Annotated in this window: 50 protein-coding genes (2 of these 50 cut by a window edge); 30 read left to right on the top strand and 20 right to left on the bottom strand. The window is 67.4% G+C overall.

Annotated features, from left to right (window positions below):
• From ACYVN4_RS42015 to ACYVN4_RS41985, 7 genes are all read left to right on the top strand, one after another.
• Positions 1-718, top strand: partial view of an MlaD family protein gene (locus ACYVN4_RS42015; protein ID WP_460729335.1) — the 3' portion only. Its footprint begins 287 nt before the window's first position; 718 of the gene's 1,005 nt are visible here — the last part of the coding sequence; the start codon falls outside the window, past its left edge; it ends in the stop codon at positions 716-718.
• Positions 718-1,800: an MlaD family protein gene (locus ACYVN4_RS42010; RefSeq protein WP_460729333.1), complete on the top strand. Its 1,083-nt coding sequence runs from the start codon at positions 718-720 to the stop codon at positions 1,798-1,800. The genes ACYVN4_RS42015 and ACYVN4_RS42010 overlap by 1 nt, the downstream gene beginning before the upstream one ends.
• Positions 1,801-1,910: 110 nt before the next feature.
• Positions 1,911-2,957 carry an MlaD family protein gene (locus ACYVN4_RS42005; RefSeq protein WP_460729331.1) on the top strand — a complete coding sequence of 349 codons (1,047 nt, stop codon included), beginning with the start codon at positions 1,911-1,913 and terminating at the stop codon, positions 2,955-2,957.
• The gene (locus tag ACYVN4_RS42000; protein ID WP_460729329.1) at positions 2,954-3,910 is read left to right on the top strand and encodes an MlaD family protein; all 957 of its coding nucleotides are present in this window, start codon (positions 2,954-2,956) and stop codon (positions 3,908-3,910) included. The genes ACYVN4_RS42005 and ACYVN4_RS42000 overlap by 4 nt, the downstream gene beginning before the upstream one ends.
• Positions 3,911-3,933: 23 nt before the next feature.
• Positions 3,934-4,569, top strand: coding sequence for a hypothetical protein (locus ACYVN4_RS41995; protein WP_460729327.1), 636 nt, complete (start codon positions 3,934-3,936; stop codon positions 4,567-4,569).
• 40 nt (positions 4,570-4,609) lie between these two features.
• Positions 4,610-5,476 (top strand): LLM class F420-dependent oxidoreductase, encoded by an 867-nt coding sequence (locus ACYVN4_RS41990; protein WP_460729325.1) that lies wholly within the window; start codon positions 4,610-4,612, stop codon positions 5,474-5,476.
• A gap of 116 nt (positions 5,477-5,592) precedes the next feature.
• Complete coding sequence (locus ACYVN4_RS41985; RefSeq protein ID WP_460729323.1) at positions 5,593-6,396, top strand: nuclear transport factor 2 family protein; 804 nt, start codon at positions 5,593-5,595, stop codon at positions 6,394-6,396.
• A gap of 16 nt (positions 6,397-6,412) precedes the next feature.
• Here the strand turns inward: ACYVN4_RS41985 and ACYVN4_RS41980 are convergent, their stop codons facing one another.
• The gene (locus ACYVN4_RS41980; RefSeq protein WP_460729321.1) at positions 6,413-6,604 is read right to left on the bottom strand and encodes a hypothetical protein; all 192 of its coding nucleotides are present in this window, start codon (positions 6,602-6,604) and stop codon (positions 6,413-6,415) included.
• Between the two features lie 148 nt (positions 6,605-6,752).
• On the bottom strand, positions 6,753-7,763 hold the full coding sequence (locus ACYVN4_RS41975) for an AraC family transcriptional regulator (RefSeq protein ID WP_460729320.1): 1,011 nt from the start codon (positions 7,761-7,763) through the stop codon (positions 6,753-6,755).
• Positions 7,764-7,833: 70 nt separating this feature from the next.
• Between ACYVN4_RS41975 and ACYVN4_RS41970 the strand changes: the two genes are divergently transcribed.
• The 4 genes from ACYVN4_RS41970 to ACYVN4_RS41955 all read left to right on the top strand — a co-directional run bounded on the left by ACYVN4_RS41970 (position 7,834) and on the right by ACYVN4_RS41955 (position 11,198).
• Positions 7,834-9,327, top strand: coding sequence for a flavin-containing monooxygenase (locus tag ACYVN4_RS41970; RefSeq protein ID WP_460729318.1), 1,494 nt, complete (start codon positions 7,834-7,836; stop codon positions 9,325-9,327).
• 23 nt (positions 9,328-9,350) lie between these two features.
• Positions 9,351-10,061, top strand: a complete 711-nt coding sequence (locus tag ACYVN4_RS41965; protein WP_460729316.1) for a hypothetical protein — start codon at positions 9,351-9,353, stop codon at positions 10,059-10,061.
• 96 nt (positions 10,062-10,157) lie between these two features.
• Positions 10,158-10,715, top strand: coding sequence for an Rv3235 family protein (locus ACYVN4_RS41960; RefSeq protein ID WP_460729314.1), 558 nt, complete (start codon positions 10,158-10,160; stop codon positions 10,713-10,715).
• A gap of 135 nt (positions 10,716-10,850) precedes the next feature.
• Positions 10,851-11,198 (top strand): histone-like nucleoid-structuring protein Lsr2, encoded by a 348-nt coding sequence (locus ACYVN4_RS41955; protein WP_452401188.1) that lies wholly within the window; start codon positions 10,851-10,853, stop codon positions 11,196-11,198.
• A gap of 113 nt (positions 11,199-11,311) precedes the next feature.
• On the opposite strand, the gene ACYVN4_RS41950 is transcribed toward ACYVN4_RS41955, so the two are convergent.
• Positions 11,312-14,965: a BTAD domain-containing putative transcriptional regulator gene (locus ACYVN4_RS41950; RefSeq protein WP_460729312.1), complete on the bottom strand. Its 3,654-nt coding sequence runs from the start codon at positions 14,963-14,965 to the stop codon at positions 11,312-11,314.
• A gap of 268 nt (positions 14,966-15,233) precedes the next feature.
• On the opposite strand from ACYVN4_RS41950, the gene ACYVN4_RS41945 reads away from it, so the two are divergent.
• Positions 15,234-15,461 carry a hypothetical protein gene (locus ACYVN4_RS41945; protein ID WP_460729310.1) on the top strand — a complete coding sequence of 76 codons (228 nt, stop codon included), beginning with the start codon at positions 15,234-15,236 and terminating at the stop codon, positions 15,459-15,461.
• Here the strand turns inward: ACYVN4_RS41945 and ACYVN4_RS41940 are convergent.
• Positions 15,436-16,716: a M20 metallopeptidase family protein gene (locus ACYVN4_RS41940; protein ID WP_460729308.1), complete on the bottom strand. Its 1,281-nt coding sequence runs from the start codon at positions 16,714-16,716 to the stop codon at positions 15,436-15,438. The two genes, ACYVN4_RS41945 and ACYVN4_RS41940, sit on opposite strands and share 26 nt — an antisense overlap.
• Before the next feature lie 119 nt (positions 16,717-16,835).
• On the opposite strand from ACYVN4_RS41940, the gene ACYVN4_RS41935 reads away from it, so the two are divergent.
• A complete protein-coding gene (locus tag ACYVN4_RS41935) occupies positions 16,836-19,409 on the top strand; it encodes an ATP-dependent Clp protease ATP-binding subunit (protein WP_460729306.1) in 2,574 nt (857 codons plus the stop codon).
• 6 nt (positions 19,410-19,415) lie between these two features.
• On the opposite strand, the gene ACYVN4_RS41930 is transcribed toward ACYVN4_RS41935, so the two are convergent.
• Positions 19,416-20,012: a YbhB/YbcL family Raf kinase inhibitor-like protein gene (locus ACYVN4_RS41930; protein ID WP_460729304.1), complete on the bottom strand. Its 597-nt coding sequence runs from the start codon at positions 20,010-20,012 to the stop codon at positions 19,416-19,418.
• Positions 20,013-20,165: 153 nt separating this feature from the next.
• Here ACYVN4_RS41930 and ACYVN4_RS41925 point away from each other — a divergent pair, with 153 nt between their 5' ends.
• Positions 20,166-20,669, top strand: a complete 504-nt coding sequence (locus ACYVN4_RS41925; protein WP_379358131.1) for a PaaI family thioesterase — start codon at positions 20,166-20,168, stop codon at positions 20,667-20,669.
• 1 nt (position 20,670) lies between these two features.
• Here ACYVN4_RS41925 and ACYVN4_RS41920 read toward each other — a convergent pair whose 3' ends face one another.
• From ACYVN4_RS41920 to glpK (ACYVN4_RS41905), 4 genes are all read right to left on the bottom strand, one after another.
• Positions 20,671-22,095, bottom strand: coding sequence for a WGR domain-containing protein (locus ACYVN4_RS41920; RefSeq protein ID WP_460729302.1), 1,425 nt, complete (start codon positions 22,093-22,095; stop codon positions 20,671-20,673).
• A 101-nt stretch (positions 22,096-22,196) separates the two neighbouring features.
• Complete coding sequence (locus tag ACYVN4_RS41915) at positions 22,197-23,027, bottom strand: MIP/aquaporin family protein (RefSeq protein WP_460729300.1); 831 nt, start codon at positions 23,025-23,027, stop codon at positions 22,197-22,199.
• A gap of 253 nt (positions 23,028-23,280) precedes the next feature.
• A complete protein-coding gene (gene glpD / locus ACYVN4_RS41910; RefSeq protein ID WP_379358125.1) occupies positions 23,281-24,957 on the bottom strand; it encodes a glycerol-3-phosphate dehydrogenase in 1,677 nt (558 codons plus the stop codon).
• A gap of 43 nt (positions 24,958-25,000) precedes the next feature.
• Positions 25,001-26,539 carry a glycerol kinase GlpK gene (gene glpK / locus ACYVN4_RS41905; RefSeq protein WP_460729298.1) on the bottom strand — a complete coding sequence of 513 codons (1,539 nt, stop codon included), beginning with the start codon at positions 26,537-26,539 and terminating at the stop codon, positions 25,001-25,003.
• A 151-nt stretch (positions 26,540-26,690) separates the two neighbouring features.
• On the opposite strand from glpK (ACYVN4_RS41905), the gene ACYVN4_RS41900 reads away from it, so the two are divergent.
• The 5 genes from ACYVN4_RS41900 (at position 26,691) to ACYVN4_RS41880 (ending at position 31,987) form a co-directional block, all read left to right on the top strand.
• Positions 26,691-27,455, top strand: a complete 765-nt coding sequence (locus tag ACYVN4_RS41900) for an IclR family transcriptional regulator (RefSeq protein ID WP_460729296.1) — start codon at positions 26,691-26,693, stop codon at positions 27,453-27,455.
• On the top strand, positions 27,452-28,966 hold the full coding sequence (gene glpK / locus ACYVN4_RS41895; RefSeq protein ID WP_460729294.1) for a glycerol kinase GlpK: 1,515 nt from the start codon (positions 27,452-27,454) through the stop codon (positions 28,964-28,966). Before ACYVN4_RS41900 ends, glpK (ACYVN4_RS41895) begins: the two co-directional genes overlap by 4 nt.
• A gap of 10 nt (positions 28,967-28,976) precedes the next feature.
• Positions 28,977-29,810: a DUF72 domain-containing protein gene (locus ACYVN4_RS41890; RefSeq protein ID WP_460729292.1), complete on the top strand. Its 834-nt coding sequence runs from the start codon at positions 28,977-28,979 to the stop codon at positions 29,808-29,810.
• A 51-nt stretch (positions 29,811-29,861) separates the two neighbouring features.
• The gene (locus ACYVN4_RS41885; protein WP_460729290.1) at positions 29,862-30,578 is read left to right on the top strand and encodes an ArsR/SmtB family transcription factor; all 717 of its coding nucleotides are present in this window, start codon (positions 29,862-29,864) and stop codon (positions 30,576-30,578) included.
• Positions 30,579-30,643: 65 nt separating this feature from the next.
• Positions 30,644-31,987, top strand: a complete 1,344-nt coding sequence (locus ACYVN4_RS41880; protein ID WP_460729288.1) for an MFS transporter — start codon at positions 30,644-30,646, stop codon at positions 31,985-31,987.
• Positions 31,988-32,055: 68 nt separating this feature from the next.
• Here the strand turns inward: ACYVN4_RS41880 and ACYVN4_RS41875 are convergent, their stop codons facing one another.
• Positions 32,056-33,051, bottom strand: coding sequence for an acyl-ACP desaturase (locus ACYVN4_RS41875; RefSeq protein ID WP_460729286.1), 996 nt, complete (start codon positions 33,049-33,051; stop codon positions 32,056-32,058).
• A gap of 300 nt (positions 33,052-33,351) precedes the next feature.
• Between ACYVN4_RS41875 and ACYVN4_RS41870 the strand changes: the two genes are divergently transcribed.
• Positions 33,352-34,596, top strand: coding sequence for a KasA/KasB family beta-ketoacyl-ACP synthase (locus ACYVN4_RS41870; RefSeq protein WP_460729284.1), 1,245 nt, complete (start codon positions 33,352-33,354; stop codon positions 34,594-34,596).
• 158 nt (positions 34,597-34,754) lie between these two features.
• Positions 34,755-36,617 (top strand): long-chain-fatty-acid--AMP ligase FadD32, encoded by a 1,863-nt coding sequence (fadD32, locus tag ACYVN4_RS41865; RefSeq protein WP_460729282.1) that lies wholly within the window; start codon positions 34,755-34,757, stop codon positions 36,615-36,617.
• A 60-nt stretch (positions 36,618-36,677) separates the two neighbouring features.
• Here the strand turns inward: fadD32 and ACYVN4_RS41860 are convergent, their stop codons facing one another.
• A complete protein-coding gene (locus ACYVN4_RS41860; RefSeq protein ID WP_460729280.1) occupies positions 36,678-37,286 on the bottom strand; it encodes an NADPH-dependent F420 reductase in 609 nt (202 codons plus the stop codon).
• Between the two features lie 46 nt (positions 37,287-37,332).
• The gene (locus ACYVN4_RS41855; protein WP_460729278.1) at positions 37,333-37,902 is read right to left on the bottom strand and encodes an NADPH-dependent FMN reductase; all 570 of its coding nucleotides are present in this window, start codon (positions 37,900-37,902) and stop codon (positions 37,333-37,335) included.
• Between the two features lie 223 nt (positions 37,903-38,125).
• Between ACYVN4_RS41855 and ACYVN4_RS41850 the strand changes: the two genes are divergently transcribed.
• The gene (locus ACYVN4_RS41850; protein ID WP_460729276.1) at positions 38,126-39,280 is read left to right on the top strand and encodes a lipase family protein; all 1,155 of its coding nucleotides are present in this window, start codon (positions 38,126-38,128) and stop codon (positions 39,278-39,280) included.
• A 51-nt stretch (positions 39,281-39,331) separates the two neighbouring features.
• Here ACYVN4_RS41850 and ACYVN4_RS41845 read toward each other — a convergent pair whose 3' ends face one another.
• The 3 genes from ACYVN4_RS41845 to ACYVN4_RS41835 all read right to left on the bottom strand — a co-directional run bounded on the left by ACYVN4_RS41845 (position 39,332) and on the right by ACYVN4_RS41835 (position 41,817).
• The gene (locus ACYVN4_RS41845) at positions 39,332-40,489 is read right to left on the bottom strand and encodes a YeiH family protein (RefSeq protein WP_460729275.1); all 1,158 of its coding nucleotides are present in this window, start codon (positions 40,487-40,489) and stop codon (positions 39,332-39,334) included.
• Between the two features lie 4 nt (positions 40,490-40,493).
• Positions 40,494-40,649 (bottom strand): hypothetical protein, encoded by a 156-nt coding sequence (locus tag ACYVN4_RS41840; protein ID WP_460729273.1) that lies wholly within the window; start codon positions 40,647-40,649, stop codon positions 40,494-40,496.
• A gap of 109 nt (positions 40,650-40,758) precedes the next feature.
• Complete coding sequence (locus tag ACYVN4_RS41835) at positions 40,759-41,817, bottom strand: AraC family transcriptional regulator (RefSeq protein WP_460729271.1); 1,059 nt, start codon at positions 41,815-41,817, stop codon at positions 40,759-40,761.
• 110 nt (positions 41,818-41,927) lie between these two features.
• Here ACYVN4_RS41835 and ACYVN4_RS41830 point away from each other — a divergent pair, with 110 nt between their 5' ends.
• A complete protein-coding gene (locus tag ACYVN4_RS41830) occupies positions 41,928-43,400 on the top strand; it encodes a flavin-containing monooxygenase (protein ID WP_460729269.1) in 1,473 nt (490 codons plus the stop codon).
• 2 nt (positions 43,401-43,402) lie between these two features.
• Positions 43,403-45,130, top strand: a complete 1,728-nt coding sequence (locus tag ACYVN4_RS41825; RefSeq protein WP_460729267.1) for a GMC family oxidoreductase N-terminal domain-containing protein — start codon at positions 43,403-43,405, stop codon at positions 45,128-45,130.
• Between the two features lie 57 nt (positions 45,131-45,187).
• On the opposite strand, the gene ACYVN4_RS41820 is transcribed toward ACYVN4_RS41825, so the two are convergent.
• Both ACYVN4_RS41820 and ACYVN4_RS41815 read right to left on the bottom strand, forming a co-directional pair.
• Positions 45,188-46,165, bottom strand: coding sequence for an NAD(P)H-dependent flavin oxidoreductase (locus ACYVN4_RS41820; protein ID WP_460729264.1), 978 nt, complete (start codon positions 46,163-46,165; stop codon positions 45,188-45,190).
• 75 nt (positions 46,166-46,240) lie between these two features.
• Positions 46,241-47,494 carry an oxygenase MpaB family protein gene (locus tag ACYVN4_RS41815; protein ID WP_460729261.1) on the bottom strand — a complete coding sequence of 418 codons (1,254 nt, stop codon included), beginning with the start codon at positions 47,492-47,494 and terminating at the stop codon, positions 46,241-46,243.
• A gap of 104 nt (positions 47,495-47,598) precedes the next feature.
• Here ACYVN4_RS41815 and ACYVN4_RS41810 point away from each other — a divergent pair, with 104 nt between their 5' ends.
• Complete coding sequence (locus tag ACYVN4_RS41810) at positions 47,599-48,246, top strand: TetR/AcrR family transcriptional regulator (RefSeq protein ID WP_460729259.1); 648 nt, start codon at positions 47,599-47,601, stop codon at positions 48,244-48,246.
• A 12-nt stretch (positions 48,247-48,258) separates the two neighbouring features.
• Here the strand turns inward: ACYVN4_RS41810 and ACYVN4_RS41805 are convergent, their stop codons facing one another.
• On the bottom strand, positions 48,259-50,058 hold the full coding sequence (locus ACYVN4_RS41805) for an alkyl/aryl-sulfatase (protein ID WP_460729257.1): 1,800 nt from the start codon (positions 50,056-50,058) through the stop codon (positions 48,259-48,261).
• 7 nt (positions 50,059-50,065) lie between these two features.
• Positions 50,066-51,754: a SulP family inorganic anion transporter gene (locus ACYVN4_RS41800; RefSeq protein ID WP_460729255.1), complete on the bottom strand. Its 1,689-nt coding sequence runs from the start codon at positions 51,752-51,754 to the stop codon at positions 50,066-50,068.
• Between the two features lie 280 nt (positions 51,755-52,034).
• On the opposite strand from ACYVN4_RS41800, the gene ACYVN4_RS41795 reads away from it, so the two are divergent.
• Positions 52,035-52,595 carry a TetR/AcrR family transcriptional regulator gene (locus ACYVN4_RS41795; RefSeq protein WP_460729253.1) on the top strand — a complete coding sequence of 187 codons (561 nt, stop codon included), beginning with the start codon at positions 52,035-52,037 and terminating at the stop codon, positions 52,593-52,595.
• Here ACYVN4_RS41795 and ACYVN4_RS41790 read toward each other — a convergent pair.
• Entirely contained in the window at positions 52,585-53,301 is a 717-nt protein-coding gene (locus ACYVN4_RS41790) for a TetR/AcrR family transcriptional regulator (protein ID WP_460729251.1), read from the bottom strand. The genes ACYVN4_RS41795 and ACYVN4_RS41790 overlap by 11 nt on opposite strands.
• Before the next feature lie 122 nt (positions 53,302-53,423).
• Between ACYVN4_RS41790 and ACYVN4_RS41785 the strand changes: the two genes are divergently transcribed.
• The 4 genes in view from ACYVN4_RS41785 to ACYVN4_RS41770 are tightly spaced (at most 41 nt apart) and all read left to right on the top strand, a layout consistent with a single transcriptional unit that may run on beyond the window.
• The gene (locus ACYVN4_RS41785; protein WP_460729249.1) at positions 53,424-54,284 is read left to right on the top strand and encodes a metal-dependent hydrolase; all 861 of its coding nucleotides are present in this window, start codon (positions 53,424-53,426) and stop codon (positions 54,282-54,284) included.
• Positions 54,285-54,315: 31 nt separating this feature from the next.
• Complete coding sequence (locus tag ACYVN4_RS41780; RefSeq protein WP_460729247.1) at positions 54,316-55,197, top strand: metal-dependent hydrolase; 882 nt, start codon at positions 54,316-54,318, stop codon at positions 55,195-55,197.
• A gap of 41 nt (positions 55,198-55,238) precedes the next feature.
• Complete coding sequence (locus tag ACYVN4_RS41775) at positions 55,239-56,780, top strand: flavin-containing monooxygenase (RefSeq protein ID WP_460729245.1); 1,542 nt, start codon at positions 55,239-55,241, stop codon at positions 56,778-56,780.
• A protein-coding gene (locus ACYVN4_RS41770; RefSeq protein WP_460729243.1) for an SDR family NAD(P)-dependent oxidoreductase crosses the window boundary here: on the top strand, positions 56,777-57,133 show its 5' end (the start). Its footprint extends 540 nt past the window's final position; 357 of the gene's 897 nt are visible here — the first part of the coding sequence; it begins with the start codon at positions 56,777-56,779; its stop codon lies beyond the right edge, outside the window. The genes ACYVN4_RS41775 and ACYVN4_RS41770 overlap by 4 nt, the downstream gene beginning before the upstream one ends.

Here is a 57,133-nt window from a genome sequence, read left to right as displayed (position 1 = left end):
CGATGTGTTCCTGGGCGATCAGACCTCCCTCGACATTCGCATGCTGACCATCGTCGGCGGGCACTACGTGGCGCTGTTCCCGGCGGGGACCAAACCCCTTGGCTCCGCGGCGATTCCGGCGGACCGGGTGCGCCTGCCCTACAGCCTGGTCGAGACCTTCCAGGACGCGGCCGCCCCACTGGCCAAGATCGACGGGTCGACGCTGAACAGAAACCTTGCGGCGCTGGGCACTTCGATCGACGGTGCGCCCGACAGCCTGCGCACCACGCTGTCGACCGTCGCCACCTACGTGGACGCGCTGGACAAGCAGCGCAGCCAGGTGTCGAACGCGGTCGCCGTGGCCGATGAGTACGTGCGCATGTACGACGGTGCGAAGACGGATCTCGGCCGCCTGATGGACAATGCCAACCTGCTGGTCACGGTGCTCGACGACAAGCACTCGGAGATGGCCGAGGCGCTGCGGCTGCTCAGCGACATCCTGGACCGGCTCGGCGGTGCGGAACCGGCCTTCGCGGATCTGAAGCCGAAGCTGACCGATGCCGTCACCGAGCTCGAGCAGCTCGGCGAGAAGTTCGCCCCCACCCTGACCGCCGCGCAGGAGTTGCAGAAGAAGCTGTCGGATCTGGTGATTCCCGATGGCGGCGTCAAGGTCGACCAGTCGGGGCAGACCGTCACCCTGCCCCAGGTGTGCATTCCGCTGCCGGGGAAGGACTGCTGATGTTCAAGCGGATGCTCGGATCGCAGGCATTCATGTCGGTCGCCGGTGCGGTACTCGTGGTGGTGCTGGCCGTGGTCGGCTACTTCATCATCTTCGATCCGATGAAGAAGACCGTCGCCTACTGCGCGATCATGCCCGACGCGGTCGGCCTGTACGCGGGCAACAAGGTGACCATGCGCGGAATCCCGGTCGGCACCGTGGATTCCGTCGATGCCGACGGCACCAAGGTCAAGGTGAAGTTCAGCGTCGACGCGCAGTACCCGGTGTACGCGGACGCCGCCGCCACCACGGTTTCGGATTCCATTGTGGCCGACCGCAATCTGGCGGTGCTCAACAGCGGCAAGAACCTGACGCACTGGGATGCCTCGCAGTGCATCACCAAATCCCTGACGCCGAAGAGCATTACCGAGACGCTGACCGCGCTGGCCGATCTGTCCTCGCAGTTGCAGCAGGCGCAGGCCCCGGATGCGTTGGCGCACGGCCTGTCCGGGCTGGACTCGGCCACCCAGGGCGCGGGCCCGCAGATCAACGAGATCGTCAAGAAGCTGGGTTCGGCGCTGTCGCAACCGGATGCCGACATCGGCCATCTGGCGGGCATCTTCGATGCCTTCGCCTCGGTCGGTGCGAAGGTCGAGGACCACTGGGGTGACCTGCGGTCCATGCTGCTGCGGCTGGGCCCGGCCCTGAACAATGCCACCACCGAATTGATCGGTCCCGGTGCGCAACTCATCGATCGCCTCGGTGCGGTGCTGCCCATGCTCAACGATCTGGTCACCATTGCCGGTGACCCGATCATGAAGGCGCTGGACGACACCCTGCCGCTGGTCCGGTTGCTGCGTGCCAATGTCGGCTCGCTCTCGGAGATCATGCTCAAGCTCCCGGTGCTGACCAATGCCGCCCAGAACGTCATGTCCAACGGCATCTCCTACGCTTCGCCGCGCGCGGCGCTCCCGGCCCCGCAGGCCGAACAGGTCTGCGCCGCGGTCAACGCCGCCTCCCCGGGCGCCTGCACCGACGCCGCCAACGGCCTGGTGAACGTGCCCCTCGTCCCGCTGGTGCTCGGAATGGCAGGTGCGCGATGAGAATCGGACGCTGGAACCTCACGATAGACACGCGATTCCCCCGTCATCCCGGCAGGCTTTTGGCCGGGATCCACTCCACTGCTGTGGATTCCGGCCAAAAGCGCGCCGGAATGACGAGGCGGGTCGGCGCTGCGGTGCTGGTCACGGGACTCTTGGCAGGTGTCGGTGGGTGCGCCTTCGACCCGTCGTCGGTGCCCGTGCCGGGCACGACCGTGTCGGGTCCGACCTATCGGATCCACATCGAGTTCGGCAATGTGCTGAATCTGCCCGCCAAGGCGAAGGTGATCGCCAATGGTGCGCAGGTCGGCACGGTGGCCGGGGTGCGCGTGGTGAGTCCCGCCGACGCCGGTGGACGCGGCGGGTATGTCGTTGTGGACGCGGATATTTCGTCCAAGGTGCAGCTGCCGACCGCGTCGGTGGCCGAGCTGCGGCAGAACACCGTGCTCGGTGACATCCACCTGGCGCTGACCACACCGCCCGACGGCTTCAACTCGCTGTTGAAAGACGGCGGCACCATTACCCAGGACCACACCAAGCCGCCGGTGCAGCTCGAGGACACCATGGCCGCGCTGGCCGCCTTCACCCAGGGCGGCGCGATCAATCAGCTACAGGACATCATCAATCGGTTCAATGCGGTGCTGCCGCAGGATCCGAACGAGACCAAGCGGATCGCGCAGAACGCGGCCGGGAACGCCGTCGATCTGGCCGCGAACCTGGACCAGGTCGACAGCCTGCTCAACGGCCTGGGCGTGAATGCCCAAGTGCTGCACGATCGTGCGGACTTCCTCGATCACCAGCTCAGCCAGGAGTCGGTGGACGCCATGACCGGGGTCACCAACTCCATCAAGGGCGTCACCCAGATCTTCGCGGTGCTCGGGCAGCTCGGGCAGTCGCTGGTGTGGCTGGCCCCGCTGGCGGGTGCGCTGGATCCGGTGACGCAAGCCTTTGCGCCGCTGGCGCTTTCGGGCAAGCCGCTGGACCTGTCGCAGCCCTCGAACCTGTCGGCGCTGGTCGCGTTGGTGCGCGACAAGCTGATTCCGTTCGTGGAGAACGGGCCGAAGGTGAACATCACCGGCGTCCAGGCGGATTCGGTGTCACGCGACGATCAGGTCGCCAACATTCTGGCCGGACTGCGCATGATCGGGGCGGTGCGATGAAGTGGGGTTCGCTGGCGTCTCTCGGCGGCATCGCGGTCGTCACCGTGGTGGGCGCGAGCTACCTGACCTTCGGTGTGGTGCGGGCGGATCCGTTCGCGCACTACACCGACGCGTCCATGGTGATGCCGAATTCCGGTGGCCTGAGCGTGGGTTCGCCCATCCTGCTGACCGGCATGAAGGTCGGCAAGGTCACCTCCGTGGACTCCACGGCGCGCGGCATCGAGGTGGGCATCCGCATCGACGGCGACCGCAAGCTGCCCACCGACAGCGATATCAGCATCGAACAGCTCTCCGCCCTGGGCGAGCCCTACGTGGAGTTCCGGCCCAAGGTCGCGGGCGGGCCGTACCTGACCGACGGGCAGCGCCTCGAGACCGCCGCGATCAAGTCGCCGCTGTCCATTCCGGAGGTGTCGCGGCTGGTCAACAAGGTCATGAACCAGCTCGATCCCAAGGTGGCGGCCTCGCTGGCCAGCACCCTCGGGACCGCGTTCCACGACACCGATTCGGCCATGCCGAACCTCACCCGCGCGGGCGATCTGCTGGCCCAGGCGATCATGAGCCGCGAGCCCAAAATCGCTCAGCTACTCAACAGCTTCCAGGCGGCGGCCTCGAATATGGCGGGCATCGGTGAAGCCGCCGGGGCGGCCGCGCCGGCATTCGTGCAGTTCGAGCAGTCACTAGAGCAGCTCATCAATGCCGTAGGTAGACTGGGCGACCGTGCCCCCGGTCCACAGGCTTATGTAAGTGGCAACGGGTTGGCACCCTTCCTGGCCAAGCTGACCGACTGGCTCCAGCAGGCCGGACCCGAATTGAAGACCCTCGCGCCCCAGCTGCAACCGCTCGCCGACGCGGCGCGCACGGCCGGGCCGCAGATCAACCTCAGCGATCTGATCTCGCAGGCGCTCGCGTCCACCGGCGACGGTGCCGTGCGCGTGCAGGTCGGCGTGAAGTAGCAATACCAGCAAGGAGAAAGACCATGTCTCAGGACACCGAACCGACGCAGCCGGTCGACCCGGAGACCTCTGCCGTCTTCGTGGAGCCGAAGGGCGAGCAGCTGAAGAAGGCCACCCCGGCGCCCGCGGCTGCCGCCAAGACCGTCTCGATCAAGCTCTCGGCGCTGCTCACCGCGGCGGCCGGGATCGCGTTGATCGCCGCACTGGTGACCGTCACCGTGCTGTGGCAGTCCGCGCGCAGCGACCTGAAGAGCCGCGACAACCAGGCGGCCGACGACAAGCACGCCGAGCAGATCGCCTCCGACTACGCCATGGGCGCGGCCAACCTCAACTACGCCGACTTCAATGCCTGGACCGTGCGCCTGAAGGCCAACACCACCCCGGCCCTGGCCGCCAAGTTCGACGCCACCGCCTCGAAGCTGCAGGAGATCCTGGTCCCGCTCAAGTGGACCTCGAGCCCGACCCTGCTCAGCTCGCAGGTCGTCAACCGCGACAACGGCGTCTACAAGGTCAATGTCTATCTGAACGTCAACTCCACCAACGCCCAGAACCCGGACGGCGTGCTGACCACCATCTACTACACGGTCAATGTGGATCCCAAGGGCGACTGGAAGGTCACCGACGTCGGCGGCATGGACCTCCCGCTGCCCAAGCAGTAATCGGGTCGAAAACCGTGCTGGATCGGGCAAACTGAACAGCATGGAACTGGGGCTGCACTACTGGAACTATTCGACTCCCGCCGAACCCGAGCGCATCGCGCCCACCCTGGCGCACACCGCCCGCATTGCCGAACAGGCCGGGTTCGCGCAGTTCACGGTCATGGACCACTACTTCCAGATGGAGCTGCGGGGTCGGCACGACGAGCCCATGCTGGAGGGCTACACCACCCTCGGCTATCTGGCCGCGCTGACCGAGCGGATGCGGCTGGGCCTGCTGGTCACCGGCGTGATGTACCGCTATCCCGGCCTGCTGGCCAAGATCGTCACCACGCTCGACGTGCTCTCGGGCGGCCGGGCCGAACTCGGCATCGGCGCGTCCTGGTACGAGCGGGAGCAGCGGGCGCTGGGTGTGCCGGTGGTTCCCATGGGCGAACGCTTCGAGCGGCTCGAGGAGACGCTGCAGATCTGCCTGCAGATGTGGGGCCCGGACAACGGTCCGTACAAGGGCGAGCACTATCAGCTGGCCGAAACCGTGTGTGTGCCCGCGCCTTTGACGCGGCCGCACCCGCCCATCCTGATCGGTGGCGGTGGCGAGAAGAAGACGCTGCTGCTGGTGGCCCGTTATGCGGACGCCTGCAATCTGTTCGCGAGCAGTGTCGAGGATGTGTCGGCCAAGCTACAGGTGTTGCGCGCGCACTGTGACGCGGAGGGGCGCGACTACGACGCGATCCGCAAGACCGCCGTCTACCTGGGTCCGGTGCTCGCCGATCCGGAGGCGACGGTGCGCACCGCCGAGCAGCTGTCCGCACTGGGCATCACGCAGCTGGATTTCATGCCCGACGGCGATCCGGTCGCGTACGCCACCGAATTCGCCGAGCGCCTGCTGCCCCGCCTGACCTCGATCTGATCGGGCCCGACCTCGATCTGATCGGGGCCGGTCCCGAACCGAAAGTGCCCGACCGCCTTCGGAGATTCCGGGAGTTCGGTATCATCGCGCGCGCTTGCTCACCACCTGGAGGACCCGTGCCCGCGAACCCCACCGCCGCCGAACTACTGGCGACCGTCGAAGCTTCCCCGAAGGCGGTCGGCGCGCACGACAAGGCCGCCTGGGTGGGCCTTTTCGCCGATGACGGCAGCGTCGAGGACCCGGTCGGCTCGCGCCCGCACGTCGGTCGCGCGGCCATCGAGCGCTTCTACGACACCTTCATCGCGCCCAACGGGATTGCCTTCGACGTCACCAATGACGTGGTGTGCGGGATGACCGTCTTCCGCGACCTCACCATCGCCACCACCATGTCGACCGGCGTGACGCTGCACGTGCCCATGCACCTGCGCTACGACCTCGCCGACGTCGACGGCAGCTTGAGAATCCGTGTGCTGCGCGCACATTGGGAGCTGGCGGGCATGATCGGCCAGCTGCTGGGCTCCGGCATGCAGGGCTTGCTGGCCGGGGCGAAGCTGGGGCCGCAGTTGCTCGGCAACCAGGGTGTCGGCGGCGCAATCGGTTTCATGTCGGGGCTGCGCGGCGTCGGCAAGCCGGGCAAGGCGGCGGCCGGGCGGCTGCTGGATGCACTCGGGCACGGCGATGCCGTCGCCGCCCGCGCGGCGCTGGCCCCGGTGCCGCGCCTGGAGTGGGGCACCGACGGCGTGATGTCGCTGGAGGACTTCACCACTCGGGTGAAGGGGCTGCGCTGGAGCAAGGCGATCGCGGCGGGGCGCACCGTGACCGCGACGGTGGAGACCCGGCAGGGCCGCGGCATCGCCGAACTGGACTTCACCGCCGGGTTGCGGATCGAGTCCGCGCGAATCTTCGTACAGGCCGGTTAAATCCCGTGCGGGCCGGTCAATCCCGGCTGCCGACGATCTCCGCCACCGCGTCGTTGCGGCTGAACGTGGTGCCCCCGGCCGCGCCGACCACCTTCCCGTGCACGCTGATCAGCCACTGACCGCACACACAGCGCAGGTACTGCACGCTGCGGTGGGAGGACACGGCCGTGGGCGCGGGCCAAGCGCAGGACGGGCATTCGGCGATCATCGGTACATCCTGGTGTCGCGAGCGCCGGTTGACCATGATCGACACGCGGCAACCCGCAAAACGATTGTGTGTCGGGCAAGACTCGCCGTGCTTGATTTGCCAATGGGCCCAGCGAATCTCGAGACACACCCGATGAAACGCCCGAGACTCAGCCCGCTTTGCCGCGCCGCACCGCGGTAGGCGTAGCGCCCCACCAGCGTTGGCAGCAGCGGGTGAATACGGACTGTTCGGACAACCCGATGAGCGAGGCCACCTGGCTCATCGGCATGTCCGTGGTGGTCAGGTAGCGGCGGGCCTCGGTGCGGCGCACCTCGTCGAGAATGGCCGCGAAGGTGGTGCCCTCGGCGGCCAGGCGGCGCTGCAGGGTGCGCGGGTGGAGGGTGAGCAGCCGTGCCACAGCGTCGATTTCGGGGGCGGTGGTGCCCAGCAGCTTCTGCAGCGTGGTGCGCACGCGCGGGGTGACGGCCGCCGCGGCATCGCCGGACTGCTGTGCGAGGAAGGCCATGGCGAGCCGGTGCAGGTTCTCGTCACCGCCCGACAGCGGCCGCTTGGCCAGGCTGCTCGGCACCCGCAGCAACGCGGCCGGACGCTCGATTCGCACTGGGGCGCCGAAGAATTCCTCGTACGCCTGCACCGGGGCCGCGGGCCGGTAGGGCAGTTCCACCGAGCGCAGGCCGTAGCGGTCCTCGGCCAGGCGCTGAATCGTCCTGTGCACGAACGCCAATCCGAGATCGGTGCCCTGCACCGGGGTCGGCAGGCCGGGCGCGTTCGCGCCGTAGCGCAGCGCGATCACGCCGCGATCGCCGTACGGGTCGGGTTCCATGGTCAGGCTCAGCGAGCGGGCGTGCACGAACAGGTACCGCGAGGTGCAGTCGAGCACCCCGGCCAGGGTGGTGGCATTGCGGATGGCCAGCGCGAGGGGACCGAGCATGTCCAGGTCCTGCCGCCACGCCATGCGCAGGCCCAGGTCTGGGCAGTCGAGTTGATGTGCGGCCAGTTCCAGCACCGCGCCGACGGCCTGGTCGGGGACCAGCAGATCGTCGGTGTCCAGGGCAGCGAGGGGCAGGCCGCAGAGCACGGCCAGCTCCTCGGCGTCCCCGCCGAGTTCGGCCACGGTGGCCCGGAATCCCCGCAGTCCGGCCGATCTGATCACCGACATGTCACTCAGGATCAAATACTTGTCGCGCAGAGTCAAGAAACCGGGTGGCGGGGACAACAGACTGGAAGTCATGAACGCCGCACCCGCCTCCGCCGAACACCTCGATGTCGTCATCGTCGGAGCCGGGCTCTCCGGCATCGGCGCGGCGTATCGCCTGCAGACCGAACAGCCCGGCCGCAGCTACGCCATCTTCGAGGCGCGCGCCGCGCTCGGCGGTACCTGGGACCTGTTCCGGTACCCGGGCATCCGCTCCGACAGCGACATGTTCACCCTCGGCTACCCGTTCAAGCCGTGGCGCGACGCCCTGTCCATCGCCGACGGGCCGTCCATCCTGCGCTACATTACCGAGACGGCCACCGAGAACGGCATCGACCAGCACATCCGCTTCGGCACCAAAGTCGTTGGCGCGGAATGGGACAGCAACGCGTCGCGGTGGACGCTGACGCTGGAGCGCACGAGCGCCGACGGGGTCGAGCGCAGCACGCTCACCTGCGGCTTCCTCTACTCGTGCTCGGGTTATTACAACTATGAGCAGGGCCACTCGCCCGAATTCCCCGGCATCGAGGACTTCGCCGGCACCGTCGTGCACCCCCAATTCTGGCCCGAGGACCTGGATTACGCGGGCAAGAAGGTGGTGGTCATCGGCAGCGGCGCGACCGCGGTCACCCTGGTCCCGGCCATGGCCGAGCAGGCCGAGCTGGTCACCATGCTGCAGCGCAGCCCCACCTGGATCTCTGCGGTGCCCGGCCGCGACAAGATCGCCGACCGGATTCGCGACCTGCTGCCTGCGGACCTCGCGCACCGGGTCATCCGCACCAAGAACATCCTGTTCAATATCGGCTTCTACCAGTACTGCCGGCGTCGGCCCGAGGCCGCGCGCAAGCTGCTGACCGGGCTCACCACGCGAATCCTGAAGGACGAGAGCCTGGTTGCCGAGCACTTCACCCCGGACTACAACCCGTGGGATCAGCGACTGTGCGCGGTGCCGAATGCGGACTTCTTCAAGGCCATGCGCAAGGGTCAGGCCGAGGTGGTCACCGATCACATCGAAACCTTTGTGCCCGAAGGTATTCGACTGAAGTCCGGCCGCGTGCTCGAGGCCGACATCGTGATCACCGCGACCGGCCTGCAACTGCTCGCCTTCGGCGGCATCGACCTGGTCGTCGACGGCGCCCCGGTGACCCTCTCCGACGAGTTCGTCTGGCAGGGCACCATGATCTCCGGCGTCCCCAACTTCGCGGTCTGCATCGGCTACACCAACGCCTCCTGGACTCTGCGCGCCGACCTCACCTCCCGCCTGGTCTGCAAGGTCCTCGCCTACATGGACCGCAGCGGCTACTCCGCCGTCGTCCCGCAACCCCAGGCCACCCTCGCCCAGCGCCCCCTCCTGGACCTCGCCTCCGGCTACATCCAGCGCTCCATCGGCGACTTCCCCCACCAGGGCGACCGCCACCCCTGGCAGGTCCGCCAGAACTACCTCATCGACACCGCCACCGTCATGCGCACCGACCTGAGCAAGACCCTGCGCCCGGTGACCCCGGCCAAGACCCTGCAGCGGGTGTAATCCCGCTCGCTAGCATGGCGGGCATGAGGTCGAAACGGACAAACAGCCCGGTGCGGTCGATGCGGGCGGCGGTGACGGTCGTATGCGCCGCCCTGCTCGGAGCGGCGTCCGGCCTCGGGTCGGTGGCCTCCGCCGCGCCGGGCGGTTCGTCCGCGCCGGGCGGTGCGCCGGTGAGTGAGCAAGCACCGCTGGATCTTTGGACCGTGCCCATGGCGCCCGCCGAGTCGGCGACGCTGATCGTGGCCTACAGCTTCGGCAATCGCATTCCGGCAGGGGTGGATCCGGCGCGCACGGTCGGGGAGCCGGGACCGGTGAACGAGGCGCTGGCGGCGGCTGTGGTGGCCGTGCGCGGGGATCGGGCGGTTCCGGTCTACGCGCAGACGGAAATCGCAGAGGTGCTGAAGCAGCGGTACGGGATGGCCGATGTGATCTCCATCGATCCGGACCGCGCAGCCGACGGCACCCTCGTCTACCTCTCCACCGACGGCGTGGCCGCCCAGGTCGCCGCGCTGCGTGGTGACTCGGTCGCGACCGACGCGGCGGCCGTCGTGGCCTTCCACGACCACCAGTGGCGGGCCACCCAAACGACTGCCAAGCACGGTTTCCGGGCCTTCGCGCCCGAGGGCGTCGACATGCCCGACCAGTACGACCCGCAGTCCGGCCAGACCTGGACCACCAGCCCGCTGCTCTACCTCCCCACCGACTACCTCGGTCGCCTCGCCCTGTTGCGTTAGCGTCGGGGTGCAGAGTTCTGATTCTCCCGCCTCGGAGTTGCCGGGTGTGCCACGCTGTCGCGGCGTTGGTCAATCTCTGCATCGAGGGGAGAGCCGGTGGCGTCCGAGGATGGATTCCTGCTGCCCGTACCGCACTTCGAGCCGCCGCTGAACTCGTGTCCGCCGCGGCGGCCGCCGACGCAGGCCCGGGTGGCGGGTCCGGCACCCTGCCGGAATCGGGTGGATCGCTCGCACCTGTCCTCGAATGCGATGTCCAGATCGGCGGGTTCGGCGGGGCTGCAACGGGTTTTGCGTTCTTCGCACGCTGTGAAAGCCGTCGATAGTGATGAGCGCAACACCGCGGCAAGGGAATTCGCGGGTAAGGCGTTGCGGATGGCAATGGAGGTGCTCGACGGCAGGCGCGCGCCGGGTCAGTTGAGCCCGCTGGCCGAGCCGTCGGTGGTGGCCGCGGTGCGCACGCTCGCGAGTGCCGGTCGGCTGCCCGGTCGCGAACTCGGGAGCGCGACGCTCACCAGGGTCGATGTGATCATCGCCGGGCCGGGGAAGGCGGAAGTCTGTGCGAGTTACGACCGCGGCATGCGACATTTCGCACTCGCCGCCCGCATTGTCCGCGGTCGTTCCGGGTGGCGCTTGGCCGCATTCCGGGTGTGCTGAAGACCGTCTGGTCTCTGCGGTAATAGCAGAATAGTCTGGTCGCGCGTAATTCGATTCGCGCCTGGTTTGAATCCTGCTTCCCGCGGCATTAGCATTTCGGCGAATAGCGGCACCTCACACGTGGAAGGGCAGTCCATGGCGAAGAAAGTCACCGTAACTCTGGTTGACGACTACGACGGCGAATCGAAGGCCGACGAAACCGTCTTTTTCTCGATCGACGGGAACGACTACGAGATCGACCTGTCGAACAAGAACGCCGGTAAGCTGCGGGAGTCCCTCGAGTCGTGGACCGAGAAGGCCCGCAAGGTGGGTCGTTCGAAGCGGGGCAGCACCAAGGTCGCCGCGGGTCGTACCCGTCCGGCCGTGGATCGCGAAGAGAGCACCGCCATCCGGGAATGGGCGCGGGCACAGGGTCACCAGGTTTCGTCGCGCGGTCGTATCCCGGCCGAGATCGTCGACGCTTACCAGCGTGCCAAGAATTAACCAGCACAAATCGCTGGGATGGAAAATAGCTGGGAGCCGATGACCTGAGGTCATCGGCTCCTGACATATCCGGCCAATGGCTCGATTCGGATTCCGTCGGTTGCCGCTCGTACTCAGGCGGCGCGCAAGAGTGCGCTTCCGCAGTCGGGAAGTTCGGCGCGAATCCTTTCCAGCAGGCGTTCGGCACGGTCGCGATGCGCCGCGGCGGTGTCGGCGTCACCCCGGGCCGCAGCGAGTTCGGCCAGGATCGAGTCCATCGGACCGAACTCGGTCAGCCCGGTTTCCAGCCCGATGAGGGTGCCGCCGTGCGGGCTCAGGAATTCGTAGAGCCGGGTAATTGCTGGAGTGTCGCCGAGCTCGATGGCGGCGACCGCCCGGAAAGCCGACATCAGCACCGGATAGAAGCCCGCCGCAATCGGATCCGAATCCGCGTACACCTCGCGGGCGCGCTCGCGCTGCCCGGACCGCAGCAGCGCGAGTGTGTACGCGGGTGCGGCCGCCGCGGGCAATGCGGCATGCGCCTGCGCGAGCTGCTCAAGCAAGCCGTCGAGTTCGTTGCGTGCCCAGCCGATCGACAGCGCGCAGAACAGCTCGGACTCCGCGTGATTGGCCACGCCGGATTGCCGCGTACGGGTGGTGAACTGCGAATACAGCCGCTCGGCCCCGTCGATATCGCCGCGCAGCAGCTCCATGGTTGCCGCGAAGCAGCTGACCATATCCAGCAGCGGCCGCAGCTGACCCTCGTCGGCGAACTCCACCGCGGCCGCCACCCGCCGCCCGGCCTCCCGCAGATCGGCCCGCGCCACCGCAGCCCGATATCCCAGATATTGTGCGAGCGCCCGATACTCGGCCAGCCCCGCGGCTGCGGCCACCGCTTCCAGCTCGGTCACCAGCGCAGAGAACTCGGCGCCGTAGTCGAAGGCCAGGTAGGCGACCGCGTTGATGGCGGTGCACAGCAATTCCGGATCCGCGGTGCGCCGCGCAATCTCCAGCGCCAGCGTCGCCAGCCGATGCCCGGTCGAGTACTCCACCAGCCCGGTCTCGAAGGTCGCCGTCACCAGCAACAGCACCAGCTCCCCGTCGGACGCATCGGTCGAATCCTGCCTCCCCATCAGCATTTCCATCGCCCCGACCGACTCGAGGACGAGTGACGGCGAATCGGCGGCTTCCAGCAGCGCGAGGATCGCCGGGCGCACGCCGTGTCGGGCCAGGGCGCGGGAGAGGGCTCGGCGCATGTGCTGGTCGGGGGTGCGCCAGTCGCGGATGGCCCAGATCACCGGGGCGCGCCAGCAGGTCAGGGCGCGGGTCACCAGGTCGGGGTCGTCGAGGCGTTCGGCGAGGGTGAGGGCGCGGTCGCGCTCGGCTCGTGCCTCGCGGTGTCGGTTGTCGTAGGCCAGTGCGGTGACCAGGGCGCATCGGGTGCGCAGCAGGGCGATTCGATCGGCGGCGGGGGCGTGGTCGGCGTCGTGGCGGGCGAGCCGGTGCAGGTCCACCGCGGAGCGCAGCAGGCGCACGCTGGCGCTGCGCATGCCGCGACTGCTGCGGCGCTCGGCGGCGCGCTCCACGTATTCGATTGCCCGCGAAGCTGTTTCGGCGGTAGCTCCCTGGATTGCATGGCGGGCCAGCACGTCGGGATCGCGCGCCACCGCGGGGAATATCTCGGCGTGGTGCTCCAGCAGTTCCAGTGCGGCCCAATGCATTCGGCCGCGCCGCAGGGGTGGGATGCTCAGGTACACGGCATCGCGGATGAGCGGATGTGCGAATCGGATGCTGCCGCCGCTCCCGGAATCCACCAGCCCCACCGATTCGGCCGCCGCGACCAGGTCGATCACGGTGTCCTCGGTCAGCTCCGCCGCCGTGCTCAGCAGGGCGAGGTCGACGCTCTCTCCCCAGATGGACAGCTGCCGCAGCACCTCGGTGACCCCGCCGGGCAGCTGCGCGATCCGATCCTCGATCAATTCCCGGATGGAATCCGGCACCCCATCCAAATTGCCGTGTGCGGCAAGCTCTTTCGCGACTTCCCGGACGAACAACGGTCGCCCGCCGGTGCGTCGATGCAGCTGCTCGAGCATGTCGTCGTCGATCTCGGTGAGCCCGGTCGCCAGCGCCGTCCGCCGCGTGCCCTCCAGATCCAGCCCGGTGAGCTCCACCCACGCGCCCGTATGCTGCGCCAGCGCGGCGACCGTATTGTGCGTCCCTTGCGTCGCTTCCGACCGTCGCAGCGTGACCAGTACGAACACCGGCTCGTCCCGCAGCCAGCTCACCGCCTGCCGCAGCACCTGCAAGGTCGCCGCATCTCCCCGTTGCACATCCTCCAGCAGCAGCGCCACCGGCCCGACTTGTGCTGCGCGCCTGCACTTCTCGGCAATGATGCGCGCCAGCACGAAGCCGTCCGCGCTGCCACCTCGCGCGCCCGGGTCCGCCACCCGCGCGGTGAGTGCCGCGTCCGGCACCTGCGGCCGGGCCGCGGCGTTGCCCGCCTGGTCGGTCGTACCCGCCGGACCGTTGGTGCCTGCCGGGTCGGACGTGCCCGCCGGACCGTTGCTGCCCGCCTGATCGGTGGCATTCGCCGGATCGTTTGTGGCGGCCCGGTATCCACTTGCCCGACGCTCGCAGGCGTCGAGGGCGGTGAGGATTTCCGACCAGGCCCACGCGGTGGGTGCGCCGTCGATCTCGGGACAGGTGCCGACGGCCACCGTCCAGCCCGCGGTCGCCAGCGCGGAGAAGGTGGCCTCGGCCAGGACGGTCTTGCCGATTCCGGCCTCTCCGGCCACCCACGCCAGCCGCAACTGTCCGGCGCGCGCCGCCTCGGCGCTGTTCAACAGCTCGGACAATTCGGCGGTATAGCCGGTGGCGGAATGGGATTCGAGCACCGAGCTGTCCGCGACCGGTATCTCGGCCTCGGCGATCGTGGCCGCGTCGGCCGCCGCCGGTCCCCGGGCGATCTGTTCCCGGACCGCCGGGAGCTCCGTGATCGGGGCCGGGGTGAGGGTGGCGGAGTGGTTGAGGATGGCCATCTCGAGGTCGCGCAGGGCGGGGGTGGGGTCGACGCCGAAGACGGTGGCGAGGAATTCCCGGGAGCGGCGAATCGTGGTGAGGGCTTCCAACTGCTGGCCGAGCTGATATTGGGCCAGGGCCAGCAGTCGCACTATTTCCTCGCGGCCGGGATGGTCCTCGAAGAGCTGGCGGAGTTCGCGGACCACGTCGCCGGGCCGCCCGAGTTCGAGTTTGGTGCGGGCATTGAGTTCGACGGCGGTGAGGTGGAGGTCGGTGAGCCGATCGGCTTCGGCTGCGGCCCACTCGGTTTCGGCGAACGCCTCCAGCGCGGGCCCCTGCCACAGTGCGAGGGCGGCCTCCAGCAGGGCATTGCGTTCGGCGGGGTCGGTCCGGATATCCGGGTTGCTGACGAGTTCCTGATAGGTGCGCAGCTGCTGCTCGAAATGCCATGCGTCGACCGCATTCTCGGGGATCCGCAGGGCGTATCCGGAGGATTCCGACACGATGAACCGGGAGGGCGCGCGCCGGGCGCGCTGCGGTTCGAAGAGCCTGCGCAGGGTGTGGATGTGGACCTGCAGCACGGCGGCGGCCTTGGGCGGGGGATACCCGGACCACAGGTCGTCGATCAGCCGCTCGGTGCTCACGACCTGGCCGCGAGCCACGATGAGTCGCCCCAGGACGGCGCGTTGCATGGGGGTGCCGAGGGCGGCGTCGCGACCGTCGACGGACAGATGCAGCGGGCCGAGCACTGTCAGCTCCGCGCCTGCCATCGGGGTCCTCCTGCGACGGGAAGCGAACTGGACGTTCGCCGCAAGAAGAGCACTATCTCTCAAAAATCCGGAGATGCCAAAAGGTTGCCGAATAGTTGTCGGATAGTTACGGCTGCCCGCGCCCGCTGAAGAAGACCATCTGGTACGGATATTTGTTGCCAATGCTAACAGTTCTAACGCGACGCACAACCGGACCGGAAGTGAACCGAAAGAGGCGCAGAGAATACTTCTGGTTGGAAGCAACCCGAGATTTAAGGGGATGGTTGGTGTGGCGAAGCGATTGGATTTCCCCAGGGGAATGGGTGACGCCGGTGTCGAACCCGAGAACTCCGGCATGTACGTCGACCGCGACGGCGATATCTGGGAGAAGGACGAGGGCGGCTGGCGCCTGATGCTGCAGCGCGGCGTGGCCGTGGACCCGAACTCGTTGTGGGACTGGACCGAAGGCCACGTGCGCGACTACGCGCCGTTCACTCCGGTACTAGCGCTCCACTGAGATGGTCGTAGGCCACCTGCGCGTGTAGCCGCACTCCGGTGACCAGGGTGTCGTCGTCGGCGTAGAAGTGCGGATTGTGGTTCATGAACAGTCCCCGCCCGCCCGGCATCGGCGTCGGCATTCCCTCGGGGGTGAGTTGGGCGTCCTGCACGCCGAGCGTCACGTACAACCCGCCGTATTTGTTGACGAACTCGGAGACATCGTCGTAGCCGAGGGTGGCTCCCGTCGCGACTACCCGATCTTCCCCCGCCACGCGGCGGAAGGTGGGTAGGGCCGCGTTCATCCACGCCTGCTCGTTGTGCACCGCGGGCACATCCTGCAGGAATTCGATGGTGGCCGAACAGTTGTAGGCCTGCGCGCTGTTGACCGCGAGGGTCCGTAACCGCTGCTGCACCTGGGTCATATCGCGCTCGACCGCGCAGCGGATCGTGCCCCACAGCGTCACCGTCTGGCCGATGATGTTGAACCGGCCGACGTCTTCGACGTGCCCGATGCTCACGGTCACCGGATCGAAGGCATCGACCTGCCGGTAGATCTGGCCTACCCCGGTGATGATCGCGCCCGCCGCGGGCATCGGATCGATGCCCATCCACGGGGTGGACCCGTGCACCTGCTGCCCGGTGATGGTGATCTTGACCAGGCTCGAGGCCGCGAACTGATTGCCGACCCGATATCCGATGTAGCCCTTGGGATATGGCGTCACATGGAATCCGAAGGCCATGGTCGGTGCCGGGTGATCGAGGGCTCCTTGCGCGAGCATCTCGCTCGCGCCGCCCTTTTCGGCGACCGGCGGCCCTTCCTCGGCGGGCTGGAAGACGAAAAGCACCGTGCCGGATAGTTTTTCGCGGACGCCAGCAAGCACGGTGGCCGCGCCCATCAGCATCGAGGTGTGGCAGTCGTGTCCGCAGGCGTGCGAGACCGGGAACGGCCCGCCCGGATACTTCTGATCCACCACGTGCGAGGCGTACGGCACCCCGCACAGATCCGGCACCGGCAGCGCGTCGATATCGGCGCGCAGCGCGACGACCCGCTCACCCGATTGCCCGCCGCGCAGCACCCCGACGACGCCGTGACCGGCGATCCCGGTGCGAACCTCGTCCAGGCTCAACGACTTCAGATGATCGGTGATCAAGGCCGCGGTGTTCACCTCGCGGTTGGAGAGTTCCGGATGCTGATGCAGATGATGCCGCCACCCGATCACCTGCCGGGCCACGGCCGCCGCGCGGGCATCGAGATCGTCGTAGATTGCGCTCATCGGGACTCCGCTCGATCGAACGAAACAAAGTCATCACGGCCCTTGCCGTCCGGGCCGAGGCTACTACTGTGGAAGCCGAGTTCGCCATCCGTTAGCTGATTCCGAGACGCGAGGTGACCATGACTCAGGGTTGGCCCAGTTCGATGGGGTCCTACGATTCCTTCGACGACATCTTCAGCCGCTTCTTCGGATCCGGAATGTCCCGCCAACCCCCGGTGCAACGCATCGACCTGAATCGTTTGCTGAGCGAAAGCTCCAAGCAGATTGTCGAGGACGCGCGCCAGGCAGCGCACGACTGGGGCAGCGCCGAGATCACCCCCGAGCACCTGCTCTACGCCGCGGCCGCGGTCGAACCGTCCCGGAGCATCATCGCCGAAATCGGCAGGGAGCCCGAGCAACTACGCAAGCAGATGCAGAGCGCCGCGGGCAGCGGTGTCGGCGCGCACGGCGACGACCACGCGCTGGCCCTGAGCCCGGGTGCCAAGCTCGCCCTGCGCAACGCGCAGCGCAGTGCCGCCGAGGCGGGCAGCAGCTACATCGGGCCCGAGCACATCCTGCTCGGCATCGCGGGCGTGCACGAGAGTCCGGCCGCGCAGGCCCTGGCGAGCACGAAGATGCCCGCGGCCGCCACCGCCGCGAAGGAGCCCTCGGACACCCCGACCCTCGACGAGTACGGCCGCGATCTCACCGCCGAAGCCCGCGCGGGCAAGGTGGATCCGGTGGTCGGGCGGGCCGAGGAGATCGAGCAGACGGTCGAAATCCTTTCCCGCCGCCGCAAGAACAACCCGGTGCTGATCGGCGATCCGGGTGTCGGCAAGACCGCCATCGTGGAGGGCTTGGCCCAGCGCATCGTCAATGGCGATGTCCCCGAGACGCTCGCGGATCGCCGTGTCATCGCGCTCGACGTGAGCGCCATGGTCGCGGGCAGCAAGTATCGCGGCGAATTCGAGGAGCGGCTCACCAAGGTGCTCGACGAAGTACGCGAGCACTCCGACGAATTGGTGGTCTTCATCGACGAACTGCACACCATCGTGGGCGCGGGCGGCGGTGGCGACGGGTCGATGGACGCGGGCAACATGCTCAAGCCCGCGCTGGCCCGCGGCGAACTGCACGTCATCGGCGCGACCACCATCGACGAATACCGCCGCTACATCGAGAAGGACGCCGCGCTCGAACGCCGCTTCCAGCCGGTCATGGTGTCCGAGCCGTCGGTGGCCGACACCATCGAGATCCTGCGCGGGCTCGCCGACGTGTACGAGGAGCATCACCAGGTGCGCTACCTGGACGAGGCGCTCATCGCGGCGGCCGAACTCTCCGACCGCTACCTGACCGATCGATTCATGCCGGACAAGGCCATCGATCTGGTGGACCAGGCGGGCGCGCGGGTGCGGCTGCGCGAGCGGACCCCCGATCCGAAGGTCCGGGAGCTGGAAGACAAGCTCGCACACCTGAATCGGGAGAAGGACGCCGCCGTCGCGGGCGAGGACTACGAGAAGGCCACCAAGATCAAGGCCGAGATCGCGAAGACCGAGCGCAAGACCGCCGACGAGGTGGACCGCACCTCGATCCCGACGGTGGAGATGACCGATATCGCCGAGGTGGTGTCGCGGCGCACCGGCATTCCGGTCGCCGACCTGACCACCGAGGAACGCGCGAAACTGCTGAAGCTGGAACAGGATCTGCACCGCCGGGTGATCGGGCAGGACGAGGCCATCGTGGCGGTGGCCGAGGCGGTGCGCCGCGCCCGCGCCGGGCTCGGCGACCCGGGTCGGCCGATCGGCTCATTCCTGTTCCTCGGCCCCACCGGCGTCGGCAAGACCGAACTCGCGAAGGCGTTGGCGCAGGCCGTGTTCGGTGACGAGGACCGGCTCATCCGCTTCGACATGAGCGAGTTCCAGGAGAAGCACACGGTGTCGCGGCTGGTCGGCGCTCCGCCCGGATACGTCGGGTACGACGATGCCGCCCAACTCACCGACAAGGTGCGCCGCCAGCCGTATTCGGTGATCCTGTTCGACGAGGTCGAGAAGGCGCACCCGGACGTGTTCAACGTGCTGCTGCAGCTGCTGGACGACGGCCGGGTCACCGACTCCAAGGGCCGCACCGTCGATTTCAAGAACACCATCGTGATCCTCACCAGCAATATCGGCTCCGATCTCATCCTGAGCGCGAAAGACGGTGAGCTGGAATCGATCACGCCGCAGCTCGAGGAACGCTTGCGCAAGCAGTTCCGCCCCGAGTTCCTCAACCGCCTCGACGAGCAGATCATCTTCCACCGCCTCGACAAGGCGCAACTGCGCACCATCGTCGACCTGGTGCTGGATGGCACCCGCCGCCGCCTGCACGCCCAGGACATCGCCCTCGACGTGTCGGACAAGGCCATGGATTGGCTGGCGGACAACGGATATCAGCCCGAATTCGGCGCCCGCCCGCTGCGTCGCACGGTCCAGAAGCAACTCGACAACGCCCTGTCGCGCAAGCTGCTCGAGGGCTCCCTCGCCCCCGGTGACACGGTCCGCATCGACGCCGACGACAACGGCCTGCAGATCGAGGCCATTCATCACACCGGCGGCAAGAAGACCGACGCCACCATTACCGAGGAATCCATCCTCAGCGTCGGCAAGGGAAAGCCGAATGCCAAGAGCGCCAACGGCAATGGCCACGGCAAGAGCAAGGCGTCCAGCGGCAAACGCTGATTTTGATCACTGCTGGGCGGTCACCGTCATCCGGGCGTAGCCGACGATGCGGTGGTAGAGGGCGAACGCGGCCAAGGCCGGTGGGGTGGTGGCGGGCAGGCCGAGGGTCGGAGTGTCCAAGGCCAGCACCGTGATCCAGTAGTGGTGCAGGCCGTCGCCGGTGGGCGGGCAGGGGCCGAGGTAGCCCGTCATGCCGAGGTCGTTGGTACCGGCGACGGCATTCGGCGCGGCGGTCAGGTCGGTGGCGGTGGCCGGGATATCCCAGGTCAGCCAGTGCCACAGGCCGCTGCCGGTAGGGGCGTCCACGTCGAACATGGTGACCGCGAAGCTCTTCGCCTCGGCGGGTGCACCCGACCACTGCACCTTCGGGGCCTGGTTGCCGCCGGTGCAGCCGTTGGAGTTGGCCCACTGGGCCTGCGGCATGGCCTGCCCGTCCTGCAGATCCGGGCTGGCGACCTCGAACTTCTTGGCAGAATCCGGGATGCCCGATCGAACCGTACGGGCGGCGGGTGTCGTGGTGGAGTGGTCGGAGCCGCAGGCCGTGGTCCCGGCGACGATCAGGATGCCGAAGGTGGCGGCCATGCAGCGTGCGATGCGGTTCATGACTTTCTCTCGGAGTCGATCCGATGTCTGACCCGCGTATTCTTGCACCGCCGCCAGAATGTGGAATCAAATTCTCAATACATGGAACTCGGTCGGTTATTCGAGGTAGTGCCGATACTGGGTACAGAATTGAATCTGGGTTAACTTATCTGTATGGAGAAAGATCGCGCCGTCGCGCCGCTGCCCCTGGGGGACCTGCTCGCCGAGGGCCCTTTCCCGCCGCACCACGCTCACTGCTACGGCTGCGGACCCTCGAACCCGGCCTCACCGAGGATCGCGTTCGAGCGTCGCGGCGATACCGTCCGTGGCACTTTCACCATGGACGAGCGGCATCAGGGTGCGCCCGGGGTCGCACACGGCGGCATTATCGCGGCGGCCCTGGATGAAGCCTCCGGCTCGATCCTGATGCCGCTGCGGCTGTCGGCCGTGACCGTGAAACTCGATGTCACGTTCTCCGCCCCCGCCCGCTTGAACCGTGAATTGGTAGTCACTTCGTTGCTGCGCGCCCGGGAGGGCCGCAAGTTCTTCATCGACAGCACGCTGACCGATGGCGACACCGTGATCGCCACCGGCCAGGCCATATTCGTCGAAGTGGGCCCCGAGCATTTCCACCGCCTGGGCGCGACTCCCGGCGAATTGTCCAGCGTAGGGGCCTGATTCAGCGCAGCTTACGGATGTCGCCGCGCACCCGGTAGAACCCGCCGCGCGCCGACTCGGAGACCGCGTCGACCACGTACCGCACCCCGGCCTCGCGAACCTCGCGGGGGAACTGCACATTCCAGCCGCGCTGATATCCCGGCGACACCACGTGCACGCGCAGGTGCGTACCCTCCTGGACGCATTCCACCACGATGCCGTCCCCGGCATCGGCGGTCACCTCCACGGTGGCGCTGGGGGCCACGGCCGACATCTCGGGGGCCTTGATCGACAAGGTCTCCGGCAGCACGCCCTGCTCGGCATTGCCGATGGCGGGCTGACTGACATCCAGGCAGGCGAGGGTGCCGTTGGTGGTGACCAGGTACAGCTTCTCGTCGTGGTACTGCATCGAGTACGCCGACCCGCATCCGGTGGCCAGCTTCCACAACCGGTTGCCCTCGGCGTCGAAGCAGTACACCGAGGAGTAGTTGTCGCCCGCGAAGACGTAGCGCCCGTCCGGTGAAGTGGCACAGGAGAATACGGCCGCGTCGCACTGGTAAATCCGCTCGGCCTGCCCGTCCTTGGCCACCATGCGCACCTGCCGATGCGCGGTGCCCGCGTAGACCGCGTCGGTTTCCTGCCAGCCGAACAGCACCGAACCGCCGGTGCCGACATGCCATTTCTGGTCGCCGGTGGCCAGGCCGTAGGCGGTGACGCCGTTCGAATGTCCGTGGTACACACCGTCTTTGTCGATGCGCACCATCCAGCCGGAGTTGCCGGTGGAGCGCCGCGTCCACAACGACTCTTCCTCGTGGTCGATGACGGTCAGCCCGCCCTGCCGATCGGCGACGCCCAGGATGCCGTCGTGGATGTCGAGCCAGTAGATGTCGACGTCGGCGGCGATGTCGTAGGCCGCCCGCGGCACCTTCCCGGACAGGTCGTACACGCGGCCGTCGTCGCAGCCTGCGTAGATCCAGAAATCGTCGGCGACAATGCATTTCACGCCATCGGGCAGCTTGAAGTGCCCGGTCACCTCGCCGCTCGGGGTCAGTGTGAAGACGTCCCCGCGCTGGTTGCCGACCAGGCAGCGCTCGGCGTCGGCGAAGATTCCGAACGCGGGCGCACCCGAATCGAAGGTCCACAGCACCGGGGCCTTCTTCGCGGTCGAGCGCTGGCTGACGATGGCCCGCCGCGTGATCGGCCGCTTCCCTCGCGCTCCCATCACCGCGGGCGCGTAGCCTTTGCGGGTCTTCTCGGCGACCTTCTTGGCCGCCGCCGCGCGTGCCTTCTCTTCCGTCGCATACGTACTCGACGACTTCTGCCCGGCGTCCCCGATGCGCCCGTACCGAACCGTCACGGATGTCCCCGCCACGACGATCTCGTAGAACTTGTGTGCCGAACCGCTGTCCTCGGACAGCTCCAGGTAGGTGGTTTCCCCGCCGCTCATGTCTTGCTCCCCGCGTCGAACTTGGATATGACGCGAAAACTAACAAGGCCCACCGACATTCGGCGTTTGCCGATGTCGATGGGCCTCGGGGGGCGAGAGCGCTACATGTACCACTGGGCGACGAGGCCCGCGAGTGCGCCGCCGACGAGCGGACCGAGCACCGGGACCCACGCGTAGGACCAGTCGGCGTTCTTCTCGGTGGAGGAGACCGGATCGCCCGGGTTCTCCTCGATGACGCGCTGGGCCGCGCCACCGGCGGCCACGGTGGCCGGAATGCGCTCCGGCGCAACGCTCGCCGCGCGACGGGTGGGGAGCAGGGCGTAGGCGATGCGCGGCCCGAGGTCGCGGGCCGGGTTGATGGCGTAGCCGGTCGGGCCGCCGAGCGACGCGCCGATGCCGACCACCAGCAGGGCCGCCGCCAGCGGGCCGAGGCCGCTGGGGGTCTTGCCGAAGGCGAGAATCACGAAGACCAGCACGAAGGTGGCGATCACCTCGGTGAGGAAGTTCCACTTGTAGGAGCGGATGGCCGGACCGGTGGAGAACACGCCGAGCTTCTTGCCCTCGTCGGGCTCCTCGTCGAAATGCTTCTTGTAGACCACGTAGGCGGCGCACGCGCCGAGGAACGCACCGACCAGCTGACCCGACAGGTAGGCAACGGTATTGGTGAAATTCACCTCGATACCGGGGGCGTATTCCTTCGCGCCCGAGAACAGATTGCCGATCGTCACCGCCGGATTCAGATGACCGCCGGTCTTGTAGGCGACATAGACGCCGCCGAAAACGCCGAGGCCCCAACCGAACGTGATGAGCAGCCAGCCGCCGTCGAAGCCTTTCGATTTGGCCAGCACCACATTGGCTACCACGCCGGCGCCCAGGAGTATCAGTACCCCGGTGCCCAATGCTTCACTGACAAAAATAGAGCTGAAGCCCATTGATTCGCCTTCCGATCGGCGTCCGATGCCACTCTGAACCGGATTCTCTTATCCACCGTTCAGCAAATATCTAGAAACACGCTAGAGGGTGAGGGATGCCGGACACAAGTCCAACAGGCCGGGAATTTCGTGATTCCGAAAACGCAACGCCGCGCCGGAAATTATTCCGGCGCGGCGCTTTTCGCGACTCGTGATATGGCTCCGACGCCGCGCGGATCGGGTCCGCGCGACGTCGAAACGTTTGTTATGGAGTTCAGGCGGTGGCGATCAGGCGGGCGGTATTGGCCGCCTCGTCGTCGTTCTCCTCATTGGCCGCCAGCTCGGCGTGCACGCGATCGAAGTACCGGTTGATCTCGGTATTGGTGCGCTCGTCGGTCCAGCCCAGGTGCGGGGCAATGAGACGCGCGATCTCCGGGGCCGCCTTCAGGCCGCGGTCGGGCACCTCGATGGAGATGCGGGTGCGGCGGGTCAGCAGGTCGTCCAGGTGCAGCGCGCCCTCGTGGGTGGCGGCGTAGACGGCCTCGGCCCCGATGTAGTCCTCGGCGCCCGGAATCGGTTCGCGCAGTGCGGGAACCGCGGCGATGAGGTCGAAGATCTCCTCCGACAGCGAGCCGTAGCGGCCCAGCAGGTGCTCCACGGTCTCGACCGGCAGCTCGGCCCGCGCGGCCACATCGGCGACGGTGTCGAGCATGTCCTGGTAGCCGACCGCGCCCAGGATGGGCAGGCTCGCGGTCACCGACGGCGCGACATCGCTGCCGAGGCGCTCGGCGGCGGCATCGACCACATCGGCGGCCATCACCCGGTAGGTGGTGTACTTGCCGCCCGCGATGACGAACAGGCCCGGGGCGGGCTCGGCCACCGCGTGCTCGCGCGAGAGCTTGGAGGTCTCCTTGTTCGCGCCGGTCATCAGCGGCCGCAGGCCCGCGTAGGTGCCGACGATGTCGGCGCGCGTAAGCGGTTCACGCAGCAGCGAATTGACGTGATCGAGGATGTACTGCACATCCCCGGCGGTGGCGGTCGGATGGTTCTTGTCCAGCGACCAGTCGGTGTCGGTGGTGCCGATGATCCAGTGCTCGGCCCACGGGATCACGAACAGCACGGACTTCTCGGTCTTCATGGCGATACCGCTGCCCATATCGAGCTTCTCGCGCGGCACCATGATGTGCACGCCCTTGGACATGCGCACGTGGAACGGGAAGTCGACGCCGGTCATCTTGATCATGTCGTCGGTCCACACGCCGGTTGCCGAGATCACGGTCTTGGCCCGGATGCTGTGCTCCAGACCGGTTTCCAGATCCATCACCTTCGCGCCCACGACCTTCTCGCCGTCGCGCAGCAGCCCGGTGACCTTGGTGCGGGTCAGCACGGTCGCGCCGTGCTGGGCGGCGGTGCGGGCGATGGTCATGGTGTGGCGCGCGTCGTCGACCTGCGCGTCGTAGTAGCGGATGGCGCCGGTCATGGCGTCTTCCTTGAGCGCCGGGGCCAATTCCAGTGCCTTGGAACGGCTCAGGTGCCGGTGCATCGGGACCGAGCGCGCGCCGCCCAGGGTGTCGTACAGGGCGATGCCCGCGCCGATGTAGAAGCGCTCGTAGTGCTTCTGCAGCGGGAACAGGAACGAGACCGGGTGCACCAGGTGTGGGGCCAGCTTGTTGAGCAGCAGCCCGCGCTCGCGCAAAGCCTCACGGACCAGGGCGAAGTCGTACTGCTCGAGGTAGCGCAGGCCACCGTGGATGAGCTTGGAGGACCGGCTCGAGGTGCCGGCGGCGAAGTCGCGCGCCTCGACCAGGGTGACGGACAGGCCGCGCGACGCGGCATCCAGGGCCGCGCCCGCTCCGGTCACTCCACCACCGATCACGAGCACGTCGATTTCGGTGTCGCCGAGCGAATCAATCGCCCGGGCGCGGTAGGCGGGATCCAATTGTGCGGACACGAAATACTCCTTGCGATCGGTGTTGTGAGTCGGTGGGGAACAGTCAGCGGTGCTGGTCGTCGTCATCGTCGAGATCGACCCAGTCGAGGGTGCGCGAGACGGCCTTGAGCCAGCGCGCGTAACCCTTCTGTCGCGCCTGTTCGGTCATGGTGGGCTGCCAGTTCTTGTCCTCGTGCCAGTTGGCGACGAGTTCGTCTGTGCTGGACCAGAATCCGACCGCGAGACCGGCGGCGTAGGCCGCGCCGAGCGCGGTGGTCTCCGAGACCACCGGGCGCGAGACCGGGACACCGAGGAAGTCGGCCTGGATCTGCATGGCCAGTTCGTTGGAGGTGACACCGCCGTCGACACGCAGCGTGTCGAGCTTGACGCCGGAATCCTGCTGCATGGCCTCGACCACGTCGCGGGTCTGGTAGCAGATGGATTCCAGGGTGGCCCTGGCGATGTGGGCGTTGTTGCTGAAGCGGGACAGGCCGACGATCGCGCCGCGCGCGTCCGCCCGCCAGTACGGGGCGAACAGGCCGGAGAAGGCGGGCACGAAGTAGACGCCGCCGTTGTCGGGGACCTGAAGAGCAAGGGCCTCAACGCGTTCCGCGCCGGAGATGATGCCGAGCTGGTCGCGCAGCCACTGCACGGCCGACCCGGTGACGGCGATCGAGCCCTCCAGCGCGTACACCGGCTTGTCGTCGCCGAACTGGTAGGCGACGGTGGTCAGCAGGCCGTGCTTGGAGTGCACGATCTCGGTACCGGTATTGAGCATCAGGAAGTTACCGGTGCCGTAGGTGTTCTTGGCCTCGCCCGGCCGGAAGCAGACCTGGCCGACGGTGGCGGCCTGCTGGTCGCCCAGCACGCCGGTGATCTTGACCTTGCCCTTGAGCGGGCCGTCGGGGTAGCTGGTGCCGAAGCCCTCCGGATTCGAGGACGGCGCGATGCGCGGCAGCATGGCCCGCGGCACATCGAACAGGGCGAGCAATTCGTCGTCCCAGTCCAGGGTTTCGAGATCCATGAGCATGGTGCGCGAGGCATTGGTGGGGTCGGTGACGTGCACGCCACCGTGGACGCCGCCGGTGAGATTCCAGATCAACCAGGTGTCGGGGGTGCCGAAGAGGGCATCGCCGTTCTCCGCGTCCGCCCGCACGCCCGGGACATTGTCGAGGATCCACTTGAGCTTGCCGCCGGAGAAGTACGGCGCGGGCGGCAGACCGGCCCGTTCGCGAATCAGATCGCCCTTGCCCGACTTGTCGATCTCGGCGACGATGCGGTCGGTGCGGGTGTCCTGCCAGACGATGGCGTTGTAGTACGGGACTCCGGTGCGGCGGTCCCAGACGATGGTGGTCTCGCGCTGATTGGTGACGCCGACCGCGACCAGATCGGCGGCGGTGAGGCGGGCGCCGGCGAGGGCGCTCTTGATGACGGTGCGGGTGCGCTCCCAGATTTCCGCCGGGTTGTGCTCGACCCAACCGGCCTGGGGAAGAATCTGCTCATGCTCGAGCTGATGGCGGGCAACCACATTGCCGCCGTGATCGAACACCATGAATCGCGTGGAGGTCGTGCCTTGGTCGATGGCTCCGACGTACTGCGTCATCGCGGTCCTTTCCACCAAACTCGTCGTTGAGTCCGTCTGCGCTGGTGGGCCTGGGTTCAGCAAGCCCGACGTCCACGCTACGAAGTGAAAGGGCTCTGGCACAGGCGACGCGTTCGACAATGCCGAACGGTTTGCTGATAGGTTACGGGGCATGCCGGGACCGATTCAGTCGATCGAGCGAGCCGCGGCCATTCTGCGGCTACTCGCGCGTGGGTCCGGGCGCATGGGCGTGGGGGAGATCGCGGCGGCGCTGGGACTGGCCAAGCCGACCGCGCACGGCATTCTGCGGACACTGCAGGGCGTGGGGTTCGTCGATCAGGATCCGGCCAGTGGCAAGTACCAGTTGAGTCCCGCGCTGTCCGATCTCGGGGCCGGGCGGCTGGACGCCAACGAACTGCGCTCGCGGGCCATCAACCGGGCCGACGCGCTGGCCGCGCGCAGCGGGGAATCGGTGCGGATCGCGGCACCCGTGGACGGGGGAGTCGTGGTGATCCACCACGTGTTCCGGCCCGACAACACCGAACAGGAACTGGCCGTCGGCGAGGAACTGCCGCCGCACGCGACCGCCTTGGGCAAGGTGTTGCTGGCCTACGACACGGAGCTGTCCGATGCGCTCGGCGACGGGACGCTGCCCGCGCTCACCCATCGCACCATCACCGATCCGATCATCGTGCGCCGCGCCATCTCCGAGGTGCGGCGCACCGGCTGGGCGGGGGAGATCGGCGAATTCCGTTCCGGCGAGGCCGGAGTCGCCGCGCCGATTCGCTCGCGAGGTGGTTTGGTGGTCGGTGCCATCGGCATCACCGGGCCGATCGATCGGCTCTGCGACGGGCAACTGCATTTCCGGTCCGCGCCGATCGCCCAGGTGCGCGAGGCGGCGGCCGCGGTATCGCGGGATCTCGGAGGATCACAATGACGCAGAAGTATGTGCTGGCCATCGATCAGGGCACCACCTCGACCCGGGCCATCCTGTTCGATCAGCGGGCCCGGCTGACCGGGGTGGCGCAGCGCGAGCACAAGCAGCATTACCCGCGGCCGGGGTGGATGGAACAGGACGCGCTGGAGATCTGGCGCAATGTGGAGCGCATCGTGCCTGCGGCGCTGCGGGATTCGGGGATCACCCTGGAGCAGGTGGCCGCGGTCGGGATCGCGAATCAGCGCGAGACCACGGTGGTGTGGGATCGGCGCACCGGCACGCCGATCGGGCGGGCCATCGTGTGGCAGGACGTGCGCACCGAAGAGCTCGTCGAGCAGATGCGGGAATCGGCTGGCGCGGAACGCATCCGGGAGCTGTGCGGCCTGCCACTGGCCACCTATTTCGCCGCGCCGCGGCTGCGCTGGCTGCTGGATCGCACACCGGGACTGCGGGAGCGGGCCGAGCGCGGCGAGGTGTTGTTCGGGACCATGGAGACCTGGCTCATCTGGAATCTGACCGGGGGAGCCGATCACGGGATCCAGGTCACCGACGTCACCAATGCCGGGCGCACGCTGCTGATGAACCTGTCCACGCTGGAGTGGGACGCGGAACTGTTGCGGTTCTTCGACATTCCGGCCGCCATGCTGCCGCGCATCGAACCCTCCACCGGGGAGTTCGGGACCGCGCGCCGGGTGCTGCCGGGGGTGCGGATCGCGGCGGCACTGGGCGATCAGCACGCGGCGCTGTTCGGGCAGACCTGTTTCGCGCCGGGTGAGACCGAATGCACCTACGGCACAGGCGGATTCCTGCTCATGAACACCGGGCGGGAATTGGTGCGCTCGGAGCACGGGCTGCTCACCACCATCGGGTATCAGGTGGGGTCGGAACCGGTGTACGCGCTGGAGGGGCCGATCGCGGTGACGGGGTCGCTGGTGCAGTGGCTGCGCGACAATATCGGGCTCATCGCGAGTGCGCCAGAGATCGAAACCCTCGCGGGCACAGTCGAAGACAATGGCGGCTGCTATCTCGTGCCGGCCTTCTCCGGGCTGTACGCACCGCACTGGCGCAGTGACGCGCGTGGTCTGCTGATCGGGCTCACCTCGTATATCACCAAGGGGCACATCGCCCGTGCGGTGCTGGAGGCGACGGCCTGGCAGACCCGGGACGTCGTCGAGGCGATGAACGCCGACTCCGGGTTGCAGGCCGGGGCGCTGCGGGTGGCGGGCGGCATGACGTCGGACAACCTGCTCATGCAGATCGTCGCCGATGTCCTCGATATCCCGGTGATGCGGCCCATCGTGGCCGAGACGGTGTCGTTGGGGGCGGCCTACGCGGCGGGCTTGGCGGTCGGCTATTGGCCGGATCTCGAGGGCCTGCGCCACAATTGGCGTGTCGCCGCGCAGTGGGTGCCGCGGATGGATCCGACATTGCGTGCCGAAGAGTACGAGAACTGGACCCGGGCGGTGCAGCTTACCTACGGTTGGCTGCGGCCCCGCAAGCCATTGACATAAATTGACAGGTATGCGGCTTTTTGTCGGTTGCGCAATGTGGCAACACCCGGACTGGCAGGAGAAGCCGATACCCCCGGCCGAACGCCTGCGCACCTACTCCTCCTGGTGCAACGCGGTGGAGGGCAACACCACCTTCTACGCGACACCGCAGCGGCGCACCGTCCAATCCTGGGCTCGCCAAACCGATCCCGACTTCCGCTTCGTGATGAAGCTGCCCCGCACCATCACCCACGACCGCCGCCTCACCGGCATCGACGACGAGATGGCGCACTTCCTCGACGCCATCGAACCGCTCGGTCGGCGGTTGCACTCGCTGTGGGTGCAGCTGCCCGCCTCCTTCACCAATCTGACTGCCCTGGCAGATTTCCTGGACGCACTCCCGGCCCACTACCGCTGCGCCGTCGAGGTCCGCAACCCCGTGTTCTTCGAAAACCCGCGCGCCACAGCCCAACTGGAGGCCGTGCTGGAGGCCGCGGGCGCGGAATGGGTCACCTTCGATACCACGGTGCTCTTCTCCGCCCCGCCCTCGAGCCAGGCCGAATACGAGGCCGGTTCCAAGAAGCCCCGCAACCCGCGCCGCACCCGCGCCCTCACGGAATTCCCGATGGTCCGCTATCACGGCCGCGACGACACCGCGACGACCGTCGCGGGCTGGGCCATCTGGGTGGACACCGCAGTCGCCTGGCTCCGCGAGGGCCGTTCCCCGACCATCTTCATCCACACCCCCGACAACGCCTCCGCCCGCACCCTGGCCCGCCGCTTCCACGCCGAGGTTCGCGACCGCCTACCCGAACTGGACCCGCTCCCGGACCCCCTGCCCACCGATCCGATGACCCTCTTCTGAGGCCGCGACAGTTCGGCAGGGGCCGAAATGTTCGGGCGGCAGACTGGAAGCATGGAACCGATCAGGGACGGCGATGTCGACATCTCCGGTGCCGCCCGGCTGCTGGCAGATCCGGCCCGAGCCCGCATGCTGACCGTGCTCGCCGACGGCCGCGCCCAGCCCGCCGGTGAGCTCGCCCGAGCCGGTGGGGTGAGCGCCGCCACCGCGAGCGAGCACCTCGCGAAGCTGGTCGAACAAGGGTGGCTCACGGTCGAAAAGGCAGGCCGCCACCGCTACTACAGCATCGCGCTACCGGAAGTGGTCCAGGTCCTCGAGGCGATGGCACTGATCTCTCCCGTCCAGCCGGTCCGCTCCCTGCGCGGCGCACGCGTCCACCGCGATCTCCGCGTCGCGCGCACCTGCTACGACCACCTGGCCGGTGCGGTCGGGGTAGCGGTCTTCGACGCCCTGAGCGACAGCGGAACCCTGGACATGATCGGCGGCCGCTGGACAGCCGCAGGCCCCCACCCCCTGCTGGACGAATTGGCCATCACCACAACGGACCCCCGCCAGTTCGGCCGCCGCCCACCGATCCGCGTCTGCGTCGACTGGTCCGAACGCCGCCACCACCTAGCAGGCGGCCTGGGCGCCCTGCTCCTCCAACGAATGCTGGACGAAAACTGGTGCACCCCAGCCAAAACCCCACGCGCAATCTCCTTCACCCCCCAAGGCTGGCAAGCCCTACACCGAACCCTCGGCGTCGACACCACAACCCTGCGCAGCGCGTAACCCGCCTCTCGCGCGATGGGGATGCTTCGGTTCGGGCCGAAGGGAATTCGCAGCAGGCTGGGGGCATGACCCGGACATTGGAAGCGCCCCGCACCCGCGGCGGGGGACTCGCGTTGGTGGCGATCTCCGCGGGATATTTTCTCGTCATTCTGGACACCACGATTGTTGCTATTGCGCTGGATCGGATGGCGGTTGGGCTGCACACCACGGTTGCCGGGTTGGAGTGGGTGGTTGACGGGTACACGGTGACGTTGGCGGCGTTGCTCATGGCGGGTGGGGGGTTGGCGGATCGGTTCGGGGCGCGGCGGTCGTTTCAGGCTGGGCTGGCGTTCTTCGGGCTTGCCTCGCTGGCCTGCGCGGCGGCGCCGAGTGTTGCGGTATTGGTGGGCGCTCGTGTTCTGCAGGGAATTGGTGCGGCGCTGTTGATTCCGGCGTCGCTGGCGTTGATTCGGCACACCTATCCGGATCCGGCGGAGCGTGCTCGCGCCACTGGTATCTGGGGTGCGATCGGGTCTACGGCCGCGAGCAGTGGGCCGGTGCTGGGCGGTGTGCTCGCTGAAAACATTGGCTGGCCCGCTATTTTCGCGGTGAATGTGCCCATTTGCGTGCTGGCGGCGGTGCTATTGCATCGCACCGTGCCGCCGGTTGCCGGTGTTGCACAGCCGATTCCGGTGTTCGGACAGGCCACCGCGGCGCTCGCCGTGGCGGGAGTCACGGCCACCGCGATTCTCGCCGGTGCGCGACCGGTGGCGCCGGGGCCGCTCACCATTGCGGTGGTGGCCGCGGTAGTTGGGCTGCTGTTGGGCGTTCGTGCTGCTCGCGCCGGAAAAGGGTTGCTGCCCAGTGGGCTTCGGCGGTCGCGGGCGTTCGTCGGTAGCGCGCTGGTCGGGTTCGCGCAGAACTTCGGGTTCTATGGGCAGCTGTTCGTGGTCAGTCTGTTCTTCCAGCGGAGCCTGCACTATTCGCCCACCGCGGCTGGTTTCGCGTTGCTGCCGGAGATGGTGATCGGGATTGTGGGGTCCGCGCTCGGTGGGCGGATGGCTGCGCGGCAGGGGCCGCGGCGGGTGATCGTCACCGGTATGTCGACCGGGGCGGTGGGGCTGGTCGGCCTGGCGTGCGTGGGTCCGGATACGCCGTATCCGCTGATCGCGATCGCCTTGTTGCTCACCGGATTCGGCATGGCCTACACGATGCCCGCGGCCACCGGTCTCACGGTGTCGGCCGCGGGTACCGCGCACACCGGCCTGGCCGCCGCCGCCTTCAACTCCGCTCGCCAGTTCGGCTCGGCGCTGGGCGTTGCTGTACTGGCATCCCTGATGACGCTCACTCCCGCCAGTCTCGCCCTGCCCTTGGCGACCGCTGCGCTGGTCTACTTGACCGCGGCGATCCTCGCCCGCCGTATTCCCTGACCCCGGAACGCCGAGTGGCGCACGGCCGAAGGAACTCGGCCGTGCGCCACTGGGTGTTTCGTCCGATATCAGCCGACGAGGACCGGGGGTTGTTCGGCGCGGCGGGCCTCGCGGGCGAGGGCCTTGTCGCGCTGTTCCTCGAAGCGGACCACGTCGCCGCGGAGCTTGTCGAGGAACTGCCCGAGTTCGTTGCGGCGCTGGTCGCCCAGGGCACCGAAGTCGGTGCGTTCGAAGATGTTCCACTTCTTGAGGTTCGGCAGCAGCACCTCCTCCAGATGCTGGCGGAGGTCGTAGATGCCGTGCTTGGCCATGAGCACGCCATTGCGGCGGAAGTTGGGCATGCCCATGCCGGGCATCTGGAATCCCATGACGATATTGGTAATGGCATCCATGGCCTGGTCGGGTGAGAGGTCCAGGGCCGCACCGCACATATTCCGATAGAAGATCATGTGCAGGTTCTCGTCGGCGGCGATGCGTTGCAGCATGCGGTCCGCTATGGGGTCATCGCACACTTTGCCGGTATTGCGATGTGAAACTCGGGTCGCCAATTCCTGGAATGTCACATAAGCGACGGAATGCATGAATCCGGCATCGGCGGTCACCTGTCGATCGCTGTGCTTCTTGATCAACTGTGCGGCGTTGTAGCCGTTGGTCATGTGAATCATGCGCGCCTGTTCCAGCGCTACCGGATCCACGCCCCGGGTCACTACGAGGTAATCGCGAATCACGATGCCGTGCCGGTTCTCCTCGGCGGTCCACCGCCCCACCCAGGTGCCCCACGCGCCGTCCTGGGAGAAGTTCTCCGCGATCTCCCGGTGGTAGCTGGGGAGATTGTCCTCGGTCAATAGGTTGGTAACCATGGCCGCCTTGGCGACCTCGCTCAGCCTCGACTGCTCGGGATCCCAGTCGACGCCGTCCATAGCTGCAAAGTTGCGACCGAGATCCCAAGGCACATAGTCATGCGGGTGCCAGTCCTTGGCCATCGATAGATGACGGTCGACATTCTGCTCGGCAATCGGCTCCAGCTCGATGAGCAGCTCCAACTGCGTGAGACTCCTGGCCACGATCGTGTGCCCTCCCTCGAAATGGCTCGGCCTGCGAGAATGATGGTGGAGAACAGAATGCTGGAGATCCGGCGATCACCGCCGCGGCGCAGGGGATCCGGTGTGGAAACCGATACCCGCGTGTCGTCCAATGAGACTGGTCGGCGTCGCCTCGGATAATCTAGCCCAGTTCGCCGATGATTGGCTTCATACCCCGCCGATGCGTTCCTGGCCGGGCCCCGCTCGCTAGTTCCATACCAGTCCTTGACAGCCCACGCGGATCGATCAAGGTTCGCCGAAGCATTGCTACGGAGAGTGAACATGCAGACGCCCAACCACAGGAAATACCCCAACGTCGTGGTCACCGCACTCGCGGCCACCACCTCGATCGCGGGTGACATCGACTCGACGTGGAAGGGACTACTCAACGGCGAGAGCGGAATCGACGTTCTCGAGGACAGCTTCCTGGACGACTTCGGCCTGCCGGTCCGCATCGGCGGCCACCTCAAGGTCTCGCCGACCGATCAGGTCAGCAAGGCCGAGGCGCGCCGCTGGTCGTATGTCGAGCAGATGGCGGTGGTGCTGGGTCGCGAGGTCTGGGCCAATGCCGGGAATCCCGAGGTGGACAAGGATCGTTTGGCCGTCTCCATCGGCACCGGACTGGGCGGTGCGGAGATGCTCATGTCCGCGCGCGACAAGCTGGTCAACGGCGGCTACCGCAAGGTGGTTCCGCATACCGTGCAGGGCGTCATGCCCAATGGCGCGGCGGCGTGCGTCGGCGTCGAGTTACAGGCGAGGGCCGGTGTGTCCACGCCTGTTTCGGCTTGTTCGTCCGGTTCCGAGGCGATCGCCAATGCCTGGCGCATGGTCGTCATGGGCGATGCCGACATGGTGGTCACCGGTGGCGTGGAGGGTTCCATCCAGGCGCTGCCCATCGCCGGGTTCTCCATGATGCGCGCCATGAGCACCCGCAATCACGATCCCAAGGGCGCGTCCCGGCCGTTCGACAAGGACCGCGACGGTTTCGTTTTCGGTGAGGCCGGAGCCCTGATGGTCATCGAGACCGAGGAGCACGCGCTCGCGCGCGGCGCCACCATTCACGCCCGGATCATGGGCGCGGGCATCACCTCCGACGGCTTCCACCTGGTCGCACCGGATCCCGAGGGCACCGGCGCGGCGCGCGCCATGAGCCGCGCCATGGAGTACGCGGGCATCTCGAAAGCCGATGTGTCGCACATCAATGCGCACGCCACCGCCACGCCGATCGGCGACACGGCGGAGGCCAACGCCATCAAGCAAGCCGTCGGCAACCACGCCGCGGTGTACGCGCCGAAGTCCGCCCTCGGGCATTCCATCGGTGCGGTCGGTGCGCTGGAGTCGGTCATCACCGTGCTCAGCGTGCGTGACGGAATCATCCCCGCCACACTGAATCTGGAGCACCAGGACCCCGAGATCGACCTCGATGTGGTGCACGGACAGGCCCGGCCCGGCAACTACGACTACGCCATCAACAACTCCTTCGGCTTCGGCGGCCACAACGTGGCCATCGCGTTCGGCCGGTACTGAGTCGCTTTTCCCGGGTGGTATTTCGTTCGTACTCGGTGACGCGGGAATCCGACACCTGCTAGAGTCCCCAAGCCCCCAGCTACATTCGGGCTTTCGGTGTCGATCTTTGTTCGGTGTCACTGCACAGTTCTCGACTGTGAGTTGAAGAAGGATAGGGAATGATCGGCGAGACCTTCGAAGACGTTCTGGACGAGCACGGCAACATCAAGATCCCTGAGAACCAGACCATGGTCGACCTGGTCGACAAGCACGCCGCGGTCAACGGGGACGAGCTCGCCTACCGCTTTATCGACTATTCGCGTGAACGCGACGGTGAGTACCACGACCTCACGTGGAACCGCTTCGGTGTCCGGCTGCGTGCCGTGGCCGCCCGGCTGCAGCAGGTCACGCAGCCGGGGGACCGCGTCGCCATCCTGGCGCCCCAGGGCCTGGACTACATCGTGGCCATGTACGCCGCGGTGTACGCGGGCAATATCGCGGTGCCCCTGTTCGATCCGGAGGAGCAGGGCCACAGCGATCGGCTGCACGCCGTGCTCGACGATTGCGCGCCGTCGGCGATTCTGACGGTCGGTTCGGCCGCGGTGGGGGTGCGCGAGATCTTCAAACACCTGCCCGCGCCGCAGCGTCCGCGCATCATCGCGGTCGAGGCGATTCCGGACAGTGTGGGTGAGAGCTGGGTGCGCCCGAATCTGCAGATGGACGATGTGGCCTACCTGCAGTATACCTCCGGTTCGACCCGCACTCCGGCCGGCGTAGAGATCACGCACCGGGCGGTCGGTACCAATTTGCTGCAGATGATCGACGCCATCGGCATCACCGAGATGGCCCGCGGCGTCACCTGGCTGCCGCTGTTCCACGACATGGGATTGCTGTGCGCGATCCTGCCCACCATCGGCGGCAAGTACATCACCATCATGTCGCCCAGCGCCTTCGTGCGCCGGCCGCACCGCTGGATCAAGGAGCTCGCCGCCCAGGAGGACGGCGCCGAGATCTTCGCCGCCGCACCGAATTTCGCCTTCGAGCACGCCGCCGCCCGCGGATTGCCCAAGGCCGGTGAGGAATTGGACCTGTCCAATGTGATCGGCCTGATCAACGGCAGCGAACCGGTGTCGGTCACCTCGATGCGCAAGTTCAACGAGGCCTTCGCGCCCTACGGCCTGCCCAAGACCGCCATCAAGCCCTGCTACGGCATGGCCGAGGCCACCCTGTTCGTCTCCGCCACCAAGCGTGAGGACGAGGCGCGGGCGGTCTGGGTGGATCGCGTGCAGCTCAATGCCGGGCACATGGTGGAGGTCGACGAACACGCGGAAAATGCGGTGGCCCAGGTGTCCTGCGGCTACGTCGCGAATTCGCAGTGGGCGGTGATCGTGGATCCGCAGACCGGCGCGGAACGGCCCGACGGTGAGGTCGGCGAGATCTGGTTGCACGGTGCGAACATCGGCCGCGGCTACTGGGGTCGGCCGGAGGAGAGCGAGGCCACCTTCCATAACCGGCTCACCGCACGGCAGTCCGGCTCGCACGCGGAAGGTGCTGCGGCGGAGGCGAACTGGATGCGCACCGGCGATTTCGGTGCGTACTACGACGGCGAGCTGTTCATCACCGGCCGCGTCAAGGACCTGGTGATCGTGGACGGCCGCAACCACTATCCGCAGGATCTGGAGTACTCCGCCCAGGAGTCCAGCACCGCCCTGCGGCCCGGATTCGTGGCCGCCTTCTCGGTGTCGGCGAACCAGCTCCCGGCCGAGGCGGTCGCCGCCGACGCCACCGAACAACTGGTCATCGTGGCCGAACGCGGCACGGGCGCAGCCAAACTCGACCCGGAGCCGATCACCGAAACCGTGCGCGCGGCGATTGCCAAACGCCACGGTGTCACCGTCCGCGACCTGCTGTTGGTTCCCGCGGGGTCCATCCCGCGCACCTCCAGCGGCAAGATCGCCCGGCGTGCCTGCAAGGCGGCCTATCTCGAAGGCACCCTGCGTGGCGGTCATCGCCAGCAGGCGTTCCCCGACCAGGTCGACTGAATCGAATAGTGGCACAACCGATTTCCGAGTGGCGCACCTGCTGGTGTGCCACTCGGCTTTTCAGGGTGCGATCGGCGGTATGGACAGGCGGTGCAGTGAACCGTTCGGCTCCAGGGCGGTGCTGTCGGTGATATTGCCGATGATGATGGGGACGAAGCCGGTCGTCTTGATCAGCTCGGCCACCCGGCACAGGGCGGCCGGGTGGTCACCGGCCATCGGTGCGACGATGCGGCCCAGCGAGGTCAGCGGGCCGGACCGGAACATGGGCGTGGTGAAGTTGTTGAAGGCCTTGACCAGCTGTGCCTTCGGGAACAGCTCGGCCACCACCGCGCTGGTGGGGCGGCCGTCGGTGGACAGCAGGGTGACGGTGCCGTCGTCCTCGCGGACGTAGGGATTGGCCGGGTCGACCCAGATCTTGCCCTCCAGATCGGGGAGTTCCTTTGCCAGGGCCGGTAACTGGAGCCAGGGGACCGCACCGATGAGGATGGTCGAGGAGCCGGTGACCAGATCGATGTCGCCGGGGTAGGTGTGGCGCAGTCCCCGCTCGGTCACCAGGTCCGACAACTCGTCGAGGTGGTGGCTGGCGATGTGCACGGTGTGCCCCGCGCGATCGAACAGACCTGCCAGGCTCAGACCGAAATGACCGGCCCCGAAGATTCCCACGTCCATGCCCGCACACTCCTGTGTCCGGAGGGGTTTCCTGACCTTCAGTAAATCAGCTACCGAGCGACACCGAGGTGGCGGGCTCGGCCGGGCGGGTCGCGTGTGTGGCCAGGGCTCGGGCGGCGGCAAGGAGCCGGGCGCGGGCGTCCGGTTCGGCGACCAGGCCGTCCGGTCCGATATCGCTCTGGAGCACGGTGATCCGACCGCTGGCGGCCTCCACCAGCTCGGCTCCGGCGTAGCCGACCACGGTGCGCAGGGTGGCGACGGCGGCCTCGCCGCGGCCCTCGAAGGCCACATTCACGTAGGCGACGGGCTTATCGCTGAGATCGGCATTGCCGATGGTCCATTCGAGCAGGTTCTTGAGGCTGCCCGGGATCATGCCCGCGTACTCCGGGGTGCAGAACAGGACCGCGTCGACCTCGGCGAGCTCCCGGTGCAGGGCCAGCACGGGCTCCGGCTCGTCGGTTTCCCCGGGTATGAAGGGCGGCAGCCCGAGCAGTCCGTCATAGAGGCGGACGTCCAGGTCGGGACCGGCGTCGGCGGCGATGGTGCGCAGGGCGGCACTGTTGGTCGAGCCGGCGCGCGTGCTGCCGGAGACCAGCAGGATGCGGGGAATGGTCACGACTTCGGCAACGTGGCTGGGGCCGGGAGTATTTCGGGACGGTGTGACCGTTGTCTCGGATGGGCCATCCCAATAAGTGGGAGTTGTTGTGACAAGAAGTGTCGTTATCTTCCATTCTGGGTATGGTTTCGAACAAGCAGGACTGTCCGGGACAGCTGTAACGCCCGGATCCGGTTGTGCGACAACTGCATAACGCGAGTTTGTGCGAGAAGGGCAGGCAACGATGACTGCGAACACCAACCGCTTCGACGAGGCGGCGGTCGGTGCCGGACATCCCGGTGCGTTCGGACCCGGACGGCTGCTGGCCGCCGAACCGATGACCGCGAGGATGCTGCCCGGTCTGAAACTGCCTGCTCGCGCCTGGCGCATCAGCTACACCACGACCACCGCCAAGGGTGACCCGACGCAGGTCACCGGCACCGTGCTGGTCCCGAACACCCCGTGGCGCGGCCCCGGATCGCGCCCGCTGGTCGGGTATGCGGTCGGTACGCAGGGCCTGGCCAATACCGTCGCCGCCGCGTCGTGGCAGCTGCGCTACGGCATCGAATACGAGTCGCTGTTCCTGCGGGCCGCGCTGCGCCGCGGCTGGGCGCTCGCCATCACCGACTACCCCGGTCTCGGCAGCCCCGGTCTGCACCCCTACGTGATGGGCAAGGCGCTGGGGCCCGCGGTGCTCGACAGCATGCGCGCCGCGCGTCGTCTGCCCGAGGCGGAACTGGATCCCGACGGCCCGCTGGGCATCTACGGCTACTCCGAGGGCGGCAACGCGGCGGGCTGGGCCCTGCAGCTGCAGCCCACCTACGCACCGGATCTGCCGCTGGTCGGCGGCGCGGTCGGCTCGGCCCCGGCCGATCTGGTCGACATGGTGAAGTTCCTCGACGACACCCCGTACGCGGTGCTGCTGTTCTACGGCGTGCTCGGCATCGAGGCCGCCTATCCGGAACTGGATGTGCTGCAGCACCTCAACGCCGGAGGCCGGGTCCTGGCCGCGCTGGCGCGGCGTACCCACGCCGGAGTCGCGGCCGTGGTCGGCATCGGTGCGGGCCTGGTCGTGCCCACCAAGGTCTCGACCTACACGCACCGGCCGCCGTTCGAGGTGCCCGAGGTGAAGGCGCGGCTGCTGGAGAATCGGCTGGGCGGAATCGCTCCCGCCGCACCGGTTCTGGTGGCGGGCGGCACCAGCGAGCAGATCATTCCGTATCCGCAGGCCGTGCGGCTGGCGGAGGAGTGGAAGGCGCTGGGCGCGGACGTCACCATGCTCACCATGCAAGGTCGTGAACATATCGGCGGCGCACTGGCTTTCGCCGGTCCGGCCATGCGGTTCCTGGCCGAACGCTTCGCTGAATCCCGCACGGTCGAACTGCAGCGCGGGGCCTGAGATGACGAAAGCCGGGAATCCGAACGGATTCCCGGCTTTGTCGATTCCGGCTCAGTTCCCGACGCCCCAGTGCAGGACGCGGGAGGTGAACAGCACCAAGGTCAGCGACACGACGGCCACCGTCACCAGGCCGACCACCGCGACGACCAGCGGTCGCCAGCCGGTGCGGGCCAGCTCGCGGATGTTGGTGTTGAGCCCGACGCCCGCGAAGGTCAGCAGGAACGCCCAGCGCGACACCGCGCCCAGGTTGGCAACCTGAGCCTTGTTGAGCCAGTGCACGGTCGCCAGCGCCGAGACGGCCAGGAAGCCCAGCACGAACTTCGGGAACTTCGACCACACGAACGACGCCTTGGCGCGCAGGCCCGGTGCGATGGCGTCGGCCTCACCGCGCGAGGCCCAGTAGGCGGCGAAGCCCAGCACCACGAAGCCGATCAGTGCGTTGCGGGTCGACTTCACCAGCACCGCGATCTTGCCCGCCTCGTCGGAGAACAGGTAGCCGGTGGCGGTGGTCTCGGCGGTGTTGTCGACGGCCAGACCCGCCCACAGCCCGAACTCGTGATCGCTCAGGCCGATGGCGTGCCCCAGCGGCGGCAGCGCGAACAGCGCCACCGCGCCGAGCGCCAGAATGGCCGCGATGGCATAGGAGACATCGGAATTGCGGGCCCGGATCGCGCCCTTGCCCGCGATGATCGCGGAGACGCCACAGATTGCGGTGCCGATGGCCAGCAGTGATCCGAGCTTGCCGGACAGTCCGAGGTAGCGGGCCACCAGCAGGATGATCGCGCCGGACACGGTCATGTCGACCAGGATCTGCAGGAAGCTGGTGCCGCCCAGCTTGGCCACATCACCGAGCACGAAGCGCGCGCCCAGGGCGATGATGCCGATCTTGAGCCAGAACTCGTAGGTGCCGATGCCCGGCTTGAAGATCGGGTGCAGGCCAACGGTATTGGTGATGAGCAGGCCGATCAGGATGGCCCACAGCACGTATTCGATATCGGGGACGGTCCAGTGCTCGTGCTTGGCGATCTTCAGCCACCAGATCTCGGCGTACTTGCCGAGCAGGCCGACCACGATGAGAAGCAGGACGCCGGGGACATAGCTCAGCAGGCGGGCGAGCGTCAGTGGACCGGACGGCTCGTCGAAAGCCTCGTCGTCGCCGCGGGTTTCGGCGGAGGTCTTGGTCAGGTCGGGGGTGCTGATGTCACTCATGAGGTCACCACGGAATCTTCGGCAGGACGTCGAACACGGCGAGCGCGACCACCACGCCCGACACGATTACCGACCACCAGTCGGCACCCAGACGCCCCAGGGCGTCCGGCCACGAAGGTCGGGCACCGGATGTCTCCGGCGCGGGATCAGGACTTGTCACCAGGGGCCTCCAGGTAAGAACGTGCAGTACAGCACGTGAATGATGGGGCTCTCGGCGGAATTCGGACAGCGTTGGAATCGGGCTGATTTCAGCCGTGGCCCTCTGGATCTCAGCCGTGCCGTTGCGCGCGGCGGTACGCGGCGGGTGTGGTGGTGGTCCAGCGTTTGAAGGCGTGGATGAACGGGGTGGCTTCGGCGTAGCCGAGGCGAATCGCGATGTCGTCCACCGAGAGCGGGGTGGCGGTGAGCATTTCCTCGGCCAGGGTGTGGCGGACCTCGTCGAGCAGCGCCCGGTAGGAGGTGCCCGCGGCCTCCAGGTGGCGGCGCAGCGTGCGGGCGCTGACATTGAGATCACGGGCCACGGCGTCGAGCGTGGGCGGGGTGGTGAAACCCGTTGTGCCGGAACCGGGCAGCAGCCGGTCGCGCACCTCGGCGGCAATGCCGGTGCGGGCGCTACGGCGGTGCAGCAGATCGCGGCACTGGGCCACGCACACCGCCCAGGTGGGCTGATTGGCCTGGGGGAGGGGACGGGCCAGCAGGTCCGGATCGATGCCGAAGACGGTGTGCGGGCGGTCGAATCGGGGCGGCACGCCGAACAGGGATTCCAGCCGGGCGCCGGAATCGCGGTCCGGGTAACCGAATTCGGCGCGGCTGAAGTCGACGCGCGACCCCAGCAGATCGCTCATCACCCGGTGCATGGCGACGATGTCGCGCTCGACCAGGAAGTGCTGCACGTCGGCGGGCACGGTGTCGTGGTGGATCCAGGTCACCACCTCGCGTGGGCGGGACTCCACGATCGGTGTGCAGAAGGCGAATCCGAGCCGGTAGTAGCGCAATGCCAGCGAGATCGCCTCGCGCAGGGTGGGACTGGTGACGCAGGCATAGCCGAAGATGCCGAAGGTGCTGATCCGGTAGCGGCGGCCGACCTCGACGCCGAGCGCGGGCCGGTCCGGCAGTTCGCGCAGCAGATTGCGGACCACGGCCAGTTCGGTCTCGGCGGGTATCTGCGCCTCGGCGTCGGTGAGCCGGCCCTCGGTGAGGCCGGTGCCCGCGAGCATGCGCGCGACCGGGACGCCGTGCTCGGCCGCGAACTCGGTCATGACCGCGACACTGGCGGTGCCGCGCGGGAAGTTCCAGGTTCGGACGTCCGGTTCCTCGACCGTGCTCATGCGGCCATTATGGCCGAAAGTATTGATTTTCTGGCCTCCGCTCTTTCATGTCCGGATAACCGCAGGTCGTAGCGTCGAATCCGATCACATCGCAGTGAGGAGAGGGACGCATGAACGGCAGCCCGTCGATCGTCATCATCGGCACCGGGTTCGGCGGCATCGGCATGGCGCTGGAGCTACGGCGCGCCGGGATCGACGACTTCGTCATCCTCGAGCGCGGCGACGACGTGGGCGGGGTGTGGCGGGAGAACACCTACCCGGGCGCGGAGTGCGATGTGCCCTCCCCGCTGTACTCGTTCTCCTTCGAACCGAACCCGTCCTGGTCGAAGCGCTGCGCGCCGCAGGCCGAGATCCAGCGGTACCTGCGCGGGCTGACCGAGAAGTACGGGCTGCTCGACCGCATCCGGTTCGGATCCGAGGTCACCGCCGCCGAATTCGACGATGCCACCGGGCAGTGGACCGTACGCATCGCCGACGGCACCGAACTGACGGCCGACATCGTGGTGTCGGCGGTGGGCCAGCTCTCGCGTCCGTCCGTACCGAATATCCCGGGGGCCGACAGCTTTTCGGGGGACACCTTCCATTCGGCCGACTGGGATCACGGGGTCGACCTGCGCGGCAAGCGGGTCGCGGTGATCGGAACCGGCGCCAGCGCAATCCAATTCGTGCCCGCCATCCAGCCGGATGTAGCCGCGTTGACGCTGTTCCAGCGCTCGGCCACCTGGATCCTGCCCAAGCCCGACACCGATTACGGCCCGCTGCGGCAGGCGCTGTTCGATCGGGTGCCGCCGGTGCTGCTGGCCGAACGGCTGGCCTGGTGGATGCTGTGCGAGACGGTGTCGCTGAGCATCGTCGACCTTCCCGCCATCCGGCCGATCGTCAGCCGGATCAGCACCCGGCACCTGGAGAAGCAGGTGGCCGATCCGGTGTTGCGCGCCAAGCTGACTCCCGACGCACCGCCCGGCTGTAAACGCGGGCTGTTCTCCAACGACTACTTCCCGGCCCTGACCCAGCCCAATGTGCACGTGGAGACGAACGGCATCACCGAGATCACCCCGACCGGCGTGCGCACCGCCGACGGTGTTCTGCACGAGGTCGACGTGATCGTCTACGGCACCGGGTTCAAGGGCACCGAATTCCTGTGGCCGATGACCGTCACCGGCAGCCAGGGCCGCAAGCTGCACGACGAATGGGCCGGTGGTGCACGGGCTTTCAAGGGGATCACCGTGAGCGGATTCCCCAATCTGTTCCTGCTCTACGGGCCCAACACCAACCTGGGCGCAGGCTCGATCGTGCACATCATCGAATCCCAGACCCGCTATGTGCGGCAGGCGGTCGAACTGCTGGCCCGCCGTCCCGGCCGCGTGCTGGACGTGCGGCCCGAGGTCGAGGCCGGGTACGACGCGAGAATCCAAGGCCGCCTGGGCCGTTCGGTGTGGAACTTCTGCACCAGCTGGTATCGCAACGACGCCGGACGCATCACCAACAACTGGCCGGGCACCGTCACCGGCTACCGGCGCGAGACCCGCCGCCTGAATCCCTCCGACTACCGGCTCGTGCCGGTCGCCGCATCCCAGGAGTAGCAATGCGATTCGACTACGACGTCCTCGTCATCGGTTCCGGCTTCGGCGGCAGCGTGAGCGCGCTGCGGCTGACCGAGAAGGGGTACCGCGTCGGCGTACTGGAGGCCGGGCGGCGCTTCGAGGACCACGAGTTCGCGCAGACGTCCTGGCGGCTGCGGCGCTACCTGTGGGCACCGGCGCTGGGCTGCTTCGGAATTCAGCGCCTGGCGCTGCTGAAGGACACCTTCGTGATGGCGGGCGCGGGGGTCGGCGGCGGCTCGCTCGTCTACGCCAATACGCTCTACGAGCCGCCGGAGAAGTTCTACGCCGACCGCCAGTGGGGGCACATCACCGACTGGCGCGACGAGCTCGCGCCGCACTACGACCAGGCCAAACGCATGCTGGGCGTGACGGCTAATCCGGCCACCACGCCCACCGACCGCGTGCTGCGGGAAGTGGCCGAGGACATGGGAATCGGTGACACCTACCGGCCCACCCCCGTCGGCGTCTTCTTCGGCGGGCCTGGTCGCCGTCCGGGTGAGGACGTGCCGGATCCGTTCTTCGGCGGGGCCGGACCGGCCCGGCGCACCTGCACCCACTGCGGCGAATGCATGACCGGTTGCCGCCACAATGCCAAGAACACGCTGGTCAAGAACTACCTGTACCTGGCCGAAAAGGCCGGTGCCGCAGTGCATCCGCTGACCACGGTCACCGATGTACGGCCGTTGTCCGGTGGCGGCTATGCGGTGGAAACCGTCCGCACCGGCCGCCCGTTCGGTCGCAAGCGGCGCGAATTCACCGCCGAACAGGTGGTTTTCGCCGCTGCCGCGCTCGGCACCCAGCGGCTGCTGCACCGGCTGCGCGACAAGGGGTCGCTCACCGGGATCTCGGATCGCCTGGGGTATCTGTCGCGCACCAATTCCGAGGAGCTGCTCGGCGTGCGAAGCCGCGACCCGCAGTCGGACTACACCAAGGGCGTGGCCATCACGTCCTCCATCCATCCCGATCACGACACCCACGTCGAACCGGTGCGGTATGGCAAGGGCAGCAATGCCTTCGGCGTGATGAGCACCCTCATGGTCGACGACGAGGGCGACACTCCCCGCTGGCGGCTCTGGCTGCGCACGGCCCGCCGCCGCCCTCGTGACGCGGTGCGCGTGCACAATTCGCGGCACTGGTCCGAGCGGACCATCGGGCTGCTGGTCATGCAGTCGGTGGACAACTCCATCACCACCTACACGAAGCGCGGCCTGTTCGGCCGCCGTATGACCACCAAACAAGGTGAGGGCCAACCCAATCCGACCTGGGTTCCCGCCGGGCACGAGGTCGCCCGCCGCGTCGCCGACGCCATCGACGGCATCCCGATCGGGGCCAGCTCCGGCATCCTGAACATCCCCATGACCGGACATTTCATCGGCGGCTGTGTCATCGGCGACTCGTCCGCCACCGGCGTCGTCGACCCGTATCACCGCCTGTACGGCCACCCCGGCCTGCACATCATCGATGGCTCCACCATCTCCGCCAACCTCGGCGTCAACCCGTCGCTCACCATCACCGCCCAGGCCGAACGCGCGGTCTCGTTGTGGCCCAACAAGGGTGAGCCCGATCCCCGCCCGGACCTAGGTGCGGCCTACCGGCGCATCGCCGCGACCGCACCGCGTAGTCCGGTCGTGCCGCCCACCGCTCCGGCGGCATTGCGGCTGCCCCTGGTCGGCTTCAATGAGAACGTGAAGACACCGGCGGAGTCCTGAAAAGCGAAGGGCGGGCGCGGAATGCGCCCGCCCTTCGCGGTGATTCGGTGCTGCCGGTCAGAGCGCCAGCAGGCGCGCCTTGGCCTCGTCGTATTCGCGGATGAGGCGTTCCACCAGGTCCGCGGCCGGGCCGACGCGGTCCACCGCGCCGATGCCCTGGCCGGAGCCCCAGATGTCCTTCCACGGCTTGGCCCCGGGGGTGGCCGGATCCGCTTCGCCGGTGCCGAAATCCATGGCGGTCGGGTCGGACTGGGCCAGGTTGTCGGGGTCCATGCCCGCGGCGGTGATGCTGCCGCGCAGGTAGTTGCCGTGCACGCCGGTGAAGAGGTTGGAGTAGACGATGTCACCGGCGGCGGAGTCGACGATCATCTGCTTGTAGCCGGGGACGGCATTGGCCTCGTCGGTGGCGATGAACGCCGAGCCGATGTAGGCCAGGTCCGCGCCCGCGGCCTGGGCGGCCAGGATATTGCGGCCGTGGGCAATAGCACCCGATAGCAGCAGCGGCCCGTCGAACCATTCGCGGATCTCGGACAGCAGCGCGAACGGCGACTGTGTGCCCGCGTGCCCGCCCGCACCCGATGCCACCGCGATGAGGCCGTCCGCACCGCGCTCGACGGCCTTGTGCGCGAACACATTGTTGATGATGTCGTGCAGCACGATGCCGCCGTAGGAGTGCACGGCCTCGTTCACGTCGGGTCGTGCGCCCAGCGACGTGATGACGATCGGCACCTTGTGCTCGACGACCGTCGTGAGATCCTCCTCGAGCCGGTCATTGCTCTTGTGCACGATCAGGTTCACCGCGTAGGGCGCGGACGGCTGCTCCGGATTGTCGGCGTCGTGCTTGGCCAGCTCCTCGTTGATCCGCACCAGCCACTCCTTGAACAGCGACTGCGGCCGCGCGTTCAGCGACGGGAACGAGCCCACGATCCCGGCCTTGGACTGGGCGATGACCAGCTCCGGTCCGGACACGATGAACATCGGCGAAGCGACCGCGGGCAGGCGCAGGCGCTCAGAGAGGATGGGCGGCAGGGTCATATCAACTCTCGTAACTCTCAGGGGCTTCCCCTGAAACCCCTTCTAAGGGACAAACGCTACTAGCCGGTAAGTAGATCAGGCGGCGCGGGTCGCGGCCAGCCGGTCGTGACGGGCGTAACTGCGATCGGGGCTGTTCACCTGTGCGGCCCGCAGCATCATGCGCTCGGTGACGCGCCGGCCCATCCGCTCGCTCCATCGTGTCGCGCCCGGAATGAGCCGCCGCGGAATCTCCAGTGCGCCGTTGACCGCGGCCGTGGCCAGCACCGCCGCCAGGAAGACGCGGCTGTAGGGCATCTCCAGGAAGTCGGAATTGGTCTTGCCCAACAGGATTCGGCTGTACGAGACCGAGTACATCGTGAAGATGTGCCGCAACGCCCGCGCGCGCAGGCCGGGTCCGTCGAAGCCGTAGATCGGGCCGAGCGCCGACACCAGCGCCTTCGACAGCGCGCGCGAATCCTCGTCCGGCAGGAACTCGTAGTCGGCCTGCAACCACAGCAGTCGCCAGGTGTCGGTTTCGTCGGCGGGCAGGATCTCCGGATCGAGCCCGATCAGGTGGCCGACATAGCGCCACAGGTGGTAGACCGCCGCCTTCTCCTTCTTGGAGAACGTCAGGCCGACGGCATTGCACCCGGCAATGGTGGCCAGCGAGAACAACATCAGCGTGCCCGCGGTCAGGGACTGGTTGATGGGGTGATCCCAATTCTCGTAGTCCCAGTCCGGCCGTCGGTTCATGCCCGCCCGCACCTGCGCGTGCATGATCCGCACCCGCACGGTGTTCTTGAAGCCCGGCGCGAACCGTTCCAGCCCGCCCGGACCGGTCACGTCGATCCACCAGGTCGCGGTCTCGACGACCCGGCGCGGGGCCATGGCCTCGGCCGAGAGTCCGCCGGTGCCGACGAGCACCTTGCCCGCCCGTGAGGCGAGGTAGCCGCCATTGAGCGAAAACATCGACAGCGCAAGGTTGGTTGCCCACGGCCCGACCCGGCCGCTCACCCGCGCCGCCCGGTCCAGCTTGTCCTGATCGAGCCAGAACGGCACCGAATCCACGTGCGCGAAAAAGGCTTTCAGCTCGGCGGGTGCGTCCGGCACCGCGTCGATGCCGTTTTCCAGGGCCGTCTCGAACATGGCACGACCGGTGCCGGTGGGCAGTCGCCGGAACATCTCGACCACCGCGTCGGCGAGCGGGTCGCCCATCGTGGTGAATCTGCGGTAGGCGGCCTGCTGTTCGGGCGTCGGGCGGATGTCGCCGGGACCGATCAGGCGGATGCCGACATTGAAGGGGAACTCCCGAAAGATCACCGGATCGGGCAGCTGCTCGGTACGCGCCATTGCGTGCCTCCTGTGTGCGCTCAGTCTCTGGTGAAGGTCTTCACCAGAACTTTGGTGATAGTCTTCACCAAACTGAGCGGCCAGGCAACAGACAGGGCGGAATCGTGGAGACACCCCGGGGCCGATACGCCGGACTCAGCGCCGACGAGCGCCGGGCCCAGCGGCGCGAACAACTGCGTGGCGTGGCGCTCGAGGTCATTGCCGAGGAGGGCATCGCGGGCCTGAAGGTGCGCGCACTGTGCACCCGTGCGGGCCTCAACGACCGCTACTTCTACGAGGCGTACGGCCACGCCGACCGACTGCTCTACGAGCTGGTCGACGAGCAGCTCGCCGAGGTCGTCGCCGCCGTCATGGGCGTCATCGCCACCGCCCCCGCCGACACCCGCATCCGTCTGCGGGCCGTCGTCGAGGCCGGGGTGACCGCCATCGCCGACCACCCGGCCCGCCGCCGCCTCGCCATCGACATGCAGACCACCGACGAATTGCGCCAGCGCCGAACCGATCTCGTCGGCGTGGTCGCCGAGGTCATGCTCGACCAGGGCCGCGAACTGCTCGGCGAAGCCGCCGTCGAGGGCCTGCATTCCCGGCTCGCCGCCCGCACCGTCGCCCACGGGGGCCTGGAAATCCTCATCGAATGGCTGCGGGGTGAGCTGGACATCGACCGTGCCCAGCTCGTCGACTTCCTGGTGGCGATGATCCTCACCGCCTCGGAGATCACCACCACCGTGCAGCGCGAAATGGCCGCCAGCTGAACGGTTTTCCCGCTAGGGGGTGACGACCGCGAAGTTCGGGTCGGCCTTGTCGAGCAGGGCGATCAGCCGTTGCCAGACGCCAGTGTCGCCGGTGGTCTGCAGGGTGTCGAACGAACCGGTGGCCATCAGTTGCAGCAGACCGAGTTTGGTGAGGGTGATGTCGAGATCGGCATCCCGCTTGCGGGTGGCCGGGTGGTGGATGAGGGCGCCGTTGCTCAGTTCCATGTGGTAGTTCTCGCCGCTGTCGGTGAAATGCCAAGCGATGCTGAACTTCTCCGCCCACGCTCGGGATCCCACCACGTTCAGCGAGAGGGTGTCGAACAGCTGGGTGATGCTCATGGCCAGCGCTACCGCGGCGCTCGCCGTCAGGGGCGTCGAGGCCACCGGCTGCAGGAGTTCCTGTGCGCCGGTGAGGAAGCAGTTGCGCCAGGTGGCGTTCTCGGAGCCGAAGCCGAGTCGCTCGTAGACCTCGGCCAGGGTCTGCCGGGCCCCGGTATGGGACGGATCGGCGAAGACCGCGTGGCTGCCCAGTTCGGCCGCGAAGCGCAGGTCGCCCTGGTCGGCGAATTCCCTCACCTTGGCCACGGTGGCGTCGACGCCACCGAGCAACTGTACGTAGCGGGTGGCCTGCGCCTGCGGCGGATGCTGCCACAGGTGCGCCGGATTGGCGTCGTACCAGCCGAGATAACGCTGGTAGATGGCCTTCACGTCGTGGCTGATCGAGCCGTAGTACCCGCGGTTGTTCCACTGGGCCGCGAGTTCGGGTGACAGCGGGAAGTCCTCGGCGATCTCGCTGCCGATCTCGCCCTGATTCATCCGCCGTACCGTCTGGTCGTGCAGGTAGGCGTACGTATCTCTTTGCTGGGTAAGGAATTCCAGAATGTTGTCGCGACCCCAGGTGGGCCAGTGATGCGAGGCGAACACCACATCGGCGCGGTCGATGAACATTTCGATCGCTTCGGCGATGTAGCGTGACCACATGCGGGAGTCCCGCACCTGCGCGCCACGCAGGGTGAGGATGTTGTGCAGGGTGTGGCAGGCGTTCTCGGCCATGCACAGGGCGTTGCGATCGGGCAGCAGGAAGTTCATCTCGGCCGGGGCCTCGGTGCCCGGCGTCATCTGGAAAATGAGCCGCACTCCGTCGACCACTTCCTCCTGGCCGGTGGCCGTGATGTCGAGAGTCGGTGCCAGCAGGCCGAATTCGCCACCTGACGCGACCGGTCCGAGTCCCATGCCGACGACACCGCGCGGATCGCGCGGCAGGGTCGCCCCGCTGTAGTAGCCACCGCGCCGCAGCATGGCGGTACCGGCGTACACGTTCTCCGACACGGCGTGTTCCATGAAGTGCTCGGGCGCGATGATCGGCACGGTGGTGTCGGGCTCCACGACCCCGAGCACGCCACCGAAGTGGTCGGCGTGCGGATGGGTGTAGATCACCGCGGTCACCGTGCGCTCGCCGCGATTGGCGCGGTAGAGGGCCAGCGACGCGGCGGCGGTCTCGGCACTCACCAGGGGGTCGACGACAATGACACCGTTGTCGGACTCGATCAGGGTCATATTCGAGATGTCCAGTCCACGAACCTGATACACGCCCTCACACACCTGGTAGAGGCCATGCATGGCGGTCAGCTGGGACTGCCGCCACAGGCTGGGCGTCACGGTGTCCGCGCCCTCGCCCTTCAGGAAGTCGAAGGAGTCGGCGTCGTAGGCCACGCCGCCGTTCTTGCCGGGAATGACCGCGGGGGAGAGCCGGGCGATGAAACCGCGCTCGGCATTGTCGAAATCGGTGCGATCCACGGGTGCTGCTGTCATGACCACCTCACTGTTTGGTTTTACGACCGTTGATCCAGTTGGTTCCGAGGTCGACGGCCTTGGTGACCGGCCCGAAGATCTCGGGTTCGGTCTCGATGACGCCGTCGGGTCCGAGCTCGTCGAGGAGCCCGGTGTGCTTCATGACCTGCGCCAGCTCCGGCTGCACGCCCGCCAGCACGAGTCGTCCTCCGGCGTCACGCAATTCGCGGTTATAGCGTTCGAGCAGGCGAAGGATGGCCGAGGAGGGGATGTCGGGCATGGCGCGCAGCACCAGCACGAGCACCGCGTCGCGCGCGCCGGACACGTCGGGCAGGGCCGATTCCAGCCGGGGTAGTTCGGCGAAGAAGCTGCTGCCGCGATAGTCGATGACGGTGACCTTGCCGGGCGGAAGCGCCTGCGGCACAGTCGTGGTGAGCCAGTGCCCGGATCTGTCGCGGGCCAAGCCGACCAGTTCTATCTGCCCGGCCGCCTGCACGCAGTACAGCAGCAGCGACAGCACCGCGCCGATCACGATGGCCTGCTGCAGCGGCAACTGGGTAGTGGCCGCGAACGTGGCGATCATGGCGGCGGTGGACAGCTTCGAGGTGCGCCACACCAGCTCGATGTCTTTGACCTTGCCCCACACCAGTTCCGCGCCGACCACCAGGATGAGCCCGCCGATCACCGGCATGGGAATGCGCTCGGCCAGGCTGCCGCAGGTCAGGACCACCAGCGCCAGGAATACACCGGAAAAGACACCGGCCCAACGGGTTCGGGCCCCGACCCCGGCCGCGACCCCGGTTCGCGACAGCGAGCCGCCCGCGGGCAGCGCCGAGAAGAGGCCGCCGCCCAGATTCGCGATGCCCTGCGCGGTGAAGTCGGCGATCACCGAGGAGCGGCTACCGTCCGGGTTCGGCATGGAGGGCGCGACGCTGGCGGCCTGCGCCAGCGCAACCAGCGCCACCGACAGCGCGCCCGCCGCCAGGTGCGGCATGGCATCCCAGTTGGGCAGCGACAGTCCGGGCAGCGCGCCGGGGATGTGGGCGATGTCGGAGACGAGCTCGACATCGGTGCCGAGGATCGCGACGCCCACGCTGACCACGACCATGGCGACCAGCAGGGCCAGCGCCTCGAGCTTGGGGGTCAGGCGGGCTACCGCCCACACCGCGACGGTCGCGATGGCGACCCAGGTGGCCGCGGACTGCCAGTGCGAGATCCCGGTCAGCCAATTCCATACCTGCACAAGCTTGTTGTGCCCCGGCGGCTTGTACCCGGTGGCGTCCTTGAAGACGCCGGTCATGATCTGCAGCGCGATGCCGGTGGAGAACCCGACCATGACCGCGTTGGACACGAAGCTCATCACCACGCCCAGCCGCAGCACGCCCATCAGCACCATGACCACGCCGACCAGCAGGGTGAGCGCGGCGATATTGCCCGCGTCGTGCGGGTCGAGTCCGGCGGTGGCGATGGCGGATTGGCCGGTCAGGGCGATGGCGCTGGTCAGGGTGGTGATCATGAGGACGGTCGAGGCGGTGAGCGAGCCCAGGATGGGCGGCACCACGCCCGCGTAGAGACCGGCGACCGGATTGAATCCGGCGATGGAGGCGTAGGCCATGCCCTCGGGAATGCTGAACAGACCGGTCGCCATGCCGGAGGTGAGGTCCTTGGCCGTGGGTTTGCCGAGTCGGCGACCGAGTCGCGCCACACCCTTGTCCACGCGCTGTCTCCTCTATGGCAGATCTGCCGTCGAATTGCCCGAGCCTGTGAATGCACGGTGTCACGTGGGGTCTTCGCCGAGCCTCACACGTGTTGGGTGAACTTCCAGCAATTCTAGGTAGGTGTGTTGACTAGTGGAATTAACACCGAATTGGAAATTCCCTAAAACTGGCTATCAGCCGGGCAGTCATCTGCGCGCCCGCTCGCCGCGCAATCGCCACTGGACGAATCCGGCCGCACATCTCAGGATGAGACCTGATCTTCGCCAATGAGGAGTGCGTATGGTGGCCGAACCTGTCGGGCTGAACGGGCAGCGGGTGGACTGGCTGGCGGGCGGGGTCCGGCGTTCGATCGCCTCGGACCGGATTGTCGGCATCGCGGCGGAGTTGTTCCAGACGCGCGGGTTCGACCACGTGGGGATGGACGAGGTGGCGGGTGCGGCGGGCTGTTCGCGCGCCACGCTGTACCGCCATTTCCCGGGCAAGGCCGCATTGTTCGACGCGGTGATGGCGAAATCGGCGGTGGCCGTGGCCGAACGCGTGACCGCGGCGGTCCGCCGCTACGAGGGTTCGCGCCGGATCGTGGAGGCCATTCTGGCGTCGGTGCTGGCGGTGCGCTCGGACCCGGTGCTGGCCAAGGGGTTCGCGGGCAGCCGCGCGGGCGGCAGTGACGGGGCGTTCGCGAGTTCGCCGGAGCTGGGGCGGATCGCGACCCTGCTCACCGGGATCGCGCCCGATGACGAAGCGGCGCAATGGATCGTGCGCATGGTGCTGTCGCTGCTGACCTGGCCGCTGGCCGACGCCGCGAGCGAGCGGCGGATGGTGGAGCGGTTCATTCGCTGAGCTGGTTCACTTCGCTGAGCCGGGGGAGTGGGAGCAGCGGTGCGTCGGGGTCGAGGGTCAGGCCGCGCGCCTCGGCGGTGGCGGCGAGCGCCCCCCAGGCGAAGGCGGTCAGCTCGTCGGTGAGTTCCTTTGCGGTGATGACCGGTTCGTTGAGCCAGCGCAGCACGCCCAGGCCGACCGCGCCGAGCATGGCGTCCACCGCGAACTGGGTGTGATCGCCGTTCGCGCCGCGCAGCCGCAGCACTCCGGAGAAGAAGTCCGCGACTGTATCGGACAGTGGGCGGCCGTCCTCGATCAAGCGCGCCGCGCCGAAGGCCGTGATCACCTGTGAGCTGACGATGAAGTGAAAAAGGTTGGGGCGCTCGGCGACAAGATCGATATAGGCGGACAGTGCGGTGTGCACGGCATCGCGGATGGGGCCGGTCGGGTCCAGGTGCGGGGTGACCCGCTCGACGATGAGTTCCTGCACCCGCCCGCTGACCGCGGCCATCAACTCCACCTTGTCGCCGAAGAACCGATACAGCTTGGGACGCGGTATACCAGCGGTTTTCACCACATCGTCGATGGAGAGCTCGGCCCCGTGCGTGTCGATGGCGCGGATGGTGGCCTCGATGAGTTCGGCGCGGACCGAGGCGCGATGGGTGTGCCAGCGGTCGCTGCGGGCATCACCCTTCATCTCGGCCGGACGGTCGCGACGGGAGGCCATGCGGCAGATTGTAATTCGATTCGATACGGCCCACCCCTTGTGTGGTGTCTGGGACAATCCTACACTGGCCTTACATCGAACACGTAGTACTAGGTACTTAGTGTTGCACCAAGGATGGTCAGATGACGAATACCCTTCCGGCGCAGGCCTATCCGAAGGCCCGTCGCATCAAATTCCGTTTCGATCAACGCGATTCGCACGACAAGTACTTCGTCGAGAACGACATGGTCTACAGCCATTTCGTGGCCGGCATGTCCGGCGGCTTCCCGGCCGGCGAGGAATCCTTCATCCGCTCGGTCCGGCGCGTGACCGACCGGATCACCGATCCCCTGCTGCGCAAACGGGTCACCGGTTTCGTCGGGCAGGAGGCCATGCACGGCCAGGAACACCGCAAACTCAACGACAAGCTGGTCGAGATGGGTTATCCCATCAAGTGGCTGGACTCCCCGCAGGCCATCGAGCGCATGCTGCGCATCGAGGAGCGCATCTCGCCCGAAGTCCATCTGGCGATGACCGCGGCCGCCGAACACTACACCGCGGTGCTCGCGCAGCGGGTGCTCGGCAGCGACGAGATCCAGAACATTCCGGGTGACCCGGAAGTGTGGAACCTGTTGAATTGGCATGCGCTCGAGGAGCTCGAGCACAAGTCGGTGGCCTTCGACGTCTTCCGCGCGGTCGGCGGCAGCGAACGCACCCGCATCGGCGTCATGCTCGCCATGTACGCGCTGACCCTGCCGCTGACCTATGTCAGCCTGGCGGTGGCGGTCGGCCGGGACGAGAACGCGCGGCGGCAGCCGGTGCGCGTGGCCCGCGAGACCTATCGGCTGTTCACCGGGCCCATCTTCCGCGGCCTGATGCCGGAGCTGGCCAAGTACCTGCGCCCCGGCTTCCACCCCGACGACATCGACACCTCCGAGCTGCTGTCTCGCTGGCAGCGTGAGCTTTTCGGGAAAGACGGTCAGCTCGTCGACCACCTGAAGTAACCACAACTCCATCGCAAGAAAGGACCGACCAATGGCGATCGGTCGGCAGGAAAACTCCACTCTCGCGCCCTATCCGAAGGTGCGGCGCATGCGATTCCGGTTCGGTGAGCCCGAACCGATGGCACATCATTTCGTCCAGGGCGATATCCCACTCACCCATCTGATCGCGGTGCTCTCCGGAGCCTTCCCACCGGGCGAGGAATCCTTCATCCGGTCGGTGCGCAAATTCTCCGGGGAGATCACCGATCCCGTGCTCAAGAAGCGGGTGGCCGGATTCATCGGGCAGGAAGCGGTGCACGGGCAACAGCATCGGCGCTTGAACGACCAGCTCATCGCGAACGGCTTCCCGATCGTCCGGATCTTCACCTTCGGCAGCGACGCGCTGCGGGAGCGGGGTCTGATCGCGGTCGAGAACGCGGTGCCCCGGCAGGTGCACCTGGCCGTGACCGCGGCGGCCGAGCACTACACGGCCACCCTGGCCAAGCGGGTGCTGGGCACCCAGGAGATCCAGGACATCCCGGGCGATCCCGAGGTGTGGAATCTGTTGAACTGGCACGCTTTCGAGGAGCTCGAGCACAAGTCGGTGGCCTTCGACGTGTTCCGCGATGCCGGTGGAGCCGAGACGGTCCGCATCGGTGTGATGGCGGGCATGTACGTGTTCACCATTCCGGTGGTCGCGCTCGGTGTGTTCGCCTCCATCCTCAGTGATCCGCGCAGTTGGCGGCCGTTGAAGGTGCTGCGGCAATCGATCCGGCTCTACCGCGGTCCCATCGTGAAGGACCTGCTCAAGGAGATGCGCCCGTATATGCGGCCGGGCTTCCATCCCGACGATATCGATACCAACGCGCTGCTCGAGCAGTGGCGGCAGGAGCTGTTCGGCGCGGACGGCGAACTGCTGGACCGAATCGGCTGAGCCGGAGGCGAGGGATAGTGGGAAGAAACGGTGGCAGTGGTGTGCCCACCGCCCGCCCCGACCACGAGATCATCGTGGTCGGGGCCGGGTTCGGCGGCATCGGCACAGGGATCGCACTGCAGCGCAAAGGCATTCACGACTTCGTGATCGTCGACAAATGGGATCGGGTGGGCGGCACCTGGCATGCCAACACCTATCCCGGGGTGGCGGTGGACATTCCGTCGTTCATCTACAGCTTCTCCTACGAGCAGCGCGGGGACTGGTCGCGCATCTTCGCACCCGGCACCGAACTGCGTGACTACGCCGAGAGCATGGTCGACAAGTACGGGCTGCGCGACAAGCTGCGGTTGAACACCACCATCGTGGCGGCGGAGTTCGACGACCGGAACAGCCTGTGGCGGTTGAGCACCGACGGCGGGCAGAGGCTCACGGCGCGGTACATCGTGCTGGCCATCGGCGGGCTGGAACGGCCCAAGATGCCCGACATCGAGGGGCTCGACGACTTCGGCGGCACCCTCATGCACACCGCGATGTGGGATCACGATGTCTCGCTCGCGGGCAAGCGGGTGGCCGTCATCGGCACGGGAGCTACCGCGCTGCAGCTGATTCCGGCGATCGTGGACGAGACCGAGCAGCTGACCGTGTTCCAGCGGACGCCGATCTGGGTATTCCCAAAGAACGATGCCGAGGTCGGCCCGCTCGGCCGTCAGGTGTTGGGGAACCGCCGCATCCGCTCGGCGCTGCGACTGGTCGGCAATATCGGCACCGAGGTCGCCATGAGCGGCATGGTGGTCGGGCCGACCTGGCTGACCAATTCCGGACGGCGGCTGGCCGAAGCGCCGATCCGGCGCTGGATGCGGTCGCAGGTGAACGATCCCGAGCTGCGGGAGAAGCTCACGCCGCGTTACGGATTGGGCTGCAAGCGCCCGTCGATGTCCAACGACTACCTGCGGACGTTCAACCGCTCCGACGTCAGCCTGGTCACCGATTCCATCGCGCGGATCACCGAACGTGGCGTGGTCACCGTGGACGGCACCGAGCACGAGATCGACGTACTCGTCTGCGCCACCGGATTCAAGCTGTGGGACAAGGGTGCGATCCCGCCGTTCCCGGTGCGCGGGCGCGGCGGCAAGGATCTCGAACAGTTCTGGGACGAGCATCGCTACCAGTCCTACCAGGGTGTTTCGGTGCCGGGGTTCCCGAACTCCTTCACCATCACCGGTCCCTACGGGTTCGTGCTCGGCTCCTACATCTGGATGATCGAGGCCACCTCGGCGCATCTGGCCCGGGTCATCGCGGAATCGCGGGCGCGCGGCACCACCGAGGTCGAGATCCGCCAGGAGGTGCACGACGAGTACTTCCAGCGGTGTCTGCGGCGGCAGGAGAAGAACTTCCTGTTCACCTCGGTCTGCGAGGGCTCCAACACCTACTACCTCGACAATCACGGCGACTCCCCGTTCCGCCCGTCCACGCACGGCGAGATGTATTGGCAGAACCGCCATTTCGATCTCGACGTGTACCGCTACACCGTCGGCGCGCCCGTCGTGGCCCAGCCGTCCGCGCTCTCCGAAGAGGTCTCGTGAAACTCAACTCCATCGACCCGAAGCTCGTCGTCGTCACCGGCGCGGGCAGCGGGATCGGGCGAGCGACGGCACTTCGGTTCGCGCGCATGGGATCCCAGGTGATCGTCTCGGACATCGACAAGGACGCGGCGCTGGCCACCGTGGCGCTCATCCAGTCCAAGGGGCAGCGGGCGACGGCCATGCAGCTCGACGTCACCGACCCGCACGCCTGGGCGGCGTTCACCCGCGACGTGCACGCCGACCACGGGGTGCCCGACGTGCTGGTCAACAATGCCGGAATCTTGGTCAGCGGAGCGTTTCTCGACCTCGAACCGGAGGACTGGGAGCGGCAGCTGAGCGTCAACCTGCTCGGT

The sequence above is a fragment of the Nocardia heshunensis genome (genome assembly GCF_054782115.1).
This window is presented reverse-complemented; position numbering and strand designations above follow the sequence as displayed.

Coding starts and splice junctions, on each gene's coding strand:
- ACYVN4_RS42010 (WP_460729333.1), top strand. CDS start 718: ATGTTCAAGCGGATGCTCGGATCGCAGGCATTCATGTCGGTCGCCGGT.
- ACYVN4_RS42005 (WP_460729331.1), top strand. CDS start 1,911: ATGACGAGGCGGGTCGGCGCTGCGGTGCTGGTCACGGGACTCTTGGCA.
- ACYVN4_RS42000 (WP_460729329.1), top strand. CDS start 2,954: ATGAAGTGGGGTTCGCTGGCGTCTCTCGGCGGCATCGCGGTCGTCACC.
- ACYVN4_RS41995 (WP_460729327.1), top strand. CDS start 3,934: ATGTCTCAGGACACCGAACCGACGCAGCCGGTCGACCCGGAGACCTCT.
- ACYVN4_RS41990 (WP_460729325.1), top strand. CDS start 4,610: ATGGAACTGGGGCTGCACTACTGGAACTATTCGACTCCCGCCGAACCC.
- ACYVN4_RS41980 (WP_460729321.1), bottom strand. CDS start 6,604: ATGATCGCCGAATGCCCGTCCTGCGCTTGGCCCGCGCCCACGGCCGTG.
- ACYVN4_RS41975 (WP_460729320.1), bottom strand. CDS start 7,763: ATGTCGGTGATCAGATCGGCCGGACTGCGGGGATTCCGGGCCACCGTG.
- ACYVN4_RS41970 (WP_460729318.1), top strand. CDS start 7,834: ATGAACGCCGCACCCGCCTCCGCCGAACACCTCGATGTCGTCATCGTC.
- ACYVN4_RS41965 (WP_460729316.1), top strand. CDS start 9,351: ATGAGGTCGAAACGGACAAACAGCCCGGTGCGGTCGATGCGGGCGGCG.
- ACYVN4_RS41955 (WP_452401188.1), top strand. CDS start 10,851: ATGGCGAAGAAAGTCACCGTAACTCTGGTTGACGACTACGACGGCGAA.
- ACYVN4_RS41950 (WP_460729312.1), bottom strand. CDS start 14,965: ATGGCAGGCGCGGAGCTGACAGTGCTCGGCCCGCTGCATCTGTCCGTC.
- ACYVN4_RS41940 (WP_460729308.1), bottom strand. CDS start 16,716: ATGAGCGCAATCTACGACGATCTCGATGCCCGCGCGGCGGCCGTGGCC.
- ACYVN4_RS41935 (WP_460729306.1), top strand. CDS start 16,836: ATGACTCAGGGTTGGCCCAGTTCGATGGGGTCCTACGATTCCTTCGAC.
- ACYVN4_RS41930 (WP_460729304.1), bottom strand. CDS start 20,012: ATGAACCGCATCGCACGCTGCATGGCCGCCACCTTCGGCATCCTGATC.
- ACYVN4_RS41925 (WP_379358131.1), top strand. CDS start 20,166: ATGGAGAAAGATCGCGCCGTCGCGCCGCTGCCCCTGGGGGACCTGCTC.
- ACYVN4_RS41920 (WP_460729302.1), bottom strand. CDS start 22,095: ATGAGCGGCGGGGAAACCACCTACCTGGAGCTGTCCGAGGACAGCGGT.
- ACYVN4_RS41915 (WP_460729300.1), bottom strand. CDS start 23,027: ATGGGCTTCAGCTCTATTTTTGTCAGTGAAGCATTGGGCACCGGGGTA.
- glpK (WP_460729298.1), bottom strand. CDS start 26,539: ATGACGCAGTACGTCGGAGCCATCGACCAAGGCACGACCTCCACGCGA.
- ACYVN4_RS41900 (WP_460729296.1), top strand. CDS start 26,691: ATGCCGGGACCGATTCAGTCGATCGAGCGAGCCGCGGCCATTCTGCGG.
- glpK (WP_460729294.1), top strand. CDS start 27,452: ATGACGCAGAAGTATGTGCTGGCCATCGATCAGGGCACCACCTCGACC.
- ACYVN4_RS41890 (WP_460729292.1), top strand. CDS start 28,977: ATGCGGCTTTTTGTCGGTTGCGCAATGTGGCAACACCCGGACTGGCAG.
- ACYVN4_RS41885 (WP_460729290.1), top strand. CDS start 29,862: ATGGAACCGATCAGGGACGGCGATGTCGACATCTCCGGTGCCGCCCGG.
- ACYVN4_RS41880 (WP_460729288.1), top strand. CDS start 30,644: ATGACCCGGACATTGGAAGCGCCCCGCACCCGCGGCGGGGGACTCGCG.
- ACYVN4_RS41870 (WP_460729284.1), top strand. CDS start 33,352: ATGCAGACGCCCAACCACAGGAAATACCCCAACGTCGTGGTCACCGCA.
- fadD32 (WP_460729282.1), top strand. CDS start 34,755: ATGATCGGCGAGACCTTCGAAGACGTTCTGGACGAGCACGGCAACATC.
- ACYVN4_RS41860 (WP_460729280.1), bottom strand. CDS start 37,286: ATGGACGTGGGAATCTTCGGGGCCGGTCATTTCGGTCTGAGCCTGGCA.
- ACYVN4_RS41850 (WP_460729276.1), top strand. CDS start 38,126: ATGACTGCGAACACCAACCGCTTCGACGAGGCGGCGGTCGGTGCCGGA.
- ACYVN4_RS41845 (WP_460729275.1), bottom strand. CDS start 40,489: ATGAGTGACATCAGCACCCCCGACCTGACCAAGACCTCCGCCGAAACC.
- ACYVN4_RS41835 (WP_460729271.1), bottom strand. CDS start 41,817: ATGAGCACGGTCGAGGAACCGGACGTCCGAACCTGGAACTTCCCGCGC.
- ACYVN4_RS41830 (WP_460729269.1), top strand. CDS start 41,928: ATGAACGGCAGCCCGTCGATCGTCATCATCGGCACCGGGTTCGGCGGC.
- ACYVN4_RS41825 (WP_460729267.1), top strand. CDS start 43,403: ATGCGATTCGACTACGACGTCCTCGTCATCGGTTCCGGCTTCGGCGGC.
- ACYVN4_RS41820 (WP_460729264.1), bottom strand. CDS start 46,165: ATGACCCTGCCGCCCATCCTCTCTGAGCGCCTGCGCCTGCCCGCGGTC.
- ACYVN4_RS41815 (WP_460729261.1), bottom strand. CDS start 47,494: ATGGCGCGTACCGAGCAGCTGCCCGATCCGGTGATCTTTCGGGAGTTC.
- ACYVN4_RS41805 (WP_460729257.1), bottom strand. CDS start 50,058: ATGACAGCAGCACCCGTGGATCGCACCGATTTCGACAATGCCGAGCGC.
- ACYVN4_RS41795 (WP_460729253.1), top strand. CDS start 52,035: ATGGTGGCCGAACCTGTCGGGCTGAACGGGCAGCGGGTGGACTGGCTG.
- ACYVN4_RS41790 (WP_460729251.1), bottom strand. CDS start 53,301: ATGGCCTCCCGTCGCGACCGTCCGGCCGAGATGAAGGGTGATGCCCGC.
- ACYVN4_RS41785 (WP_460729249.1), top strand. CDS start 53,424: ATGACGAATACCCTTCCGGCGCAGGCCTATCCGAAGGCCCGTCGCATC.
- ACYVN4_RS41780 (WP_460729247.1), top strand. CDS start 54,316: ATGGCGATCGGTCGGCAGGAAAACTCCACTCTCGCGCCCTATCCGAAG.